Genomic DNA, 56,211 nt, shown 5'->3' on the forward strand with positions numbered 1-56,211 from the left:
TGAAGTCCCCGAGGACGGCGAACGGGCGGGAGCCGGCCGCGTCCTCGGTGGCCGCCTCGCGCAGCGCCTCCAGCCACTCCAGCTTGTACTGGTAGTGGGCGTGGCCGACCTCGCGGCCGTTGGGCACGTAGACCGACCAGACCCGCACCGGGCCGCAGGTGGCGGCGATGGCGCGCGGTTCGAGTTCCGGCAGCAGGGCGCCGTCGGCGAGGTAGCCGGGCTGGTCGGGCAGGCCGCGCACGACGTCCTCCAGGCCGAGCCGGGAGACGATCGCGACGCCGTTCCAGCGGCCGTTGCCGTGCGCGGCCGTCTCGTACCCGAGCTCGCGGACCGCCTCGTACGGGAAGGCGTCGGCCGCGCACTTGAGCTCCTGGAGGCAGAGCACGTCGGGCTTGGCGCTCTCCAGCCACTCCAGGAGCTTGGGCAGCCGCGCGGTGACGGAGTTGATGTTCCAGGTGGCGATGCGGACGGTCACGGCGGGCGGCCTTCCCGGTGTTCGGTGCGGACGGGCATGCGGACGGGGTGGGCCGCCCCTCGCGGGGAGACCCACCCCGAACATACCGCCCGGCACCGACAGGCCGACCCGATCAGCGCGCGGGCCGGACCACCGCGGCCGAGCCGCCGCCGCGCCGCACCGGTTCGGCGGCGGCCACCCAGCGGCCGTCCGGCAGCCGTTCCACGCCGGTGGCGGCGCCGATCTCGCCGCCGTTGACGAAGCTGTGCCCGAGGCCCTCCAGCGCGGCCCGCTCGGGCAGCGCCAGGAAGGCCGACTCGGCCTGGGTCGCGGCGTTGTTGCGCTGGCTGGCGCGCGGCGCGGCGATGGCCTGCTCCAGGCTCAGGCCCCGGTCGAGCCGGCCGAGCAGCACCTGGAGGGTGGTGGTGATGATGGTCGCGCCGCCGGGGCTGCCGGTGGCCAGCAGCGGCTCTCCGTCGCGCAGCACGATCGTCGGGGACAGCGAGGAGCGCGGCCGCTTGCCCGGGCCCGGCAGGTTGGGGTCGGGGACGCCGGGGGCGAGCGGGACGAAGTTGAAGTCGGTCAGCTCGTTGTTGAGCAGGAAGCCCCGGCCGGGGACGGTGATGCCGCTGCCGCCGGTCTGCTCGATGGTGAGCGTGTACGAGACGATGTTGCCCCAGCGGTCGGCGACCGTCAGGTGGGTGGTGTTGGTGCCCTCGTACGGCTCGGCGACGGCCTGGCCGGTGTCGGCGCAGGGGACCGGGTGGCGCGGGTCGCCGGGGGCGAGCGGGCTGGTGAGCGCGTGGTCCGGGCTGATCAGGCAGGCCCGGGAGGCCGCGTAGCGCTCGGAGAGCAGCTGCCTGGTGGGGACGTCGGTGAAGGCCGGGTCGCCGACCCAGCGGTTGCGGTCGGCGAAGGAGATCCGGGAGGCCTCCAGGAAGTGGTGGTAGTACTGGGTGCCGCTGTACGTCGAGACGTCGCCGCCGTCCTCCAGGATGTTGAGCGCCTCGCCGACGGTGGTGCCGCCGGAGCTGGAGGGGGCGATCCCGTAGACGTCGTAGGCGCCGTGGGAGACGTGGGTGGGCGCCTGGTCGCGGACCCGGTAGTCGGCGAGGTCGGTGGCGTCGACCCTGCCGGGGCGGGCGTTGCGGCCGGAGGCCGGGTCGACCGGCGGGTGCTGCACGGTGTTGACGATGTCACCGGCCAACTCGCCCTGGTAGAAGGCCTTGACGCCGTCCTTGGCGAGCAGCCGGTAGGTGGCGGCGAGGTCGGGGTTGCGCAGCACGCTGCCGACCTCGGGGGGCTTGCCGTTCGGCAGGTAGAGCGCGGCGGTGGCCGGGAAGTCCTTGAACCGGGAGTAGTTGTCGGAGGTCTGGGTGCGGAAGGTGGCGTCCACGACGAAGCCGTTGTCGGCGAGCCGTTCGGCCGGTTCCAGGTTCTGGGCGAGCGAGCGGCTGCCCCAGTGGCGCAGCGCGGCGTCCCAGGTGGCGGGGGTGCCCGGGACCCCGACGGCCAGGCCGCTGGTGACGGCGTCGGCGAAGGCCAGCGGCTTGCCGTCCTCCAGGAACAGGCCGGCGTCGGCGGTGCGGCCGGCGGTCTCCCGGCCGTCGACGGTGTGCACCCGGCCGGTGGCGTGGTCGTAGTAGACGAAGTACCCGCCGCCGCCGATGCCCGAGGAGTACGGCTCGGTGACCCCGAGGGCCGCGGCGGCGGCGACGGCCGCGTCCACCGCGTTGCCGCCCTTGCGCAGCACCTCGATCCCGGCGGCGGTGGCGTCGGCGTCGACGGTGGCCACCGCCCCGCCCCAGCCCACCGCCTCCGGCACCTTCGAGGGCGGCGCCACGGCGCCGGCCGGCCCGACACCGGACCAGACCAGCGCGGTGGTGAGCAGAAGTGGTGGTGCGAGACGGGTCAGAGCCCTCATCCGAGTCCTCCTGAGTCGGCGTCAACTCAGTTGTTCCACAGGAGGGATGATCCGACAACCACACCGCGCCGCTACCAGCGAGTAGTTGACGGGGCGACATGGGCCGGGCAGGCGGGCGGGTGGAGGGCGAACAGATGACAGGTTTCAGCGAACAGATAACGTTTTCTGTTCGCTGAAACCTGTCATCCGTCAGCTGTCGGCTGTCAGCTGTCCCTCCCCCGGGTCCCGCTCCCACCGCCCCGCTACAGCGAGCTGCGCTCCACCCGCCGCCGCTTGATCGTCCGGAAGCGGCGCGCCACCTGGCGGGCCAGGTCGGCCGCGCCGACCAGGCCGGCCTCGTTGCCGAGGGCGGCGTGCACGATGGCGGCCTCCGGGCGGAAGCCGCGTCCGGTGAGGGTGCGGCGGAAGGTGTCCCGGGCCGGGCCGAGCAGCAGGTCGCCGGCCTCGGAGACCCCGCCGCCGATCACGAAGCGGCCCGGGTCCAGCGCGGCGGCCAGGTTGGCGATGCCGACGCCGAGCCAGGTGCCGACCTCGTAGAGCAGCTCGGTCGCGGTCGGGTCGCCGTCCTGGGCGGCCTCGGTGACCAGCGGCCCGGTGATGCCCTCGACCGTGCCGCCCGCCCGGGCCAGCAGCGGCTGCACCACCGGCGACTCCTCGGCGACCAGCTCGCGCGCGTCGCGCACCAGGGCGTTGCCGGAGGAGTACTGCTCCCAGCAGCCCCGGTTGCCGCACGGGCAGCGGTGGCCGCCGGGCACCACCTGCATGTGCCCGAACTCGCCCGCCAGGCCGTACTTGCCGCGGTCGACGTAGCCGTCGCGGACCACCGCTCCGCCGATGCCGGTGCCCAGGGTGAGCATCACCATGTGGTCCTCGCCGCGCCCGGCGCCGAAGCGCCACTCGGCCCAGGCGGCCGCATTGGCGTCGTTCTCGACGATCACCGGGAACCGCAGCCGCTCGCTGAGCGCCTCCTGGAGCGGCTCGTTGCGCCAGTTGAGGTGCGGGGCGAACAGCACCTTGGACCGGTTGGCGTCGACCCAGCCGGCCGCGCCGATGCCGACGGCGTGGACGTCGTGCCGGTCGGCGAGCTGGAGCACCAGGTCGACGATGACGTCCTCGACCACCTTGGGGCTCTTGCTCTTGTGCGGCGTGTCCGTGCGCAGCTTCTCCAGCACCTTGCCCTCGCCGTCCACCACCCCGGCGACCACCTTGGTGCCGCCGATGTCGACGCCGATGGTGGGCAGCCGCAGTATCCCGGCGGGCAGGGCGCGGCGGCGGCGCTCGGCGCGCGGGCCGAGGCCGAGCAGGGTGGGCAGGACGGGGGGCCGGGTGCTGCCTTGGGAGCTGGTCACGGCTGCGGACGCTCCTCACGGGGATCGGAATCGCGGTCGTCGGAATCGCGGTCGTCGGAGTCACGGTCGTCGGAATCGCGGTCGTTGGAGTCACGGAAGCCGGCACCGGGACCGGATTCGCCGGGGCCGGTGACGGACGGTCGGGCCAGCTCGTGCGAGAGCTCGGCGAGGTCGGAGCCGCCGGCCATCTCGGTGGTGAGCCGTTCGAGGCTGATCTCGGCGCGCGGATGGCTGCCCGCCATCCGGCCCCGCTTGAGCAGCGTGAAGTGGTCGCCGACCAGGTAGGCGTGGTGCGGGTTGTGGGTGATCAGCACGACCCCGAGGCCGGCGTCCCGGGCGGCGGTGACGTACTTGAGCACCACCCCGGACTGCTTGACGCCGAGCGCGGCGGTGGGCTCGTCCAGGATCAGCACCTTGGCGCCGAAGTGCACCGCACGGGCGATCGCCACGCACTGGCGCTGCCCGCCGGAGAGGGTGCCGATCGGCCGGTCGACGTCCTGCAGGTCGATGCCCATCCGCGCGAGCGCCTCGAGGGTGGTGGCGCGCATCCCGTCGGCGTCCAGCCGCAGGCCGCCCCAGCGGCGCATGCCCTGCTCGGAGCCGAGGAAGAAGTTGCGCCAGACCGGCATCAGCGGGACGACCGCGAGGTCCTGGTAGACGGTGGCGATGCCACGGTCCAGGGCCTGGCGCGGGGAGTCGAGGCGGACCTCCTCGCCGTCCACGGTGTAGCGGCCCTCGTCGTGCCGGTGCAGCCCCGAGATGATCTTGATCAGGGTGGACTTGCCGGCCCCGTTGTCGCCGAGCACGCAGCTGATCTCGCCGGCCCGCAGGGTCAGCGAGACGTCCTGGAGCGCCCGGACGGTGCCGTAGCTCTTGCCGACGCCCTGGAGCGACAGCAGTTCGGCGCCCGGCCCGTCCGTCCTCATGGTGTCCGCCTTCGTCGCGTCCGTGCTCATCGCGGCCCCCGCTCGGCCCGGCGCTTGACGTAGGCGTTCAGCAGCGCGGCCAGCAGCAGCATCGCGCCGAGGAAGAACTTGAACCAGTCCGGGTTCCACTGGGCGTAGATGATCCCCTTGCTGGCCATGCCGAAGATCAGCGCGCCGAGCGCGGAGCCGACTACCGAGCCGTAGCCGCCGGTGATCAGGCAGCCGCCGATGACGGCCGCGACGATGTAGATCAGCTCGTTGCCGACGCCCTCGCCGGACTGCACGGTGTCGAAGGAGAACAGCAGGTGCTGGCCGAGCACCCAGGCGCCGAAGCCGACGCCCAGGTAGAGCACGGTCTTCGTCCGGCGGACCGGCACGCCGACCGCCCGGGCCGCGTCCGCGTCGCCGCCGACCGCGAAGATCCAGTTGCCGAAGCGGGTGCGCAGCAGCACCCAGCTGCCGACGACGAGCAGGCCGAGCCACCACCAGACGGTGGCCTTGACCGTCAGCCCGCCGACGGTCACCTCGGAGGCGAACAGCCAGCGGCAGGCGGCGAAGCCCTCCATGTCGGCGATCGACTTGGTGGAGACGGTGCCGGAGATCGCCTTGGTGACGCCCAGGTTGGCGCCGGTCAGCATCAGGAAGGTGCCGAGCGTGACGATGAAGCTGGGCAGCCTGGTGCGGCCGAGCATCCACCCGTTGAACCAGCCGACGGCCAGCGTGGTCGCCAGCGAGACCAGCACGCCGACCCAGGTCACCGCGGTGAACTGGTAGGAGACCATCGAGGAGGTCAGTGCGGCGGTGGTGACCAGCACGCCGGCCGAGAGGTCGAACTCGCCGCCGATCATCAGCAGCGAGACCGGCACCGCCATGATCCCGATGGTGGAGGCCGCGTACAGCACGGTGCCCAGCGAGGAGACCCGCAGGAAGGGCTCGGCGACGGCGGCGAAGACCAGGAAGACCGCGACGGCGGCGATCAGCGAGCCCAGCTCGGGGCGGGCGAGGAACCGCCGCAGGGCCGCCGGGCGGCCGTCGACCAGGCCGTCCTGGGCGAGGAGGTCGGGGGTGCTCACCTGGTCCCCCTCGCGACGTACTCGGCGAGCGCGTCGGCGTTGTCCTTGGTCAGGATCTGCGGACCGGTCTCGACGGGCTTGCCGCCACCGAGCATGTTCAGGTTGTACTTGTACAGCCAGACCAGGTCGACGCCCGTGTAGCCCTGGAGGTAGGGCTGCTGGTCGACGGCGAAGCCGACGCTGCCGGACTTGAGCCCGGACACCACCTGGGTGCCCAGGTCGAAGGTGTCCAGCTCGATGCCGCGGTGGGCGTCCTGGACGGCCTGGAGGCCGGTCGCGGCCATCGGGCCGGAGAGCGTGAGCACGGTGTCGATGGCCGGGTCGGCCTGGAGCTTGGCGGAGATCGCGGCGCGGGCGTCGGGCATGTCGACGCCGTTGACGTAGAGCACCTGGAAGGCGCCCCCGGCCTTGGACTGGGCGCCGGAGCAGCGCTGCTCCTGGCCGACGTTGCCCTGCTCGTGGATCACGCAGAGCACGCTCTTGCGGCCGCGCGAGGCCAGCTCGGCACCGGCCGCCCGGCCGGCGGTGGCCTCGTCCTGGCCGATGTGGGTGAGCGCGCCGAATTTCTGCGAGTACTCCTGGCCGGAGTTGATGGTGATCACGGGGATGCCGGCGGCCTTGGCCTTGCCGAGGACGTCGGCCATGGCGTCGCCCTTGGCGAGGGTGACCAGCAGGCCGTCGACCTTCTGGTCGATCGCGGCCTGGACGAGCTGGACCTGGTTCTGGGTCTGCGCGTCGTTGGAGTAGAGGAACGTGATGTTGTCCTTGGCGGCGGCCTGCTCGGCGCCCTTGCGCACGGTGTCCCAGAAGGCGTCGCCGGCTCCGGCGTGGGTCACCATGGCGACCTTCCAGCGCGGGGTGGTGACGGCGCCGCCGCCGGTGGCCGCGGCCTTGGCACGGGCCTCCTCGGCGCGTCTGCCTCCGGTACTGCTGCAACCGGCCGCGGTGACGGCGAGTGCCAGGACTGCGCACACCGGCCAGAAGCGGTGGGCCGGGCGAAAGCGGGTGATGCTCATCCCCATAGTCTCCCTGCCCGGGTCGCGCGGGATCGCACCGCCTCGCCCGGCGGCCCGGACGCCCCACCGGGTAAGGTGCCGCGGGGGACCTTTCCTGGTAGTTCGCTGAACATCTGGTCCGGACGGCATCCGTCCGGGTGGCAGACTAGGCGCCGATCCGAATGGGGCTCATCACGGGAAAGTGATGTTCCTCTCAGGTTCCGCACAGATTCGGACGGCAACCGATCACCGGTCCATCACCGTCTGATGCCATTGACGTGCGTTCGGGCGAGTGGGGCCCGGGCGGCGTGCGACCCGGATACGAGAACTCGATGGAACTGACAGGTACGCCATTCCTCCTCCTCACCGTCATCCTGGTGCCGGTGTCCATCACAGTGGCGTTGCTGTTCTGGGGCAAGGTCGGCGGTCCGCGGCCGGTGCGCTACCTCACCCGGATCGTCATGATCATGTTCTGCCAGGTCACGGCCGTCCTGATGGTCTTCGTCATGGTCAACAACGCCAACCTGATCTACGGCAACTGGGACGACCTGCTCGGCACCGGCAACCACGTCCGCGCGGTGCCCGTGGTGGCGCCGGTGGACCCGGTGGCCACCCCGGGGGCCCCGAGCGCCGACGCCGCCAAGGAGCCGCCGAAGATCAAGCAGAGCTTCGGCGGCGTGAACGACCCGCTCGTCCCGAACGACGTGCAGCGGACCGAGCTCAAGGGCCAGGTGTCCGGCGTCGACGGCGAGGTGCTGGTCTGGCTGCCGCCGCAGTACAACGACCCGGCGTTCAAGGACAAGAAGTTCCCCGTGGTCGAGCTGATCCCGGGCTACCCCGGCTCCTCCTCCACCTGGTACGGCACCCTCAAGGTCTCCGAGCAGCTCAAGCCGCTGATGCAGCAGGGCAAGGTCGCCCCCTTCATCCTGGTCTCACCCCGCACCAAGCTGCTGAACAACCAGGACGCGGGCTGCACCGACATCCCCGGCAAGATCAACGCCGACGCCTGGGTCACCCGCGACGTCCCGCAGATGGTGCTGGACAACTTCCGCGCCGACCCGTCCGCGGACCGCTGGGCGATCGCCGGCTACTCGGCCGGCGCGCACTGCGCGGCCAAGCTGTCGCTGGCCCACCCCAACCGGTACCGGGCCGCCATCGCGATGTCCGGCTACAACGACCCGGCGCAGGAGCCGGACTCCCTGGTCGGCAAGGACGCCAAGCTGCGCGAGGCCAACAACCCGGTCAACATCCTCAAGACCGCCGCGCAGCCGCCGAAGGTCGCCCTGCTGGTCAGCGGTTCCAAGGGGGACGGCTACGAGGACGGCGAGGCGATCCGCGCCGCGGCCAAGGCCCCGACCACCGTCCAGGTCGAGGAGGGCTCCGGCCCGCACACCACCGAGCAGTGGAAGAGGATGGTCCCGACCGCCTTCCAGTGGCTGACCTCGGTCATCCCGGTGCAGTAGGCGGCGCGCAGGAGCGAGCCGTACCGGAAGGGCCCGCCGCGACCACGGTCGCGGCGGGCCCTTCCGGCTGTCCGGGCGCGGCGTCAGGCCAGCTCCAGCGCCAGGTAGAAGTCCACCCGGTCCTCCAGCCGGGAGAGGTCACGCCCGGTCAGCTCCTCGATCCGGCCGATCCGGTACCGCAGGGTGTTCACGTGGACGTGCAGCTGCCCGGCGCAGCGGGTCCAGGAGCCGTCCGAGCGCAGGAAGGCCTCCAGGGTGCGGACCAGGTCCGCCTGGTGCTCCAGGTCGTACGCGATCACCTTGTCCAGCAGCCGGCCGCGGAAGGCGCGGCGCACCTCGTCCGGGACGGCGGCCAGCAGCAGCACGTGCGAGGCGAGCTCCTCGGGGCCCGCGACGCAGACCCGGCCGACCCGCGAGGCGGCGATCCGGCGGGCGTGCCGGGCCTCCTCCAGGGCGCCCCGCAGGCCGCCGGCCCCGGACGCGGGGGCGGAGACGCCGAGGGTGATCCGGCCCTCCGGGCCGAGTCCGGCCTCCAGCGGGGCGAGCAGTTCGCGCAGCGTGTCGGCCGGCACCGGGACCTCCGGGGCGGGCACCACCACGACGGCGCCGGTGCCCGTCCCGGCGACCAGGGCGCGGTCGGAGGTGCCGCCGAGCGCCTCCTCCAGCACCGCCCGTACGGTGCCCTCCGGCAGGCCGGTGCCCTCGGCGCTGAGCACCAGCCAGGAGCCCTCCTCCGCCCGGGACTCGGGCTCGGAGCCCGCGTAGCGGGCGGCCATCGCCGAGGACGCGTACAGGGTGCGGCCGATCTCGGCCGGGTCGGCGTCGTGGCGCAGCAGGGCGAGCACCTCGTCGGCGAGCCGGCGGCGCAGCCGGCGGCCCTCGTCGCGGCGGTGGCGCTCGGCGGCGACCAGCCGGGCCAGGTTCTCGGCCAGCTGCTGGCGCTTGGTGGTCCACTCGGTGACGTCGCCGGCCACCGCGAGCACCCAGTCGGCCAGCGGGCAGTCGGACTGCGGGGCGTCGGACTCGGCGGAGGCGGGCGAGGACGCGGAGGCGGAGGCGGGGGCCGGCGCCGGGGCGGGCAGCAGCGAGTAGGTGCCGGCCGCCAGCCGGGCCCGGTGCGGGGGGCGGCGGCGCTGGCGCTGGGCGGCGAGGTGGGCGCGGACCAGCTGGTCGCGGTCCTGGGCGGAGAGCCGGTCGGCGGGGCCGGCGATCACCGCGCCGGTCGGGGCGAGTACCCAGCAGTCCAGGTCGAGGTCGCCGCCGAGCAGGTCCAGCACCGCGTCCAGCCCCCCGCCGCCGGCCGCCGAGACCAGCAGGCGGTGCCGGTCGACCAGCGCGGCGAGGTCGGCCGCGCGGTCGGCGGAGACCTGGCGGCCGATGAACTCGGTGACGGTGCCGAAGGCGATGTCGTCGGGGACGGCGAGCAGCGGCATCCGGTGCCGGCGGCAGGCCTCGACCAGGTCCTCGGGCACCGGGCCGACCTCGGCCTCGCCGGCCGCCAGGGCCACCGCGCCGCCCGCCGCCAGGGTGCGGACGAAGCGCTCGGAGTCGGCCGGGACGGTGCGCCAGAGCATCCCGGTGAGCACCAGCTCGCCGCCGTGCAGGTAGCGGCCCGGGTCCTGGAGGTCCGTCGTCATCACGCCGCTGACCTGCCGGTCCAGCTCTTCCTCGGCCGCGAGCAGGCGCAGTCGCGGGGCGCCGGGGGCGAGCAGGTCACGGACGCGCATCCGCGGACTCCTTAACGGGGCTTGGGGGGAGGGATGAAGGGGTAAACGATAGGGCCTGGCCGAGCGGGCGGGCGTTCCGAGTCCGTGGCCCGCGCATCCGGGCCGGATTACGGTCGTAGGTGGCACCCCGGCGAACACCTGGGCTGCGGGATTCTCCTCCTTAGAGGAACGTACAGGATGCCGGGCGGGCTCACAGCCGGGGCTTCATGCCATCGGTGACTGCCAGTGGGCCGCGTCACAGCGGTTCACTGGGCGACACGCCGCCGGGCACCCGGCGGGCGACGACTTGAGGAGACACCCGCATGGAGTTCCTTCGGCCCGCCACCTGGGACGAGGCGCTCGCGGCGAAGGCCGAGTACCCGACCGCGCTGCCCCTTTCGGGCGGCACGGACGTCATGGTCGAGCTGAACTTCGACGTGCACCGGCCATCCGCGATCCTCGACCTGAACCGCGTCACCGAACTCACCGCGTGGTCCGACGACGGCGGCGTGGTGCGGCTCGGCGCCGCGGTCCCGTACGCCCGGATCATCGCGGAGCTGTCCGGTCCGCTGCCCGGGCTGGCGCTGGCGGCCCGTACCGTCGGATCGCCGCAGATCCGCAACCGCGGCAGCGTCGGCGGCAACCTCGGCGCGGCCTCCCCGGCCGGCGACTCGCACCCGGCGCTGCTGGCGGCCGGGCGGGACGTGTTCGTCGAGGCGGCTTCGGTGCGCGGCACCCGGCTGATCCCGATCGACGACTTCTACACCGGGGTGAAGCGCAACTGCCTGGCGGCCGACGAGCTGATCCGGGCCGTGCGCATCCCGGTGGCGGACGGTCCGCAGCAGTTCTCGAAGATCGGCACCCGCAACGCCATGGTGATCGCGGTCTGCGCTTTCGGCTTCGCGCTGCACCCGCGGAACGGGACCGTCGGCACCGGCATCGGTTCGGCCGCCCCCACGCCGCGCCGCGCCGTCGAGGCCGAGGAGTACCTCCGGGGCGTGCTCGCCGAACGCGGCCTGTGGGAGACCGGGGAACCGCTGGGCACCGAGGTGGTCCGGCGCTTCGGCGAGCTGGTGAAGGCCGCGGCCTCGCCGATCGACGACGTCCGGGGCACCGCCGACTACCGCCGGCACGCGCTCGCCGTGATGGCCCGCCGCACCCTCACCTGGACCTGGAACGACTACGGCAAGCAGATCAGGAGCGCGGCATGAGGGTCACTTTCACCGCCAACGGCAAGCCGGTCGAGGCCGACGACGTGTGGGAGGGCGAGAGCCTGCTGTACGTGCTGCGCGAGCGGGTCGGCCTGCCGGGCTCGAAGAACGCCTGCGAGCAGGGCGAGTGCGGCTCCTGCACGGTCTACCTGGACGGCGTCCCGGTCTGCTCCTGCCTGGTCGCGGCCGGCCAGGTGCAGGGCCGCGAGGTGCGCACGGTCGAGGGCCTGGGCGCACCGGACGGCAAACTGGGCCTGGTCCAGCAGGCGTTCGTCGACGCGGGCGCCGTCCAGTGCGGCTTCTGCACCCCCGGCCTGCTGGTGCAGACCGACGCGCTGCTGGCCGACGACCCGCAGCCGAGCGACGACGACATCCGCGAGGCGCTGTCCGGCAACCTGTGCCGCTGCACCGGCTACGAGAAGATCATGGACGCGGTGCGGCTGGCCTCGGCCCGCAAGTGCGCGGGGACGGAGGCCGCGGGATGAGCGAGCGAGCGATCCAGGAAACCACCCGGGACGCCCGGACGGTCCGGGGGCAGAAGAACCTCCAGAAGATCCACCAGGCCTCCAAGGACGGCATCGGCGGCTCGCCGCTGCGCCCGGACGGCAACCTGAAGGTCCGGGGCGAGTTCGCCTACTCCTCCGACCTGTGGCACGAGGACATGCTCTGGGGCACGGCGCTGCGCTCGCCGCACGCCCGGGCGAACATCCTCTCGGTGGACGTCTCCGAGGCGCTCACGGTGCCCGGGGTGTACGCGGTGCTGACGCACGAGGACATCCCCGGCTCCAAGTACTACGGCCTGGAGATCCAGGACCAGCCGGCCCTGGCCATCGACAGGGTCCGGCACCAGGGCGAGGCGATCGCACTGGTCGCCGCCGACCATCCGGAGACGGCCCGCCGGGCGGTGCGGAAGATCGCGGTGGAGTACGAGGTGCTCACCCCGATCGTCACCGAGGAGCAGTGCCTCGACCCGGAGACGTACGGGTACGTGCACGAGCCGCACGAGTACAGGTCCCACGCGCACGGCAACATCTGCCACGAGCAGCGGCTGGTCTCCGGCCGCGGCGTCACCGACGAGGTGCGGGCGCTGGCGGACGTGGTGGTCAGCGGCGACTACGAGGTCGGCATGCAGGACCAGGCCTTCCTCGGCCCGGAGTCCGGCCTCGCGGTGCCCGCCGAGGACGGCGGCATCGACCTCTACATCGCCACCCAGTGGCTGCACGTCGACCGGCAGCAGATGGCGCCGGTGCTCGACCTGCCGGAGGAGAAGGTCCGGCTCACCCTGGCCGGCGTCGGCGGCGCGTTCGGCGGCCGCGAGGACCTCTCGATGCAGATCCACGCCTGCCTGCTGGCCCTGCGCACCGGCAAGCCGGTCAAGATCGTCTACTCCCGGGACGAGTCCTTCTTCGGCCATGTGCACCGCCACCCTGCGCGGATGCACTACGAGCACGGCGCCACCCGGGACGGGAAGCTGGTCTACGCCGATGCCCGGATCGTGCTGGACGGCGGCGCGTACGCCTCCTCCTCCCCCGCCGTGGTCGGCAACGCGGCCTCGCTCGGGCACGGCCCGTACGTGATCCCGAACGTCCGGATGCACGCCCTCGCGTTGTACAGCAACAACCCCTCCTGCGGGGCGATGCGCGGCTTCGGCGCCGTGCAGGCGGCGTTCGGCTACGAGTCCCAGATGGACAAGCTGGCCGCCGAACTGGGCATGGACCCGGTCGAGTTGCGGCAGCTCAACGCCGTCCGGCAGGGCGACCGGATGCCCACCGGGCAGGAGATCGACGCACCCGCGCCGGTGGCCGAACTGCTCCGGCGGGCCAAGGAGGCGCCGCTTCCGCCGCCGCTGGACACCGAGCGGCCGGACCTGCGCCGACTGCCCGGCGCGCTGTCCAACACCTCGCACGGCGAGGGGATCGTGCGCGGCGTCGGCTACTCGGTCGGCATCAAGAACGTCGGCTTCTCCGAGGGCTTCGACGACTACTCCACCGCCCGGGTGCGGCTGGAGGCGATCGGCGGCGAGCCGGTCGCCATGGTGCACACCGCGGCGGCCGAGGTCGGCCAGGGCGGCGTCACCGTGCACGCCCAGATCGCCCGCACCGAGCTGGGCGTCGAGCAGGTCACCATCCACCCGGCCAACACCGAGGTGGGGTCGGCCGGTTCGACCTCCGCCTCGCGCCAGACGTACATGACCGGCGGCGCGGTGAAGCTGGCCGCCGAGGCGGTGCGCCGGGAGCTGTTCGACAGGGGCCGGCGGCGCTACGGCTGGACCCACGACGACCTGGCGCTGGCCGGCGGCAAGGTGGTCTCGGCCGCGGCCGGCGTGCTGGTCCCCATCGTCGACCTGCTCGGCGACGAGGCGATCGAGCAGACCCGGGAGCACCACCACCGGCCCACCCAGCCCTTCGACAAGGAGACCGGCCAGGGCTTCGGCCACGTCCAGTACACCTTCTGCGCCAACCGCGCGGTGGTGGACGTGGACGTGGAGCTGGGACTGGTCAAGGTGGTCGAACTGACCGCCGTCCAGGACGTCGGCAAGGCGCTCAACCCGCTCTCCGTGGTCGGCCAGATCCAGGGCGCCTGCACCCAGGCGCTGGGCCTCGCGGTGATGGAGGAGATCATCGTGCGGGACGGCAAGGTGCGCAACGCCTCCTTCACCGACTACCTGATCCCCACCATCCTGGACACCCCGCCGATCCCGGTCGAGCTGCTCGAACTGCCCGACCCCAACGCGCCGTACGGGCTGCGCGGCGTCGGCGAGGCGCCGACCGTCTCGGCGACGCCGTCCATCGTGGCCGCCATCCGCGACGCCACCGGGCTGGCGCTCAACCGGATCCCGGTCCGGCCGGAGCACCTGACCACCGAACAGCCCGGCTGACAGCCGGAGTTCGGCTCCCCCGGGGCGGTGGCCGCCTTCCCGCCGCCGCACCGCCCCGGGGCACCCCCACCCACCCGCTGCCCTGCCCACGCCGGGGTCCGCAGCGGTGCGCACCGCCTCGCACGCCCGCCGGGCACTCCCGACTCCCCGTCGCGCGAGTGCCCCGCCCAGTGAGTCGATACGTCCCCTGCGCCGCGCCGTCGACCGGCGGCCAGGTCGGCTCGCCCACCCCAACCCCCTTTGACACTTGGGAGTGGACATGCCCAGGATCCCCACGGAGCCCGGCCCCACCGAAGACAGACCCGCTGACGACAGCCCCGCCACCGACCAGCCCGCCGGGGACAGGCCCGCCGGGGAGGACCCCGCCACCGACCGGCCCGCCGGGGAGGCCCCCGCCGGCGTCCTGGACGCCTACTTCCGGATCTCGGCCCGGGGATCGACCGTCGCCAACGAACTGCGCGGTGGGCTCACCACCTTCATGGCGATGGCGTACATCATCCTGCTCAACCCGCTCATCCTGAGCGGCGCGGACGCCACCGGCGCGAAGCTGGACCACGCCGCGCTGACCACCGCCACCGCGCTGGCAGCCGCCGTCACCACCGTCCTGATGGGCCTGGTCGGCAACGTGCCGCTCGCCCTCGCCGCCGGGCTCTCCGTCTCCGGCGCGGTCTCCGCGCTGGTCGTCCCGCACACCACCTGGGCGCAGGCCATGGGCCTGTGCGTGGTCTACGGCCTGCTGATCGTGCTGCTGGTGGTCTCCGGCCTGCGCGAGCGGATCATGAACGGCATCCCGCTGCCGCTCAAGCACGCGATCACCATCGGCATCGGGCTGTTCGTCACGGTGATCGGCCTGCAGAAATCCGGCTTCCTGCACACCGGCGGCCCCACCCCGCTCTCGCTCGGCCCGGCCGGGGAGCTGACCGGCTGGCCGGTGCTGGTCTTCTGCGTCACCCTGCTGGCGGTCTTCGTGCTGATGGCGCGCGGCGTCCGCGGCGCGATCCTGATCGGCGTCGCCGGCGGCACCGTGCTCGCGATGGTCGTCAACCGGGTCGCCCACGTGCCGGCCGGGGCATGGCGGAACTCGGTACCGGTCTGGCCCGGCAGCCCGGTCTCCGCCCCCGACTTCAGCCTGTTCGGCCGCGTCGACCTGTTCGGCGCCTTCGGCGGCCACGGCATGGGCGCGATCAGCGCCTCGGTGGCGGTGTTCACCCTGGTGCTGGCCGGCTTCTTCGACGCGATGGCCACCATCGTCGGCGTCGGCACCGAGGCCGGACTGGCCGACCGTCGGGGCCGGATGCCTGGCCTGTCCAGGGCGCTGTTCGTCGACGGCGCGGGCGGCGCGGTCGGCGGCCTGGCGGGTGCCTCCGGGCAGACCGTCTTCGTGGAGTCCGCCACCGGTGTCGGCGACGGCGCCCGCACCGGGCTCGCCTCCACCGTCACCGGCGCCCTGTTCGCGCTGATGCTGTTCTTCTCGCCGGTCGCCGGGATCGTCCCGGTCGAGGTGGCCTCGGCCGCCCTGGTCGTGATCGGCTCGATGATGATGGGCCAGGCGCGGCACGTCGACTGGTCCGACCGCGAGGTGGCCGTCCCCGCCTTCCTCACCTGCGTGCTGATGCCGTTCACCTACAGCATCACCGCGGGCGTGGCGGCCGGCGTCGTCTCGTACACGGTGATCAAGGCCGGGGTGGGGCGCCGGCGCGAGCCCGGGCCGCTGATGTGGATCCTCACCGCGGTGTTCCTGGTGTACTTCGCGATCAGCCCGGTCAGGTCCTGGCTGGGCGTGCACTAGCGCCCCGTAACCGGGCGCCACCGCCGCCGTACGGGATCGTTTCCCGTACGGCGGCGTCTCCCGCTACTGTCGAAACCGTGTAAGGAGCCTCCCCATGCAGGACATCGCCGAGCAGCTGCGGGCCTGGCACGCGTCCGGGCGCTCCTTCGCCGTGGCCACCGTGGTCGGCGTCTCCGGCAGCGCACCGCGCGACCCCGGGGCGGCGCTGGCCGTGGACGCGGACGGCGAGGCGGTCGGCAGCGTCTCCGGAGGGTGCGTCGAGGGCGCGGTGTACGAGCTGTGCCAGGCGGCGATCGCCGACGGCCGGCCGGTGCTGGAGCGCTTCGGGTACAGCGACGAGGACGCCTTCGCGGTCGGCCTGACCTGCGGCGGAGTCCTGGACGTGTTCGTCCAGCGGGTGGTGCCGGGGGCCGACGCCGGGCTGGACGCCGGGATCGCCCACCTCGCGGCCGGCACGCCGGTGGCGCTGGTACGGGTGATCGCCGGGCCGGGCGGGCTGCTCGGGGCCGCGCTGGCGGTCACCGCCGACGGCGTCGACGGCGCGCTCTCCCCGACGCCCTCCACGGTCGGCGGGCTGGAACGGGCGCTCGTCGCGCAGGCCCGGGCGATGCTGGAGGCCGGACGCTCCGGCCGGATCGTGCTCGGCCTGGACGGACGCCCCTGCGACCAGCACGGGCGGGGCACCGTCACCTGCTTCGTCGAGTCGTACGTGCCGGCGCCGCGGATGCTGGTGTTCGGGGCGATCGACTTCGCAGCCGCGGTGGTGCGGATCGGCAGGTTCCTCGGGTACCACGTGACCGTCTGCGACGCCCGGCCGGTCTTCGCCACCGCCCGTCGCTTCCCCGAGGCCGACGAGGTGGTCGTCGACTGGCCGCACCGCTACCTGGACTCCCAGCTCGGCCGGATCGACGGGCGCACCGTGCTGTGCGTGCTCACCCACGACGCCAAGTTCGACATCCCGCTGCTGGAGCGCGCCCTGCGGCTGCCGGTCGGCTACGTCGGCGCGATGGGCTCGCGCCGCACCCACCGGGACCGCGCGGCCCGGCTGCGCGAGGCGGGGCTCACCGAGGCCGAACTGGCCCGGCTGCGCTCCCCGATCGGCCTGGACCTCGGCTCCCGCACCCCGGAGGAGACGGCCGTCTCGGTCGCCGCCGAGATCGTCGCCCACCGCCGCGGCGGCAGCTGCCTGCCGCTGAGCGCCTCGGACGGGCCGATCCACCACGACACGTCGCGAACGGCGACGGAGGGTGACGCGGCCGACGGACCGACTCCCAGTACCCACGCGGCCTGAGCCGAAACGGCTCCGGCGCCGTTCACGTTGCGTGATCACCATCGCGGCGGGAGGCTGGAGTTGCGGACTCGCCCCGAGCCCGGGGAAGGAGCGGGGATCATGCGCGCCCTGCTGGAAATCGAACTCGACACCCCGACGGGTAACCAGGCCGTCAACGACGGATCGATGGCCGAAGGCATCAAGCAGTCACTGGCCCAACTCCAACCGGAGGCCGCCTACTTCCTGGCGCGCAACGGGCATCGCACCATGATCGTCGTCATCGACGTCCAGGACGAGGCCTCGCTGCCCTCCATCGTCGAGCCGTTCTGGTTGCAGGCGAACGCCAAGGTCGACCTGCACATCTGCATGAACGCCGACCAACTGCTGGAAGGCCTGGGGCGGTTGAGTTCCTGAGCCCCCGGTCGGCCACCCAGCGCCGGCCTCACGCCGAAACCCGCACGACCGCGCCGGTCACCCGGTCCATCAGCCGCCGGGCGGTTGTCGTCTCCACGGGCCTCGATGCTCTCACCGCCCGGGCGGCCCCCTGCGGCCGCCCGGGGCGGGCCCCGTCCGCGGCCCCGGTCAGGTGACGTTGAGGCGGGCGGCGAGGCGCAGCAGGCCGGGGCTGAGGCGGGAGAGGAGTCGGGCGGCCTTGGCCTCGGGGGTGACGGGGACGACGGCCTTGCCGGTGCGGACGGCGGTGAGGATGGCGCTCGCGACCTTCTCCGGCGGGAAGCCCCGGCGGGCGTAGAGCTTCGCGGCGCGGGCCTGCTTGGCGGCCTGCTCGGTGGAGGTGGTGGCGGAGAAGGTGGAGGTGCGGGTGATGTTGGTGTTGACGATGCCGGGGCAGATCGTGGAGACCCCGATGCCGTGGCCGACGAACTCGGCGCGCAGACAGTCGGAGAGCATGAACACCGCGGCCTTGCTGGTGGCGTAGGCGGTGAGCGCCTTGGACGGCAGGTACGCGGCGGCGGAGGAGACGTTGACGATGTGGCCGCCCTGGCCGCGGTCGGCCATCAGGGCGCCGAAGGCGCGGCAGCCGTGGATCACGCCCCACAGGTTGACGTCCAGGACCCGCTGCCACTCCTTCTCCGTGGTCTGCAGGAACGTCCCGGAGTGGCCGATGCCCGCGTTGTTGACCATCACGTCGGGCACCCCGTGCTCGGCGGCGACGGTCCTCGCGAAGTCGTCCATCGCGGCGCCGTCCGAGACGTCCACCCGGTAGGCGTGCGCCTTCGGGCCGATCAGCGAGGCGAGTTCGGCGGTGCGCTCGGCGGCCGCGAGGTCGAGGTCGCAGACCACCACCCGGGCGCCGTCCTCGGCGAAGGCCAGCGCGGTGGCCCGGCCGATGCCGCTGCCGCCGCCGGTGACCACGACCAGCCGGCCGTCGCCCTCCGTCGGCCGGGCCTGTCCCGCGTCGACGCGGGCGGTGAACTCGCGGACCATTCCTGCCACGGTGGCTCCCTTCTCCAGCAGCGCCGACCAGTGGCCGGCGTGCAGCGTCCTGCGGGTCAGGTCGGGCACCCAGCGCTCCAGCCCCTCGGAGAGGTAGGTGCCGACGTACCGGTCCCGGGTGAGGGTGATCAGCTGGACCGGCACAGCCGTCGGCCGCTCGCGCGGACTGCCCATGGTGGGACGGAAGTTGGCCCGGTACAGCTCGATGCCGCGGACCGCGTCGCGGCGCAGCGTGGGCTGCGGGTGGTCGGCGCGCGGGCTGACGTGCTCCAGGTCGCGCAGCACCCGCGGCCAGGCCCGGGCGAGGCCGAGGCGCCAGATGCCGGGGGCGAGGTAGGGCAGGTGGAAGGCGGTGATGTACCAGGAGTGCAGGCCCTGGTGCAGCAGCTGCCCGAGGTGGCGCGGGGTGGGGCGGCGCAGCCGGTGGCGCAGCCAGTAGCCCATGTGGTCCAGGCTGGGGCCGGACAGGGTGGTGTACGAGGCGATCCGGCGTTCGGCGCCGGGGGCGGTGACGGCCTCCCAGGACTGGATCGAGCCCCAGTCGTGGGCGACCAGGTGCACCGGGCGGTCCGGGCTGACCGCGTCGGCGACGGCGGACAGGTCCCCGGCGAGGTGCTCCAGGCGGTAGCCGGACCGGTCGGCGGGGGCGGCGGACTCGCCGGCGCCGCGCACGTCGTAGCGGACCACGTGGTGGTCGCGGGCGAGGTCGGCGGCGATGTCGTCCCAGACGACGTGGGAGTCGGGGTAACCGTGCACGAGGAGGACGGTGGGGGCGGCCGGGTCGCCCTGCTCGAAGACGGCGAGCGGCAGGCCACCGGAGCGGACGGTCCGGCGGCGGACCGGGGGCTCCGCCGGGGGCTCGGGCCGGCTCGTCATCGGGCGTGTCATCGGGTGGCCTCCAGGGTGGTCGGCTCGGCGGCGGTCGGGGCGGCGGACGTCGGCTCGGCGGCGGTCGGGTCGATGACAGTCGGCTCGGTGGCGGCGGTCCAGCGGCGGACGTGCGGCAGGTCGTCGTCGAGCCAGTAGGCGTCGTCCTCGGTGACCACCAGCAGCTCCTCGAACTTGATGCCCACGCCCCGGAAGCCGATGTGCGGCTCGACCGCCCACAGGCCCGGGGTGGGCGCGTGCCGGGACGCCCGGCCGTCCGCCCAGAGCGGCGAACGGCCGTGCAGCCGCTCGGAGACGAGCTCGCGGCCGAGCGTCTGGAGGGTGCGCACGCCGAAGCCGAAGACGTTCACCCCGGCCGGGCCGCGCGCGGTGTTCCGGGTGACCTGGTGGCCGATCACCCGGCCCGGGTAGACCTGGTGCCGGTTGTCGTAGCCGTGCGCGGCGATCTGGGCGTCCACCGCGGCGTACACCTCGGCGAGCGGCTTGCGGGCCCGCACCTCCGCGAGGATCAGCTCGCGGTAGACCTGCAGGTCGGCGGCCAGGCGGTCCCACACCCGGTTCTCGCCGACCTTGCCGCCGTAGCCGATGTCGGCGGTGTAGCCGTCCACCACGGGCGCGCAGTCCAGCACGTACGGCATGCCCTCCTCCAGGCGCCGGTTGCCGGCGAAGAACTGGAGCGGGGTGTGGAAGTGCCGGAACGCCGTCCGGTCGCCGAACCAGGCGAAGGGGACGTGGAAGAAGTCCTGCACCCCGGCGGCGACCAGGCGGCGGCGCAGCTCGGCGGTGGCCTGCCGTTCGGTGACCCCGGGTTCGATCCAGGCGGCGACCTGTTCGGCGCAGTGGTAGGCGAGCTGCTGGGTCTCGCGGAAGCGGGTGAGGTCGCGCTCGGTGTAGCGGAAGGCGGGGGTCGCTTTCGCCATGGCAGGGCTCCTTCTAGACGTCGAGCACGAGGGTCTCGCCCTCGGCGGCCCGGGAGACGCAGGGCAGCAGGGCGCCGGCGGCACGCTGTTCGGGGGTGAGGCGACGGTCCCGGTGGTCGGGCGGGCCGGCCAGCACCCGGACCTCGCAGGTGCCGCAGAAGCCCTGGCGGCAGGAGTACGGGAGGTCCGGGCGGGCCTCGCGCAGCACGTCCAGGGCGGAGCGGTCGGCGGGGACGTCCAGGGTCGGGCCGTCGGTGCCGAGGCGGACGGCGAACGGCTCGCCGTCGGTCACCGGGGCGGCGCCGAAGCGCTCGAAGTGCAGGGACGCGGCCGGGGAGTCGTCCAGGGCCCGCTGCACGGTGGTGAGCATCGGGGCCGGGCCGCAGCAGTAGACGGCGGCGCCGCGCGGGGCGTGGGCGAGCAGTTCGGCGCCGGTGGGGACGCCGCCGTGCTCGTCGTCGGTGCGCAGCACCACCCGGTGCGGGTCGAGGGCGCGCAGCTCGTCGGTGTACGGGAGGGTGTCGGCGCTGCGGCCGACGTGCACCAGGCGCCAGTCCAGGCCGTGCCGCCGGGCCTCGCGGGCCATCGGGAGCAGCGGGGTGATGCCGATGCCGCCGGCCAGCAGGAGGACGGCGGGCTCGGCGCAGAAGGCGAAGCCGTTGCGCGGGCGGCGGGCGGTGAGCCGGGTGCCGGGGTGCAGGGCGTCGTGGACCTCGACGGATCCGCCGCCGCCCTCGGGCAGCCGCCGGACGGCGATGCGGTAGGCGGCGCGGTCGGCCGGGTCGCCGCTGAGAGAGTAGTGGCGCTCCCGGCCGGAGGGCAGGACGAGGCGCAGGTGGGCGCCGGGCTGCCAGCCGGGCAGCGGGCCGCCGGAGGGGTCGGCCAGGCGCAGTTCGACGACGTCGGCGGCCAGTTCGCGGCGCCCGGCGACGACCAGCTGGAGCGGCGGGGTGGGACGGCTGAGCGGGCGGCGGGGGTTGCGGCGCAGCAGCGGCCCGCCGAGGGCCGGGGAGTAGCGGTCGCCGAAGGCGGTGAGCCGGCGCATGAAGCCGTCGGCGCGGGGGCGGCCGTAGAGGTCGGGGGGCGGGGTGAGCAGGTCCATCCGGCGGCGTCCTTGGGGGTGGGGAGGGAGGAGGACCGGGCTCAGCGCCCGGCGGCCGCGCGGGCGGCCGGGGAGGTGGCGAGGTAGCCCAGCGCCTGGCTGGACGAGCCCTCCTGGGTCGGGTGGTAGCCCGGCCGCAGGTAGCGCAGCCCGGAGCGGACCGACTTGACCGGGTCCGGCAGCAGTCCGCGCCTGGCGATCCGCCCCGCCTCCCGCCAGGTGGGCTTGAGCCGCCCCTCCAGGGTGGGGTCGGCGGCGAGCAGGAAGCGGGCGCCGCGCACCCAGAGGTGCACCAGCAGCGGCCCGGAGACCACCATGCCGCGCACCCGGCGCAGGTAGCCCGGGTCCAGGTGGACCATCAGGTCGTAGGCGACGCTGCGGTGCTCGACCTCCTCCGCGCCGTGCCAGCGCAGCAGGTCCAGCATCGTCGGGTCGGCCTTGGCCCGGTCCAGGCCCGGGGAGTTGAGCGCCCAGTTGCCGAGGAAGGCGGTGAAGTGCTCGATCGCCGCGATGAAGGCGACCCGCTCGATGACGTTCTCCCGCTGCCGGGCCGGCGTCAGCCCCGGCTTGTCGCCGAGCACGCGCTGGAACAGCCAGGCGATCTGCCGGACGTACGGCCGCGGGTCGAGCCCCTGGCCGAGCAGGTGGTCCAGGACCTCCTGGTGCGCCTCGGCGTGGATGGCCTCCTGCCCGATGAACCCGAGCACCTCCTCGCGCAGTTGGTCGTCCCGGATCAGCGGCAGCGCCTCCTTGAACACCTTGACGAACCACCGCTCCCCCTCCGGCAGCAGCAGGTGCAGCACGTTGATGACGTGGGTGGCCATCGGCTCGTCCGGGATCCAGTGCAGCGGCAGCCGGGACCAGTCGAAGCGGACGTCCCGGGGTTCCAGGACGAGGCTGTCGTGCACGCGCGCGGCGGGGGCGGCGAGGGCGGGGACGGGGGTGGAACGGGTCATGGCAGGCCCTCCTGACCTGGGGGCGGCGGCTCGGCTCCAGGGAAACGTACTCGCGGGTAGCCGTGGGGACAAGGGTTTCGGCCGGTCTTATCGACATCGAGTCTAATAACTGCCGCACACCGGGCCCCGCCAGGGCGGACCACCGCACCGACCGGGCGGGCACCGCCCCTGAACACGCGTTCGGGCCGCGGGGAAAGCCCGAGGGCCCCGGCGGACGGCACGCGTCCGACGGGGCCCCCGGCCGGGCGGCGCTCAGACCGCCATCGCCAGCATCAGCGGCGCCGCGCGGGCCGCCAGCAGCTCGGCGGCGGCCTTCAGCCTGTGGATGTTGTCCGCCGGCATCGAAGTGGCCAGGCAGCCGACGGTGTTGCCCGCCGTGATCGGCACCGCCGCGCACACCGTCCCGAGCGCGTACTCCTGGATGTCCAGCACCGGCACCGTGGCGGGCTGCCGCTCCAGCCGGTGCATCAGCTGGTCGGCGTCGGTGACGGTGCGGGAGGTGAGCCGGGCGACCGGGTGCCGGGAGAGGTGGTCGCGCCGGGCGTCCGCGTCCAGCTGGCCGAGCAGGCACTTGCCGATCGCGCTGGCGTGCGCGGTGGCCCGGAAGTCGACCCACTCCTGCACGGCCGGCGCGTGGTCGGCGGCCGAGACCGCCTCCACCGACAACTCGCCGTCGTGGTACCGGCCGAAGTACACCGCCGCCCCCAACTCGTCTCGGAGTTCGGCGAGTTTGCGGTTGAGCCGGGCCTTCACCAGCTGCTCCCGGTTGTGCTGGCCGAGCAGGGCGAAGGTGCCGCCCAGCAGCCAACCGCCGTCCTGGCACTGGAGGTAGCCCTCGACCTCCAGGATCTCGGCGAGCCGGCGCACGGTGGGCAGCCCGAGCGAGGTCTCCCGGGCGAGGGCCACCAGGGTGGTGCCGTCGGGGTGGCGGTCGACCGCCTCCAGCAGTCTGAGGGCGTGTTGGAGGGAGGTGAACGGGCCCGTCGGACCCTGGTCAAGCGCGGCGTGACGACCCGGGGCTGGTGTCGACATGTCGTCCCCTTCCGATGTCCCCCCACGGAGCGACCGCGGGCACGCCACCAGCCTATCCACCCGGCGGCTCCGGCGGCTGCCGTCCGTACATATCCGTGGACAATCCGTGCTGGCCCACCGGCCGACCTGGGCGGACACCACGGGCCCGGGTGCGGGCGGGGACGGTCGGTGCGGGCGGGGTCAGCCCTCGTCGCCCTCCCGCAGCTTGGTCACGGCGGCGGCCAGCCGGGCGCCGTACTCCTCGTCCGCCGCGTGGAAGTGGACGAGGTTCCGCTCCACCACGTCGTCGCGCGAGACCTGAGCCAGGGAGCCCGCGATGTTGCCGATCAGCCGGGTCCGCTCGTCGGCCGACATCAGCCGGTACAGCTCGCCGGCCTGGAAGAAGTCGTCGTCCTTGGAGTGTGCCGGGGTGGGGTGGGGGCCGGTGTGGCCCACCACCCGGACCGGCGCGGCCAGCGCGTCGCCGGTCTGGGCCGGGCCGTCGTAAGAGTTGGGCTCGTAGTTCCTGCCGCGACCGGCGCTGTTGACGGCCATCAGGCCGTCCCGGCCGTAGTTGTCGGCCTCGGTGGCGCGGGGGGCGTTCACCGGCAGCCGGGTGTGGTTGACGCCGAGGCGGTAGCGCTGGGCGTCCGCGTAGGCGAACAGGCGGCCCTGGAGCATCCTGTCCGGGGACGGGCCGATGCCCGGCACGAAGTTGTTCGGCGAGAAGGCGGCCTGCTCGACCTCGGCGAAGACGTTCTCCGGGTTCCGGTTGAGCACCAGGCGGCCGACCCTGACCAGCGGGTAGTCGGCATGCGGCCACACCTTGGTGACGTCGAAGGGGTTGAAGCGGTAGTCCGCGGCCTCGGCGACCGGCATCAGCTGCACGTGGAGGGTCCAGGACGGGAACACCCCGCGCTCGATGGCCTGGTGGAGGTCGCGCTGGTGCGAGTCGGCGTCGCCGCCGACCACCTCGGCGGCCTGGTCGGCATCCAGGCAGCGGATGCCCTGGTTGGTCTTGAAGTGGTACTTCACCCAGTAGGCGTCGCCGTCGGCGTTGACCCACTGGTAGGTGTGCGAGCCGTAGCCGTTCATGTGGCGGTACGAGGCCGGGATGCCGCGGTCGCCGAACAGCCAGGTGATCTGGTGGGTCGACGCCGGCGAGTGGGCCCAGAAGTCCCAGACGTTGTCCGCCTCCTGCACACCGGTGTACGGGTCCCGCTTCTGCGAGTGGATGAAGTCGGGGAATTTGATCGGGTCCTTGATGAAGAACACCGGCGTGTTGTTGCCGACGAGGTCGTAGTTGCCCTCCTCGGTGTAGAACTTCACCGCGAAGCCGCGCGGGTCGCGCACCGCGTCGTTGGCACCCAGGTTGCCGGCCACGGTGGAGAAGCGCAGGAAGACCTCGGTGCGCTTGCCGACCTCGGAGAGGAAGCCCGCCCGGGTGTACCGCGCGACCTCGTCGGTGACCTCGAAGTAGCCGTACGCGCCGGAGCCGCGGGCGTGCACGACGCGCTCCGGGACGCGCTCGCGGTTGAACCGGGCCAGCTTCTCCAGCAGGTGCTGGTCCTGGATCAGCAGCGGGCCGTGCTCGCCGGCCGAGGCCGAGTTCTGGTTGTCGGCGACCGGGGCACCGGACTCCGTGGTAAGGATCTTGGGCATGGAAGGTCCTTCGGGTGTCGATAGGGTCGTTGCCTGGCTTGCTCAGCCGACGATCGTCAGGCATCCGGACAAGGCCGCATGTCGCCATGCGGTTGACGGTCCGTCAGATCGAGAGCAGGCTCCGGACGAGGGTCTCGGCCGCCACCGGATCGGCCACGGGTCGGGCCGCGGTCAGCGCGGCGGCCTCGTCGGCGGTGCGACCGGATCCGGTGAGGGCCGCGACGGCCTCGGCGGCCGGAAGGGCGTTGAACCAGCGCAGCGCGAGCGCGGTGCGGCCGGCCTCGGTGAGACGGCCGGTGAGCCGGAGCCGTGCCAGCCCGCCGTCCGGGTGGACGTTGATCCGCACGTGGGTCACCGGACGGCCCCCGGCGAGCCGGAAGCGGTGCCGGGTGTCGGGCTGGAGCCGGGTGCGGGGCAGGAGTTCGAACCACTCGCCGTGGGCCGGGTCGGCTCCGGTCGAGGCGTCGAAGCCGGTCAGGTCGGCCCAGCCGGGAGCATTGGCGACGAAGCAGGAGGTGTCCACCTCGACGGCCAGGACCTCACCGCCCCCGGCCAGGGCGATCCGCACCCAGTCGTTGGCCTTGTCGCGCCGACGCCGGGTCTCCCAACCGTCGCCCATGACGGAGGCACGGCCGGGAGCGTTCAGGTTGTGCGGGGAGGAGAAGTAGCGGTCGGACGCCGCCTCGGCCACGCCGCCGTACTCCTGGGCGGCCAGGTCGAAGGTGAGGCCGTCCAGGTCCCGCGGGTCGGGCAGCACCTCGCCGTGCACCCGCAGCCGGGCGACGCCGCCGTCCGGGAAGATGCTCAGCCGTACGTGGGTGTAGCGGGTGCCGTCCTCGACGGGAAACTCGTGGGCGGTGTCGCCCTTCAGCCCGGTGCGCGGCACGATCGTGGTCCACTCGGCCGCCTGGAGCTCCTCGGGCGACGGGTGGCCGGGGACGGACGCGGCCTCGACCGAGGCGGACTCCGGGTAGTTGCCGGTGAAGTGGGCGGTGTCCACGACCACGCCGCGGACCACCCCGGCGGCGCCGAGCCGGACGATCGCCCAGTCGTGGTCCTCGTCGGTGGGGTGCGGCCGGTCGGCGGAGACGCCGCGGCGGCGCCTGGACTCCCAGCCGTCCATGATCTGGCCCTTGTGGCCGAAGGTGTGCGGGCGGAACTCGGCCGGCGCGGCGACCAGCAGGTTCTCGGCGTCCGCGAAGGTGTCCTCGTTGGTGGCGACGACGCCCGCGCCGAGCAGTCGGGAGGCCAGGTCGACCAGCTCGGTGAAGCGGGCACTCGGGGTGTCGGCAGTGGTCACTGACTCTCCTCTAGGCGCGTTCGGACGGGTTGGTGGCGGGGTGGGAGCGGGGCCGGGTGAGCTGTCGGCCGAAGGGCCGGGCCGCCGGATCCACCTCGCGGCCGCGCAGCCAGGTGGCGCGCACCGCGCCGGTGAGGGTCCGGCCCGCGTAGGGGGTCACCGGGTTGCGGTGGTGCAGCCCGCTCGTCCGGACGGCGAACTCGCCGTCCGGGTCGAAGGCGACCAGGTCGGCGTCGTGGCCGACGGCGATGGCGCCCTTGGTGCCGGTGAGGCCGGCCAGTTCGGCAGGTCCGGCGGACATCCAGCGCACCACGTCCGCCAGGGTGTGGCCGCGTCGGCGCGCCTCGGTCCAAACCGCCGGCAGGCCCAGCTGGAGCGAGGCGATGCCGCCCCAGGCGGCCGCGAAGTCGCCGCTGCCGCCGTACTCGGGCAACAGCTTGAGATCGGGGGTGGACGGCGAGTGGTCGGAGACGACGGCGACGAACTCGCCGTCCGCCAGGGCCTGCCAGAGCGCGTCCCGGTTGGCCTCGTCGCGGATCGGCGGGCAGCACTTGAAGGCGGTGTCGCCGTCCGGCACCTGCTCGGCCGCCAGGGTCAGGTAGTGCGGACAGGTCTCGGCGGTCACCCGTACGCCGTCCTCGCGGGCCTGCCGCAGCAGCGGCAGCACGGCGGCGGAGGAGACGTGCAGGATGTGCACCCGGGCGCCGGTCGTCCGGGCCGTGTCGAGCAGCTGGGCGACGGCCGCGGTCTCCGCGTCGGCGGGCCGGGAGGCCAGGAAGTCCCGGTAGTGGACGCCGGGTTGCTGCGGGGCGGCGGCGAGCACGGCCGGGTCCTCGGCGTGGATGATCGCCAGCGCCCCGATCCGGGCCTGCTCGGCCAGCGCCGCCGCCAGGTCGGCGGCCTCGACGTGCGGGAACTCGTCCACCCCGGAGGGGGCGAGGAAGCTCTTGAAGCCGAACACGCCCTCCCGGTGGAGCGGTTCGAGGTCCGCGACGTTGCCGGGGACGGCGCCGCCCCAGAAGCCGACGTCGGCCCAGGCCTGCCCCTCGGCGGCCTTCCGCTTGAGCGCCAGCCCCTCCACGGTGGTGGTGGGCGGGATCGAGTTGAGCGGCATGTCGACGATCGTGGTGACGCCGCCGGCCGCGGCGGACCGGGTGGCGGTGGCGAAGCCCTCCCACTCGGTGCGGCCGGGCTCGTTGACGTGCACGTGGGTGTCGACCAGGCCGGGCAGCAGGGCGGTGGCGCCGAGGTCGACGAGGCCGCCCTCGCCGGCCGTGAGCGAACCGTGCGGGGCCGTCCTGGCGATCTTCCCGTCCCGGATCAGCACGTCCGCGGGGCGCTCGCCGTCGGGCAGGACAGCCCGCCGGGAGCGGATCACCGTCGGCTGGCTGAAAGGCATGGGAGACCTCCGGAACCTGGGAGTCGGGATGGTTCGAGGGCGCTTGACGGGTGGTGCGGGTGGTGCCCGGGGGGGGTGCGGGTTGTGCGGGAGTGCTTCGCGGGTGACGCCGGAGTGCTTCGCGGGTGGCGCCGGAGTGCTTCGCGGGTGGCGCCGGAGTGCTTCGCGGGTGGCGCCGGAGTGCTTCGCGGGTGACGCGGGGGCTTCCAGGGCGCTTCGCGGTGCTTCGAGAGCGGGGGGACGCGGGAGGTGGAACCCGGGCGGTGGCGAGGGATTGCCGGGAGCCTAGGCCCGCCTTCAACAAAACGTCAATGGACGGGTGTACGAGGGTTCAGCGCGGCAGCAGCCGGCCGGCCAGCCGCTCCCCGGCGAGTTCGGCCAGCTCGGCGGCCCTGGCCATGCTCTCCCCCGGCCGCTCGGCCAGGTCGGTCAGGGCGATCGCGGCGGTGAAGCCGGCGGCCCGCCACTCGGGTTCGGAGAGCTCCAGCCGACCCGCCACCGCGGCCACCCGGACCCCCGCCCGGGCGGCCGCCGCGGCGACTCCGGCGGGGGCCTTGCCGTGCAGCGTCTGCGCGTCCAGGCACCCCTCGCCGGTCACGACGAGGCGGGCCCCGCGCACGGCCCCGTCGAAGCCCAGCAGGTCGAGCAGCAGCTCGATGCCGGGTCGCACGGTGGCGCCGAGCAGGGCCAGGGCGGCGAAGCCCACCCCGCCCGCCGCGCCGGCGCCGGGCGTCTCCCGGACGTCCCGCCCGGTGGCCTCGGCCACCAGGTCGGCGAACCGGGTCAGCCCCTCCTCCAGGACCACCAGGTCCGCGCCGTCGGCCCCCTTCTGCGGGCCGTAGACGGCGGCGGCGCCGCGCGGCCCGAGCAGCGGGTTGTCCACGTCGCAGGCGACCACGAGCTCGACCCCGCGCAGGGCGTCGGCCAGCGGGCCGAGGTCGATCTCCGCGAGTCGGCGCAACGCGGCGCCACCGGACGGGAGTTCGGCGCCGTCGGCGTCGCGCAGCCGCACCCCGAGCGCCTGCAGCAGGCCGGCCCCGCCGTCCGTACTGGCGCTACCGCCGAGGCCCAGGACGATCCGCCCGGCGCCGAGCGAGACCGCCTTGGCGATCAGCTCGCCGACCCCGTAGGACCCGGCCGCGAGTGGGGCGGTACGGCCGCCGGGCAGCCGGGCGAGGCCGACGGCCTGCGCCAGCTCGACCACCGCGGTGTCGTCACGGACGGCCAGCGCGGCGTCCACCGGCAGCCCGGTCGGGCCGGTCACCTTGGCCGGGACCCTCGTGAACCCGGCCGCGAGCGCGGCGGCCAGGGTGCCCTCGCCGCCGTCGGCGACGGGCAGTTCGCGCACCTCTGTGCCGGGCGCGGCGCGCCGGATGCCGGCGGCGATCCTGGCCGCCGCCTCGGCGCCCTCCAGGCTGCCCTTGAACTTGTCGGGGGCGACGACCACATGGCCCTGGTGGGGGGTGGGGGGCATGACGCGGTCCTCGCTTCCGTACGGGTGTGGCGGGTGGCACTACGACGTGCGTCCAGCATGGGCCCGGACGGCCGGTGGCAGCGAACCGCTGGACCGAGGCGGCCTGCGCGGCCGGGGCGGCCGGGGCCCGCTGAGGGAACGGTGGCGGGGAGGGCCGGGAGACGGTACGGGCACGGGCACGACCGAAGTGCCCCGGAGAACGTACGCGTCACCGGTCCGGGTCGACCGGCGGGCGGGCGGATGAGCCCCGGCCCGCCCGCCGGTCGGGTCCGACCTCCTGGCGGCGCGGGCACGACCGGATGGGTACACGCCGCCAGGAGGAGTTCGGGGCGGGGGCTCCGGACGGGAGGCCCCCGGAGGCGCTATCCGGCCTCGCGCCCGGAGAGCCGCTCGACGCCGCGCAGGAGCGCCGAGTGGTCGAGCGAGCCGTCGCCGTTGGCCCGGGCGGAGGCGACCAGTTGGGCCACCACGGCGCCGACCGGCAGCGCGGCTCCCACGGCGCGGGCGGCGTCGGTGACGATGCCCATGTCCTTGTGGTGCAGGTCGATCCGGAAGCCGGGGGCGAACTCGCGGTTCAGCATGTTCGCCTTCTTGCGGTTGAGCACGGTGGAGCCGGCCAGGCCGCCGCCGAGCACGTCCAGCGCGGCCGCGAGGTCGACACCGGCGTTCTCCAGGAACACCACGGCCTCGGCGAGCACCTGGATGTTGGCCGCGACGATCAGCTGGTTGGCGGCCTTGACGGTCTGACCGGCACCGGTCGGGCCGACGTGGACGACCGTGGTGCCCAGCGCGTCGAACAGCGGCCTGGCCTCGGCGAAGTCCCCGGCGGCACCGCCGACCATGATCGACAGTACGGCCTCGACGGCACCCGCCTCGCCGCCCGAGACCGGGGCGTCCAGGGTGCGGACGCCCTTCTCCCGGGCGGCGGCCTCGACCTTGACCGAGGTCTGCGGGGTGATCGAGGACATGTCGATCAGCAGGGTGCCGGGCCCGGCGTGCTCCAGCACCCCGCCCTCGCCCAGGACGACCTGCTCGACCTGCGGGTCGGCCGGGACCATGGTGATCACCACCTCGGCGTCCCTCACCGCGTCCGCGATGCTGGTGGCGCCGTGGCCGCCGGCCGCGACCAGGGCGTCGATCGGCGGCTGGGTGAGGTTGAAACCGGTGACGTGGTGGCCGGCCTTGACCAGGTTGGCGGCCATCGGGCTGCCCATGATGCCGAGGCCGATGAAGGCGATCTTGCGGCTCATCGCGTCGAGTTCCTTACCTTTGCGGGGGGGAGGTCGAATGGGGCAGCGGGTCCGCACGGCGCCGGCGGCGCGCTGCTCGGACGGCGTGAGACCGAAGCGGCCTAGGACTGAAGCGGTTTGGGGCTCGGGCGACTCGGCGCTCAGGCGACTTGCACTCAGGCGGTGCGCGGCCCGGCGGCGCCGTTACCGGGCGGCGCGCAGTTCGCGCGGCAACCACCCGAAGCTGTCCGCGCTGACACCGGTGGAGGGCCGGTACTCCAGGCCGATCGGGCCGCTGTAGCCCGCGGCCGTGAGCCGGGCGAACAGGTCCTCGAAGTCCAGGTCGCCGGTGCCGGGCTCGTTGCGGCCAGGGGTGTCGGCGATCTGCACGTGACCGATGCGGTCGGCGCGGGTTGCGATGACCGCCGCCAAGTCCTCGCCGTTCCTGGCCAGGTGGTACAGGTCGCAGAGGAACCTGGCGTTCCCCAGGCCGGTGGCGGCGTTGACCCGGTCGACCACCTCGACCGCGGCGGCGGCCGAGACCAGCGGGTAGTCCGGCGACTCGGCCCTGTTCAGGGCCTCGATCAGCAGGACGGCGCCGATCCCGTGCGCGGCCCGAGCGGCGAGCACCAGGTGCTCGAGCGCGAGCGCGTCCTGCTCGGCCGGGTCGACGCCCTCGACCCGGTTGCCGTACAGCGCGTTTAGCGCGGTGGCGCCGAGCGAGGCGGCGAGTTCGGTGGCGACCGGGACGTTGGCGCGGAAGCGGTCCCGCTCGGACGGGACCGAGACGGTGCCGCGGGCGCCCCTGCCGAGGTCGTCCAGGAGGTTGAGGCCGGTGAGCCGCACCCCGGCGTCGGTGAACGCCTTGCGCAGCGCGTCCAGTTCGGCCCGCGACGGGTCGTGCTCCGCGCCGAAGGGCCACCACAGTTCGGCCGCGGTGAAGCCGGCCGCCGCGGCCGCGGCGGGGCGCTCCAGGAGCGGCAGCTCGCCGAACAGGATCGACAGGTTGACCGTAAAGCCGTGCGGGGCGACCGCCGTCACGTCGCTCACCTCTCATCTCTCTTCCGCCATCCGCTACTTCCACGATACGGAAGAGGGATTCTGCTTGACGGAAGCATCGCCGGGCCGCCGAGCGGGTGTCAAGGGAGTCGCAACATTTTGTTGAAAACGGCGGGCCGTACGCCCCACCCGGGGTCGGACCGCTCGACCAGCCGCCCCTGCCCCACCCGCACCCCCGCTCGCTACAGTGACCTCGTGCGATTGATGGTGGAGTTCACGACAGAACCGTTCGAACTGGACACGTTCCCGGAGCACGCCGCGGCGGCCCGCAAGGCCGTCGACGAGGCCGGCCTGGCCGTGTCGGTCGGCCCCTTCGGCACCGGCGCCGAGGGCGAGGCCGAGAAGGTCCTCGCCGCGGTGACCAAGCTGCTCAAGGAGACCCTGGACGCCGGGGCGACCCGGATCTCGGTCCAGCTCAGCGTGCTGGGCGAGGAGGACGGTACGCCGTGACCGGGAACGTGGAACACCCGCTCGCCGCGGCGGTGAAGCCGCTGCTGGCCGCGGTCGGCGCGACGTCCGTCCCGCTGGACGAGGCGAAGCCCGACGACGTGGTCCTGGAATGGGAGGGCGCCCCCGCCCTGGCCGTCCGGCTGCCGCACCTGAGCAGCGCGCTGGACCGGCTGCTCGCCGAGATGACCCGCCAGTTCGACGGCCGCCCGCTGGCCGAGCTCGACCGGCTGGAGAAGCAGCGGGTCGTCGCCCTGCTGGAGGAGCGCGGCGCCTTCACCGTCCGCCACGGCGTGGAGACCGTGGCCTCGGCCCTGGGCGTCAGCCGCTTCACGGTGTACAACTACCTGAATCGCCAGGACGGCGCGAAGCCGTCCTGACGCCCGGCCCGACGCCCTCCGGGGCGCACGCGGACCCCGCCCAGGAGGCTTCCGAACGGGTGACCCCGCCGGCGCGGCAGGTCCGGATCGGCCTGCGGCGGGGCACACTTGGCGGATCGCACACCGAAGGGCCCGGTAGCGCGGCCCGGTTCGGAACGTAACCACCAACCGTTCAACAAAGTGTTGACGGCCGGGTGGGGTCGATCTAGCTTTTCCGGGTGGCACCACTCCTCAGGAGGTCCACTCGTGACCAACCACCCCCACGCCCTTGCCACCCTCGACGCCCTGGCCGCCGCCGACGCCGCGGAGCTGGAAGGGATCCTGCTGGAGGTCTGCTCCAGCCCCCGCTGGGCCGCCGCCGTCGCGGCGGCGAAGCCCTGGTCCGACCGTGAGGCCCTGCTCGCCGCCAACGCGGCGGCCATGGCGTCACTGACGGCCGAGGACCTGCGCGACGCGATGGCCGGCCACGCCCGGATCGGCAGGCCGATAGCCGGCGACGTCGCCTCCGAGCGCGAACAGGCCGGAATCCGGGGCGTGGACCGGGCGGTCCTCGACCAGCTGCACGACGCCAACGCCGCCTACGAGGCCAAGTTCGGCCACGTGTTCCTGATCTGCGCGACCGGCCGCACCGCCCTCGACATGCTCGCCGCCCTGCGCGAGCGCCACCCCAACGACGCCGCCACCGAGGCGGAGATCGTCCGCGGGGAGCTGCGCAAGATCAACGACATCCGGCTCGACCGGCTGCTCGACAGGTCCTGACGACTCGTCATCTCGCTTCGCTTCATTGCGTTTCCACTCCCCTGCCCGCATCGCGTCGCACCGACCGCAGCCGACCGCCACCTCCCGGCGGCCGACCGACGAAATGACAACCGACGCCTCACCACCTCTGCCACGAGTAAGGTCACTTCACCCATGACTGGCATCTCCACCCATGTGCTCGACACCAGCCTCGGCCATCCGGCCGCGGGCGTCCCGGTCGAGCTCGCACTGCGCACCGAGGGTGGCTGGCAGGTGCTCGGCGCCTCCGCCACGGACTCCGACGGCCGGGTCAGGGACCTGCCGTCCGTGGAGGCGGGCTCGGTCGTCCGGCTGCTCTTCGACACCGGCGCGTACCACGCGCTCCGGTCCACCGAGCCGCCGTTCTTCCCCGAGGTCTCGATCGTCTTCACGGTCGCGCCCGAACAGCACCACTACCACGTGCCGTTGCTGCTCAACCCGTTCGGATACTCGGTCTACCGCGGAAGCTAGGACCGACCGACCTTGACAAGCTTAGGAGCCACGCCATGGCCCACCTGCTCGGTCAGAACCAGTACGGCAAGGCGGAGAACCGCATAGTCCGGATCCACCGCGACTCCACCCGGCACGAGATCAAGGACCTGAACGTCTCGGTCGCGCTCCGCGGCGAGTTCGAGGACGTCCACCTCACCGGGTCCAACGCCAACTGCCTCCCCACCGACACCACCAAGAACACCGTCTACGCCTTCGCCAAGAAGTACGGCATCGAGTCCGCCGAGGCGTTCGGCATCCTGCTGGCACGTCACTTCGTCGACGACACCGAGCGCGGCGTCGTGCACAGCGCCCGGATCCGGATCGAGGAGTACGCCTGGGAACGGATCAGGACGCCGGACAGCTCGGCCCGCTTCATCGGCTCGGAGGAGGTCGGCCACTCCTTCGTCCGCAGCGGCCAGGAGGTCCGCACCAGCGAGATCGTCTACGACGGGGAGTCCGTCCAGGTCGTCTCCGGCCTGAAGGACCTGGTCGTCATGAACTCCACCAACTCGGAGTTCTGGGGCTACATCAAGGACGACTACACCACCCTCCAGGAGGCGTACGACCGCATCCTCGCCACCCAGGTCACCGCCCGCTGGAAGTTCGGCTACAGCGGCGCGGCCGGCGAGGCCCAGCCCCACTGGAACCGCTCCTACACCCAGGTGAAGCGGCACCTGCTGGAGGCGTTCGCCGAGACCTACTCCTACTCGCTGCAGCAGACCCTGCACGCGATGGGCACCCGGGTCCTGAACAACCGGGCCGAGGTGGACGAGGTCCGCCTCGAACTGCCCAACAAGCACCACTTCCTGGTCGATCTGGAGCCGTTCGGCCTGGAGAACGACAACGAGGTCTACTTCGCCGCGGACCGCATGTACGGCCTGATCGAGGGCACCGTGCACCGCGAGGGCGTCGTCCCGGTCATCCCGGTCGCCTGACTCCCCCCGCCAGGTGGACACCGCCCGGACTCGCCGCATCCCCGGCCCCCACGGGCCGGCCGCGTCCGGGTGGGCCGCGCCACCCGCCCCACCCCCCGCGCCACCCGTACCAGCAGTTGCTCCAACCCCACCCCCACCCACCGGAGTTCGTGTCTGCCTCGCGGCGGCCGGCCCGGGGCACCGGAGAGGCCCGCCGAGGGGCCCTTGCACCGCCGTCCCACCCTCGGCCGCACCAGCACCAGCCGCTCTCCAGCGCCACGGGCGCGCCGGGAGCCACGGGCACAAGAGGGGCTCGACATGGCACCCAGCAACACCAGCAGTACAGACGGCGGTTCCACCCCGGCAAGAACGCCCGGCCCGGACGGCGCACCGGCCCAGCACTCCGGTGAGCCGTCCATGGTCCCCGGGGAGCCGTCCGAGCTCCCCGGCGAGCCGCCCCGGACCGGGCCCCACCCCGTGGACGAGTTGCTGCCGCCGGCGAAGCTGCTCTCCACCGGCCTCCAGCACGTCGCCGCGATGTACGCGGGAGTCGTCGCGCCTCCGCTCATCGTCGGCGCCGGCGTCGGGCTCTCCCCCGCCGAACTCGCCCTGCTCATCTCGGCCAGCCTGTTCACGGCCGGACTGGCCACCCTGCTCCAGACCCTCGGCGTCTGGAAGGTCGGCGCGCGGCTGCCGTTCGTGAACGGCGTCTCCTTCGCGGGGGTCGCGCCCATGATCGCCATAGCCAAGGGCACCGTCGAGAGGACGGGCGGCCCGAAGGACGCCCTCCCCGTGATCTTCGGAGCGGTGATCGTCGCGGGGCTGCTGTGCTTCCTCGCGGCGCCGTACTTCTGCAAGCTCATCCGGTTCTTCCCCCCGGTCGTCCAGGGCACCGTGATCACCCTCATCGGGGTGTCCCTCCTTCCGGTGGCGGTCAACTGGGCGCGCGGCGGCTCGCCGGGCGCCCCCGGGTACGGCTCCATGCGGGCCGTCGGCCTCGCCGCGACCACCCTCGTCGCGGTAGTGCTCTGCAACCGGCTGCTGCGCGGCTTCTGGCAGCAGCTGTCACTGCTCGTCGGCCTGGCGCTCGGCACCCTGATCGCCTTCCCGCTGGGGCTCGCCGACTTCGGCGCGGTCAAGGAGGCGAACGTCTTCTCGCTCCCGTCCCCGTTCCACTTCGGCGCGCCGATGTTCGACGCCGCCGCGATCGTCTCGATGTGCATCGTCATGGTCGTCTCGATGACCGAGTCCACCGCCGACATGCTCGCGCTCGGCAGGATCGTCGACCGCGAGGCCGACGAACCCACCCTCGCCGCCGGCCTGCGGGCCGACGGCCTGGCCACCGCGCTCAGCCCCGTCTTCAACGGCTTCGCCGCCAGTGCCTTCGCCCAGAACATCGGGCTGGTGGCGCTGACGAGGATCCGCAGCCGCTTCGTGGTCGCGGCCGGCGGCGGCATCCTGGTCCTGCTGGGGCTGTTCCCCGTGCTGGGCTCGGTCGTCTCCCTGGTGCCGCAGCCCGTCCTCGGCGGCGCCGGGATCGTGCTCTTCGGCACGGTCGCGGCCAGCGGCATCCGCACCCTCGCGGAGGCCGGCCTGGAGTCCGGTTCGAACACCATCCTGGTGTCGGTCTCGCTCGGCGTGGGCATCGTCCCGATCGCCGTGCCGACGTTCTACGACTCCTTCCCGGAGGCCGCCCGGACCCTGCTGCACTCGGGGATCTCGGTCGGCTGCGTGACGGCCGTCCTGCTCAACCTGCTCTTCCACCACGTCGGGGCCGGCCGCAGGTCCGCGGCCGGCCCGGCCTCCGACACGACGGTGCCGACGGTGCCGACAACACCGGCGACACCGACGGCGACACCGTCCTGACCGGTCTCGCGAGCGGCGGGTGCTCCCGCGGTGCCCGCCCCTCCCGACCCTCCCCCTTAGGAGTCACACCATGGCAGTCCAGCCCCCGCCCGCCGACCAGCGGATCGTGATCGAGAACGTCGCGATCGCCACCGTGGACGCGCACGACACCGAGTACGCCCGCGGCCACGTGGTCCTCCTCGGCAACACCATCGAGGCGGTGGGCGACGGGCCCGCCCCCGCGTGGCTGGACAACGTGGTGCGCCGGATCGACGGCGAGGGCCACCTCGCCACCCCCGGACTGGTCAACACCCACCACCACTTCTACCAGTGGATCACCCGCGGCCTGGCCCAGGACGACATCCTGTTCGACTGGCTGGTCGCCCTGTACCCGACCTGGGCGCGGATCGACGAGAAGCTCGTCCACGCCGCGAGCCAGGGCTCCGCCGCCGCGCTGCTCAAGTCCGGCTGCACCACCGCCTCCGACCACCACTACGTGTTCCCGAAGGACGGCGGCGACGTCCTCGGCGCCTCCGTCGAGGCCGTCCGGGAACTCGGTCTGCGCTTCACCGCGCTGCGCGGCTCGATGGACCGCTCCAAGAAGGACGGCGGGCTACCGCCGGACCACGCGGTCGAGGAACTGGACGCCATCCTGACCGCCTCCGAGGCCGCCGTGGACCGGTACCACGACTCCTCGTTCGGCTCGATGCTGCACGTCGCGCTCGCACCCTGCTCGCCCTTCTCGGTCTCCACCGAGCTGCTCCGCCGGTCCGCCGAACTCGCCCGCAGCAAGGGCGTCCGGCTGCACACCCACGGCTCGGAGACCGCCGAGGAGGAGCGGTTCTGCAAGGAACTGTTCGGCATGGGGCCGACCGACTACTTCGAGTCGGTGGGCTGGCTCGGCGAGGACGTCTGGATGGCGCACTGCGTGCACATGGACGACTCCGACATCGCCAAGTTCGCCGAGACCGGCACCGGCGTCGCCCACTGCCCGTCCTCCAACGCCCGGTTGGCGGCCGGCATCGCCCGGGTGCCCGACATGCTCCGGGCCGGCGTCCCGGTCGGGCTCGGGGTGGACGGCACCGCGTCCAATGAGTCCGGCGAGCTGGGTACGGAGCTGCGCAACGCCCTGCTGATCAACCGGCTGCACGGCTCCCCCACCGCGCTGACCGGGCGGCAGGCACTGCGCCTGGGCACCATGGGCGGCGCCCGGGTGCTCGGCCGACAGGACGAGATCGGCTCGATCGAGGTCGGCAAGCTCGCCGACCTGGCGTTGTGGAAGGTCGACGGGATCATGCACTCGTCCATCGCCGACCCGGTCGCCGCGCTGACCTTCGGGGCGCTGCCGCCGCTGTCGGTGCTGTTCGTCAACGGCAACGCGGTGGTCGAGAAGGGGCGGCTGACCACCGTCGACGAGGACCGGATCGCGCTCGACTGCGCCCGGGCCGCCCGAGAACTGGCGGCCCGTCCGGTCTGACGCCCACCCCGCGCTCCGGGGGCGCCCAGGGACGGTGCGCCCCCGGCTCCGTACACCCGACGGGTGTGCGGACCGAGGCCCCGGACCCGCGGCGAGGGTCCGGGGCCTCGGCGTTCGGCGGACAGAGTTCAGCGGACGTTATTCAGCAGACGGAGTTCAGCTAACAGATTTCAGCGGACAGATGACATCTTTCATCATCTGTTCGCTGAACTCTGTTCTCTGTTCGCTGTCTCCTGTTCCCGACTGCCCGCCGCCCGCTGCCCGCTCCCCGTCAGGCCGTCCGCCCGATCGACGCCAGGTAGGCGCGCCAGCCGCCGTGGTGGGTGATCTCGCGGTGGACGCCGCGCTCCAGCTCGCCCCGGGAGAGCAGCATCGACAGGCACGCGGACCCGTCCTCCAGCTCGATCACGCCCAGCTCCAGTTCCCGCGGTTCGCCCGGCAGGATGACGTCCCGCAGCCGCTCCAGGGGGATGTCGTACAGCTCGCCGTCGATGGCGGTGTCCGCCTCCGGGTCCGCCAGCAGGCCCGGGCAGACGTCCGTACCACCGCTGTGGTCGATGGAGAAGAAGCGGTAGCCGGGGGCGGTCCGGGCCGGCCCGATCAGCGAGTCGGCGACCTTGGCGTGGAAGGGGCCGCCGACCATCGCCTGGCCGTTGAAGAACATGCGCGCCATGGGTGAACTCCTTACGTGGAAAAGACCGTTCCGCACGGCGAGGACAGGACGGCCGGACTCGTCGCCGTACGGAACGAAGGGGTGGACCGCCGGGCTCAGCCCAGCAGAGGAAGCGCGGGGAGGGTCAGGAAGTCCGCGAACTCCTCGGCCAGGGCGACCTGTTCGAAGAGCTGGGCGGCCTCGCGCCAGCGGCCCGCGCCGTAGGACTCCTCGCCCAGCTCCGCGAGGAGTTCGGCCAGCTCCGCCGCGACCAGGGTGCGGACCAGCTCCGCGGTGGCCTTCTCACCGGTGCCCGACAGCACGACCCCGTTGTGGATCCACTGCCAGATCTGCGAGCGGGAGATCTCGGCGGTGGCGGCGTCCTCCATCATGTTGAAGATGCCGACCGCACCCACTCCGCGCAGCCAGGCCTCGATGTAGCGGATGCCGACCTGGACGGCGTTGTGCAGCCCCGCGCGGGTGCAGGTGCCACCGGCTCCGGCGACGTCGAGCAGCTGGGCGGCGGTCACCGGCTCCGCCGGGCCGGGGTTGTCCTTCTGGTGGGCCCGCTCGCCGAGCACCGCGTCGAAGCAGGCCCGGGCGACCGGCACCAGGTCGGGGTGGGCGACCCAGGAGCCGTCGAAGCCGTTGGCGGCCTCGCGATCCTTGTCCGCCTTGACCTTCTCCAAGGCGGCCGCGTTGACCGCGGGGTCGCGGCGGCTCGGGATGAACGCGGCCATGCCGCCGATCGCGTGGGCGCCGCGCCGGTGGCAGGTCCGCACCAGCAGTCGGGTGTAGGCGGCCATGAACGGCGAGGCCATGGTGACGCTGTTGCGGTCCGGCAGGATGTAGTGCCCGCCCGCGTCGCGGAAGTTCTTGACGATCGAGAACAGGTAGTCCCAGCGCCCGGCGTTGAGCCCGGCCGCGTGGTCGCGCAGCTCGTGGAGGATCTCGTCCATCTCGAACGCGGCGGTGATGGTCTCGATCAGCACCGTCGCCCGGATCGTGCCGTACGGGATGCCGAGTTCGGCCTGGGCGTGGGTGAACACGTCGTTCCACAGCCGGGCCTCGAGGTGGCTCTCGGTCTTCGGCAGGTAGAAGTACGGACCGGAGTTGGGGTCGTCGGCGCCCCTGGCCAGCAGCCGGGCCGCGTTGTGGAAGAAGTAGAGGCCGAAGTCGACGAGCGCGCCGGCCACCGGGGTGCCGTCGACCAACAGGTGGTTCTCGTCCAGGTGCCAGCCGCGCGGGCGGACCACGACGGTGGCGAGTTCGGCGGCGGGCTTGAGGGTGTACGCCTTGCCGGTCTCACTGGTGAAGTCGATCCGGCCTTCGAAGGCGTCGATCAGGTTGACCTGGCCGCCGACCACGTTCTCCCAGGTCGGGGAGGTGGCGTCCTCGAAGTCGGCGAGCCAGACCCTCGCCCCGGAGTTGAGCGCGTTGACGACCATCTTGCGGTCGGTCGGGCCGGTGATCTCGACCCGGCGGTCCTGGAGTGCGCGGGGCGCCTCGGCGACCTTCCAGTCCCCGGCCCGGATCGCGGCGGTCTCGGGGAGGAAGTCGAGCGTGCCGGTGGCGGCGATCTCGGCGCGACGGGTCCTGCGCCTGGCCAGCAGCTCCTGCCGCCGCCCCTCGAAGGCACGGTGGAGCCCGGCGACGAAGGCGACCGCCTCGGGCGTGAGCACCTCCTCCGCCCGGTGGACGCGGGGGCCGGCGACGGTGACGACCGGAGCGGCGGTGGAGGCGGTTGGGGGTACCCCCGACCGGAGGCTGGGCGACGGCCCCTGATCTGCAGCCATGAGCAGGACACTCCTAAGACGGTTGGACCTGGCGAAGGAAGCTCCGGCGGGAACCCCTTCCGGAAACTTCTCAGGGAACTCGGTCGGCGAACTCGGTCGGCGAAGTAGTTCCGCGAAGTCGCTCGGCGAACTCGCTGGGGACTTCCTCGATCGGGACCGCCGAGTTCGGCGAGTTCGATTCTGTAAGGTGGAGACTAGTTTCCGCGATACAGAATTTCAACGATTTGTTGAAGAGATCGCCGGGACTCCACTCCTCCCCGACAGCGAAGGGAACGCCGGTGGTTGCGACCCCCGACCCAGCATCGACGACAGGCGCCGACCGCGCGGGCGGCGGCGTGCAGTCCGTCGAGCGCGCCTTCCAACTCCTGGAGGCGCTGGCCGACTCCGGCGGCGTGGCCACGCTCAGCGAGCTCTCCACCACCTCCGGCCTCCCCATGCCGACCATCCACCGACTGGTTCGTACCCTCGTCCAGCAGGGCTATGTCCGCCAGGACACCGCGCGCCGCTACACCCTCGGCCCCCGGCTGATCCGCCTGGGCGAGACGGCCGGCCGGCTGCTCGGCAGCTGGGCCCGCCCGTACCTGGCCGAGCTCATGGAGGCCACCGGCGAGACCGCCAACCTGGCGGTGCTGGAGGGCGGCGAGGTGGTGTACGTCGGCCAGGTGCAGTCGCGCCGCTCGATGCGGATGTTCACCGAGGTCGGCCGACGGGTGCAGCCACACTGCACCGGCGTCGGCAAGGCGCTGCTCGCCCAGCTGCCCGAGGACGAGGCGCGCGCCGTCCTCGGCCCCAATCCGCTGCCCGCGCACACCGAGTACACGGTCACCGACCCGCAGGAGCTGATGCGCCAGCTCGCCGAGGCGCGCGAGCGCGGCTACGTGGTCGACGACCAGGAACAGGAGATCGGCGTCCGCTGCATCGCGCTCGCCGTCCCGGGCGCGCCGACGCCCACCGCCCTCTCGGTCTCCGGACCGGAGGCCCGCATCCGGGCCCTGGAGGAACCGACCGGGGCCGCCTCGCTCGTACCGGTGATGCAGCAGATCGCGACCCGGCTGGGGCAGGTCCTCGCCCCCTGACCGCTCGTCAGCCCCCGCTGTCGGCCGTCCCGGCCGGGACGGCCCGTCGCGTCATCCGTTCGGGCGGACGACGGGCGGGTTGCCACCGGGCTCGGGCGGCGGCTCCGCCAACCTGGTGCCGACGCGGCCCGCGACGGCGCGGGCGGCCGGGATGCGAGGGCAGGGTGAGCGGGGATGGAGCAGCAGCACCGCGGCGTGCGGGACGGCGACGCACCGGGTGGCGAGGGGCCGCACCGTGACGGGCGGCGCACCGCGAGAGGGCGGAGGTCCGGCGGGGCCGGGCTGGTCGCGGCCGTGGCGGCGGGGTGCGCGGTGATGGTGCTGGCCGGCGACCCGTCCTGGGCGCTGCGGCGGCCCGAGCCCCGGCCCGCGCTGGAGGTCACGGCGGGCGCACCCACGGCGACCACCCTGCCCGCGCCGTTGACGCCCGAGGCCTCCACCCTGCCGGCCCCGTCGACACCCGAGGCCTCCACCCTGCCCGCGCCGTCGACGCCTGAGGCCTCCACCCTGCCCGCGCCGGTGAAGCCCGGGGCAGGCACCGGGTCCGGGTCCGGAACGTCCGGGGCCTCCACGCTGCCCGCGCCGGCCGCCGCCCGGACGTCCGATTCCGACCTGGAGGTGGTCAGGCTCGACCCGGACGCGGCCACGGCCGGCGGCACCACCACCATCCACGCCTTCGTCGGCAACGCAGGCCCGGACACCACCGCGTCCCCGTTCACGGTCGTGGTCGCCCTGCCGGAGGGCGTCACCGCGGAGGGCCCCTACTTCCCGTCCGATTGCCAGGTGATGGCCCACGGCCGCATCGTGCGGTGCGTGTTCGGCCCGGGTCTGCGGGAAGCGCGCAGCGCGACCGCCCTCATCCCGGTCCGGCTCGACCCGCGCCTGCCGGCGGGCAGGTTGGGCGGCGGGGCGGTCACAGTGCGCAGTGCGGACGACCGGAACGAGGCCAACAACCGGCAGCCGTTCGACATCACGGTGGTCGAGAGGGTCGCCCGTTCCTGAACCACCTGGTCCCGCCGACAGGAGTGGCCCTACCGGCGGGATGCTCCTGTCTGCGGGATCCTCCGGCCGGCGGGGCGGTCCGCCGGGCCCGGACGCCTCGCGGCGTCCCGCCCTCGCCGCGCCCGTCCTACCGGTAGACGCGGACGTAGTCGGCGGCGAAGGCGATCGGGGCGGTCCCCTGCGGCGCGGGGTGGTACTGCCCCGCGCACACCGAGAGGTTGAGGATCAGGTACGCCGACCAGCCGGTGCCGACGCCCTTACCGTCCGAGAAGACCTTGACGCCGTTGACGTACCAGTCCACCGAGGCGGCGCCGTAGTAGGTGCCGATGGTCACCCACTGGTCCTTCGCGATCGCGCTCGCGTCCGTGTAGTACTTCCCGTTGCCCGGGTTGACGTGGTTGGTCAGCTCCAGCAGGTTCGGGTTGTCGGGGTGGTACTCGAAGGAGTCGATCTCCCCGTTGCCGTTCTTCCAGGTCCACAGGGCCGGCCAGGCGCCGCTGCCGGCGGGCAGCTTGACCCGGGTCTCGGCGTAGTCGCCGGTCTTGACCTGGAAGCCCTCGCTGGAGCCCTCGGTGGTCAGGAAGCCGGTGTTCCAGGACTGCTTGCCGTTCTCCAGCACCGGACCGCCGGACGTGGCGGTGAAGGTGGCGATCCCGTTGGCGACGCCGACGTTGTTCCTGTTCAGCCAGTCGAGCTTGTTGTCGCCCGGGTTGTGGTTGCCGTAGCGGTACGCGGTGCTCTTGTCACCGACCCAGCGCTGACCCCAGCTGATCGCGCCGTTGAACTCGTCCGACCAGGTCAGCGACTTGCCGGCGACCGGGGAGGACGGCGCCGGGGTACTCGGGCTCGGGGTGGTGCTGGGGGTGGTGCCCGGCGTGGCCGTGGGGGTCGGCGTGGCCGTGGGGGTCGCGGTCGGGGTGGCCGTCGGGGTCGGGGTCGGGGTGGCCGTCGGGGTCGGGGTCGGGGACGCGGTCGGGGTGGACGTCCCGGTGGCGGAGACCACCAGCTGCTGCGAGGGCAGGTTGTGCCAGCCGCCGCCGAGGTCCTGCCAGAAGCCGAACTGGGTGTACGTCCCGGCGGGCAGGGTGCGCGCGCCGCTGGTGAAGCTGACCCCGCTCGGGCAGATCTGCACGTTGGAGGCGTTGCCGGGGAAGTCGAGGTTGGTGCCGCGCGCGTCGCGCACGCCCACGCCGACGGTCTTCGCGGTGAAGCAGGCCGAGGAGTGCAGGCCGAGCGAGGCGGTGGTGGCCTTGCCCGCGACCATGGTGGCGGGGGCGAGCCGGTCCTGGGTGACGGTCGGCGCGGTGGCGGCCTGGGCACCGTTGACGGACGGCAGGCCGAGCAGGCCGGCGCCGCTGATGGCGAACGCCCCGGTGGCGGCGAGCGCGGCGTTGCGGCCTCGGTGGGACGGGCGGGCGTGGCGCGGGCCGCGGCGGCGGGCGGGCGCGGGAGCGAGCGCGGGCCGGTGCGTGGAGCTGGCAGGCTGGTGCATGGGGTGACCTCTGCGACGCCTGCGAGGTGAGCTGTCGGATTCGGGCTGAGGTTGCCCGGCCGCCGGTGGGACGGCTTCACCCCTAGCCGCGGCCGCACGCGGGAGCGTACGGGCCGGGCGCTGACCTTGGTTCCCCCGCTCCCGTCCGCTGTGGTGCTCGGTGACCCGCCGGCGGGTGGACGGGACTCGGCGTCCCGGCGGCGGGGTCCGCGAGGGCGGACGACCGTTGCAGGCTAGGCGGGTCGTCCGTGAACGGACAACCCGGGCCGCCCCGTTGTCGCGCAGCTCACAGTGGTGTCGATCAACGACGCCGGGTGGCAGCCGAGTTGATCGTTCTCCGGGAGCGGCGGGCTGCGGCCGGGCCGGGCGGACGTTCCGGCCGGCGGGGACAGGGCACGCTCCAGGGCGGTTCAGGCCGGTGAGCTGCCTGCCGGCAGCGCTGGTGGCCTGGCGGCGACCTGGCGGCGGGCCGTACCGTGGCGAGTACCTGACCGAGTGGGCCCGGTCGGATAAATTGGGAGTCGGACATCATCCGCCGTGCACAAGAGTGGCGAGCCCGACCGGGTGCTCGCCACGACCCGACAGACGCGACCTGACCGAGACGAGGACCCGCCCCACCATGACCGCGCCCCTGCCCGCCTTCGCCGGCCGCACCTACCTCTTCCAGGCCGACAACGGCGCGGCCTTCCGCAACACCTACTCGGCCGACGGCACTCGGCTGCGCTGGGAGGGCCTAGGCGAGTCCGCGGGCCAGTGGGAGGACGTGCGGCTGCACGTCGCCGAGGTCGCGCCGGAGATCTACTTCGTCAGCTGGACCGAGCAGAGCGGGATCACCGTCAGCCATGTGATGGACCTCGGCAAGCTGACGGTGCGGGCCTTCTGGACCTTCGAGGGCGAGGGCGGCCGGGTCGGTGAGCTGCACACCGGGACGCTGGAGCGGGTGGCCTGAGCGGCGGGACCGCCGGGCGGGGGCCGTGAGGCTCCTGAACGACCCGACCGGCCCTGGACCGGACCGCAACGACCGAACCCCCGGGCCGTGGCTCCGGGGGTTCGGTCGTTGCGGTCCGCTCGTTGTGGTTCGGTCGTTGGGGGTCTGGTCCTTCGGGGCCGCTCGTTCGGGCTCGCGGTCGGTCAGGTTCAGACGGTCTGGTTCGGCACCTTGAGGTGCTGGGACAGCCACTCCAGCGAGGACGGCAGCAGGGCGCTCCAGGTCTCGAAGTTGTGGCCGCCGTTCTCCAGCATGCTGTACGAGACCTTCATCGGGCTCCGCACCGCGTCGACGAAGGCCTCGGTCTCCTGCCGGTAGCCGCCGTCGCCCTTCTTGGTTCCGGCCAGCAGCACGGACACCTTCGGCTGCGGCAGGTTCTTCAGCCGCCACATCAGGTTGGCCTCGTCGCGGCGCTGCTTGCTGCCGCCGAAGAGGTCGCCCGTGGTCGGGTCGTCGGCGGCGTCGTAGTAGGCGGAGAGCGCGACGGCGGTCGGGAAGACGTCCGGGTGGCGCATGGCCAGCTTGAGCGCGCAGTAACCGCCGGTCGAGTTGCCCATGAACGCCCAGGCCTGCGGGTCGGTGGAGACCCGGTAGCTGGCCTGGATCGCCGAGGGCACGTCCTTGGTGAAGTAGGTGTCGGACTGCGGGCCGTTCGGGACGTCCTCGCACTCGGTGTCCTGCGGCAGCGCGGGCGAGGGACGCACCAGGACCATGACGGTCGGCTGCATCCGGCCTTCCTGCAGCAGCTTGAGTGCGGCGCCCGGGTAGTTGAAGCGGGTGATCAGGTTCTCCGCGATTCCTGGGAATCCGGTGCTGACGATCACGGCCGGGAACTGCTTCTGGGCGTACTCCGGCTGGAAGTACTGCGGGGGCAGGTAGACGTAGCCCTCGGTGGACAGCCGGCTGGCCGCGCCGTCGATCCGGACCTTGCGGATCTCGCCGGACTGGCTCGGCTCGCGGCCCATCGCGCCGCCGCCCTTGACCGAGGCCTGGCCCACCGTCTCCACCATCAGCCGGCCGGAGGCGTCCGCCTTGTTGTGTATGACCACCGGGCCGGTGTCGCCGGTGCCCAGCAGGTCGTCCCAACTGCTGTAGAAGGCGAAGTAGTTGTTCGCGACCAGGCCGAGCGCGGCGAGCACCGCGAGCTGGGTGGCGAGCAGGGCGCCGATCCGGCCGAGCACCGCCTGCCAGGTCTTCTTCGCGAGTCTGGGCCACAACCAGACCGTGCCGACCATCATCACGACCGCGACCAGTGCGGTCAGCGCCAGCACCTTGTGGCTCGTCAGACCCATGTCCTACTTGCTCCCACGCCTCGAACTCCAGTCCCCTCCGCTGGGGACATCCGAGGAGGTCACCCCGGTTCCCCCCGCCGGGGCGCGAGGAACAACCCTAACGCCAGCTGGGAGAAAGCTGATCGCCGCTGGGAGGCCACGGAGAGCGGAGTGGACGGATGACAACGTTCAGATAACAGATTTCGAAAGTTGTCATCTGAATTCTGTTACCTGTCAGCCGTGAGACGTGAGCCGTGAGCCGTGAGCCGTCAGCCGTCGAATACCGGCGGGGCGCGGAGCATGAGCCCTCACGGGCTCAGCCCGTCCGCTCCCACAGCCGAAGCCCCGCCGTGAGCTCGCGCATGCAGCGCGCGCCGAGGTCCTGCGGGGAGCCCGGACCGTCGAGGGGCGCCTCGGAGGACGCCCACTGCTCCAGCGCCACCCGGATCGCCGCGGTCGCAGCGGCGGAGGCCAGCCGGATCTCCAGCGGGTCGGTGCCGTCCGGGCAGCGCTCGGCGAGGGCCGTCCGCAGCCGCTCCTCCGAGTCGGCGTGGACGCGCTGCCAGGTGGCGTTCAGCTTCGGATCGCGCAACAGTCCGCGGGCCCACCGCATCATCTCGGCCCGCGTCTCGTCCACAGGGGTCAGCGACGCGACCGCCGCGCGTTCCAGCGCCTCGCGCACCGGCAGCTCGGCGGGGCTCGCCGCGAACAGCTCCACCCACTCCTGCCCGCCCGCCGCGAGCAGCGGGGCGACGGCGTCCTCCTTGACGGAGAAGTACCGGTAGAAGGTGCGCAGCGAGATGCCCGCCGCGAGGGCGATCTCCTCGGCGGTGACCGCCTCCGCCCCCCGCTCGGCGAAGAGCGCGGCGGCGGTACGGGCGATCTCCAGGCGGGTGGCCTCACGGCGGCGCTGGGTCAGGGTCGGGCGTCCGGTCACGGGCCCAGCCTACGCGGGTGATTGCCAGAGTGGCATGTCACGCCTAGATGACACATTGAGACTTTTTGGCACAGCATGCCACTTCGACGTACCGTGTCTCCCGAGGTCGAGAGACCACGAACGAACGGAGTACCACCATGGAGCGCTTCAGCGGACGGAACGTCCTGATCACCGGCGGCGGCTCGGGCATCGGCCAGGCCACCGTGCACCGGATCCTCGCCGAGGGCGGGAAGGTCGTCGCCGTCGACATCGACGAGGACGGTCTGAAGAAGACCCTGGACCGCGCCACCGCCGAGGGCACCGCGGACCGCCTGACCATCCAGGTGCTGGACATCTCGGACGAGGCGGCCGTCGTCGCGGGCGTCGTCGAGGCGATCGCCGGCCTGGGCGGCCTGGACGTGCTGGTCAACGCGGCCGGCATCCTCCGCTCCTCGCACACCCACGAGACCAGCCTGGAGTTCTGGAACAAGCTCCTCGCGGTGAACCTGACCGGCACCTTCCTGATGACCCGCGAGGCACTCCCCGCGCTCCTCGCCGGCGACAGGGGCGTGGTGGTCAACTTCAGCTCCACCTCCGCGAGCTTCGCCCACCCCTACATGGCCGCGTACGCCGCGACCAAGGGCGGCATCCAGTCCTTCACCCACGCCATCGCCTCGGAGTACTCGCAGCAGGGCCTGCGCGCGGTCTGCGTCGCGCCGGGCAGCATCGACAGCGGCATGACCCACAACCCCGGCCTGCCCGCCGACGCCGACTTCAGCCTGCTGGCCAAGCTCTCCCCCGCCCTCGGCCAGGGCTTCGCCGGGCCGGAGACGGTGGCCGGCGTGATCGCCATGCTCGCCTCCGACGACGGCGCCTTCGTCACCGGCACCGAGCTGCGCATCGACGGCGGCACCCACATGTGACCCGCCGGTCGGCCCACCGGCCCGGTGGAGGCGGGGCCTGTGCCGCCCACCGGCCCGGTGGAGGCGGGGCCTGTGCCGCCCCCCGTACGGCACAGGCCCCGCCTCCGCGTCCCCCGGATCTCCCCGACGCCGCCCCGGGCTCCTTCCGCTCCGGTGCGTCGGCAGCGGTCAGCCCAGGGGCTTCTCCAGGAGGAGCTCCCGGGTGACCCCGTCGGCGAGCAGGTCGCCGGGCTGCGCGAGCGGAGCGAAACCGTGGCGGCGGTAGAGGGCGAGCGCCGCTCCGTTGCCGGGGAGCACGGCGAGGCGCAGCGCAGTGCCGCCGGTGCCCCGGGCCCAGCGCTCGACCTCCGCGATGAGCCGGTCCGCGACGCCCCGGCCCCGTGCCCGTCGGGCGACCCAGAGCGAACGCAACTCCCGTACGCCGTCCGGCGATCCGGGCATGCCGCCGACCAGGCCGACCGGGTCGTCGCCGAGCAGGGCCGCGACGTGGTGGGCGTCCGGGCGGCGGAGCCGGTCGTGCCAGCGGTCCTCGCCACCCTGGTGCCAGTCGGCGAGGCCGGCCTTGAAGGCCTCCGGCGCATCGGTCAGGGCGGCGAGGCGGAGGTCCCGCCAGAGCGGCCAGTCGGCGGACGTGAGGGTTCGGATCGTCGGCGTCGTCATGTTCGGCACCGTAGACGGCGGGCCGGACGGCCCGCGCCTGGTTCCCGCGTCCCGGGGATCACCCACTCCCGGCTCCGCTGGTCCGGGGCCCGTTCGACGAGGGCGCACTACGGCGCGCGCCAGTCGGCGGCGAAGGCGGCGGCCGGGTTGGTGATGAGGAGCAGCTCGGTCAGTTCGGGCCCGTAGCTGCGGGCCAGGCGCGGGGCGAGCTCGGTGAGCAGGCGGACCGGGCCGCCGACCGCGCGGGCGGTGCGGGTGGTGGTGTCGGCGCCGAGTAGCAGTCGGGAGGCATGACCCGCTTCGACCAGGTCGGCGATCACGTCGAAGGCCTGGTGGTCGGCGGGGCGGCCGGCCCGGGACGGGCTGTCCAGGGCGAGACGGACGCCTTCGGCGGCCAGGGCGCGGTGCATCGCGCGGTCGGGCAGCCGGGTGAGGTGGCCGAGGATGATCCGGTCGGGCCGGACGCCGTGCCGGTCGCACAGCTGGTGCAGCACCCGGTGCGGGGTGCCGTCGGCTTCGAGGTGGACGGCGATCGGGGCGTCCGTGGCGTGGTGGGCCTCGGCGGCCGCGGCCATCGTCCACCGGGTGTGCCGGCTGGCCGGCCCCGCGTCGTCCGCGACCTTGATCAGCCCGGCCCGGACGCCGTCGGGCGCGCCGGGCAGACCGATGGTGAGTTCGGCGACGAAACGTTCCGCCAGGTCGGCGTACGGGCCCGGGCGCTCGGCCGACTCGACGCCGGGCCGGGGGGACTCGGGGAGCGCGGGGGGCGCGGCGGCCTCGGGGAGCGCGGGGAGCTCGGGGAAGAAGCCCGGCGGGTAGTGGACGGCCTGGTGCGCGCCGGTGGCGGCGACGATCCGGACGCCGGTCGCACGGGAGAGCCCGGCGAGGGAGTCCGCGCCCCGGCCCAGGCCGAACGGGGTCCACTGGACGAAGGTGCGGCCACCGGCGGCGGCGTAGCCGCGTAGGACGGCCTCGGCGGCGGCCGGGTCGTCCAGCTCCTGGCCGGGGAGCAGCGGGCTGCGGATGAAGAGGTGGTCGTGGGAGTCGGTGACGCCGAGGTCGGCGGGGTCCAGGTCGCCGAGGACGGTGCGGACGGTGCGGCTCATGCCTCGGTCTCCGGGGGCGCGCTCTCGGCGGTCCCAGCCGTTTCAGCGGTCCCGGCGGACCCGGCGGTCCCGGCGGTCTGAGCGGCGGTTCGGGCGGCGGTCCGGGAGGGGTCGCCGGTCTCGGCGAAGGCGGCGGTGGCGACGCGCAGGCCGGCCAGTGCCTTGGGGAGGCCGACGTACGGGGCGAGGTGGACGAGCACCTCGGTGATCTCCGCCTCCGTCAGGCCGATCCGCCGGCTGTACCGGACGTGGTCGGCGAGCTGCGGCTCGACGCCACCGAGGGCGGTGAGGGCGGCCAGGTTGGCGATCTGACGGTCACGCAGGGCGAGGCCCGGGCGCTGGTAGGTGCCGCCGAAGAGGCTGGTGACGATCCAGTCGGGGAAGCCGGGTGCGAGGGCGTCCAGGCCGCCGAGGGTGGCGGCGGCGCCCGGACCGGCGAGGTCGGCGAGCAGGGCGTGGCCGGCCGCGCGGTCGAGCGGGGCCCGGGTGAGACCGGTGTCTGCGGGAGCGGTCGCGGAGGACATCGGGGTGACGGGTCCTTTCACCAGTGGCGGCCGGCCGGCAGCCGGTCGAGTTCGGGGCGGGAGAGGTGCAGCACCTGGTACCGAACACCGGGCGCGTCCTCGGGGGCCGGGCCGTGCCAGAGGGCGAAGCGGAGCAGTTCCCAGCGGCTCGGGTCGACGGCCACCGCCGCGGTGTGCAGGTCCGGGTGCGCGGGCAGGTCGGCGAGCGCCCGCTCGACGGCCTCGGCCGGATCGGCGGCTTCCGGCAGCCGTACGGTCTCGCGGGTGGCGGTGGTCGGCGGCCCGACCGGGTCCCCCGCTTGCCCCGCTGCCGCCTGGGCTGCCGACGCCCCGTGCGTCAGGCCCGCGCCGAGCCAGTGCCGGACGGCGGGGCGGCCGAAGTCGGCACTCAGGCCGCGGAAGCCCGCTCCCCAGAGGAAGCTGTTCATGCCCTCGGCGGTGCGCCAGAGGTAGAACGGCGCGTACTGGTTGACGGGCGAGCCCTGCTGGCCGCGCTCGCGGACCAGATAGGCCTTGAGGCCGAGGCCCGGGCTTGCGTCGAGCAGGTGGCCCTTGTCGGCGACGCGTCGGCGGATGATGCCCATGTCGTAGTCGGCGGGGAGAGTGATCTCGTACTGCATGGCGTGCACGGTGGGGCTCCTCGGGATCGACGGGCTCTGCGGGCGGGCTCTGCGGGTGCCTCAGGTTCGGCGGGCCTGCGGGCGCCCTCGGGTCGGCGGGCCCGCGGGCGCCCTCGGGTCGGCAGCGCGGGTAAGGACGACCGGTCAGGCCGTACGGTGTGCGGCGAGCAGGCCGAGGGCGCCGCGGACGGCCTGCTCGAAGGGCTCGGCGCTGTCGGCGGCGCGGGCCAGGACGTAGCCGCCCTGGACGACGGCGACCACGGCGGCGGCGGTGTCGGCCGGGTCGAGGCCGGGGGCGAACTCGCCGACCGCCTGGCCTTCGGCGATCAGTCCGGCGATCCGGCCGCGCAACCAGTCGAAGGTCTCCTCGACGGGCGTGCGCAGCTGCGGGTCGGCGACCACGTCCGGGTCCTGGGCCATCCGGCCGATCCGGCAGCCGCGCAGGACGTCGCGGTCCCGGTGCAGGTAGCCGGCGATCCGGTCGTAGGCGGTGCCGGGGGCGGCGAGGTCGGCCTCGGCGACGCCCCGCATCTGGTCGGCACTGCGACGCAGGGCGGCGGCCGCGAGATCGGGCTTGCCGGTGAAGTGGTGGTACATGCTGCCCTGGCCGACCCCGGAGTGCTGCTGGATGGCCTTGGGGCTGGTGCCGACGTAGCCGCGCTCCCAGAGGAGGGCCTGGGTGCTCTCGATGAGGCGGTCCTGGGTGCTCATGCGGAGCACTGTACATACCAGTAGGTACAGAATTCCAGTGCGGGGCGTCGTCCGGGGATTCGGAGGCCTCCGGATCCCCCAGATCTCTCGGATCTCTCGGATCTCTCGGATCTGACGGACATACCGGGCATGCCGGACCGCCTTCGCCGGGCGGAGACGGTTGAGGGCCGTGCGCCGCCCCCCGGCGGCCACGGCCCCTCGACCGTTCGTCATCCCCCGCCCCGCCGAACGGCATTCCGGCGCGAGTGGTGGCGCGCGTCACGTCACCGACGGTGGCCGGTGTCACCCCGCGTAGGGGTGCACGGCGCATTGCGCGGGCGGGCGGCCCGCCCGGGCGACTACGGCAGCGCGCGACGGACCTCCGGGACCACCTCGGTTGCGAACAGCTCCAGTTGTTCGCGCTGCGCCCCTTCGGTGAGCGCGTCCACCCCGATGCCGACCACCTCGTTCCCGAAGGCCTCGTGGTAGCGGTGGATCTTCTCGATCACCTGTTGGGGGGCTGCCGACCAGCGCCGATCCGCGCTCCAGCGCGTCCTCCAGCGATGTGAACGGCGAGTTGTCGTACCGGCCGGCAGCCGAGTCGAGCAGCGCGTTCCAGTACGGGCGGAAGCCCTCGACGGCGCCCTGCGAACGCCTGGCGACGTACAGCCCGCCGAAGCTCGCGCCCACTCGGGCCCGCGCCGGGTCGTGCCCGTAGTGCTCCCAGCGCTCGCGGTAGTGCGCCACCAGTGCCCGGTACTTCTCCAGCGGACGGAAGGAGTCGGCGGAGAAGAGCGGGTCGCCGTGGCGGGCTGCGAGATCGGCGGACTGCCTGCTGGTCGCGCTGCCGTGCCACACCGGGATCGGGTCCTGGAACGGGCGCGGCCAGACGGTGACGTCCTTCAGCGGCGGCCGGGTGGACCCCTCCCACGTCACCTGCTCCTCGCGCCAGAGCCGGCGCAGCAGGCCGTAGTTCTCCGCGAGCGCCTCCCACTGACGCTCCTCGGGGAGGCCGAACAGCCCGCAGTGGCGCGGGTCGTTGCCCTTGCCGACGATCAACTCGAGCCCACCTCCGGAGAGTTGGTCGAGCATCGCGTCGTCCTCGGCCACCCGCACCGGGTCGAGGACGCTGAGCACGGTCACCGTGGTGAACAACCGGAGGGTGGAGGTACGGGCGGCGATGGCGCTGAGCAGCAGGGGCGGGGCCGGGGAGAGGAACGGCTCGCCGTGCCGCTCCCCTACGCCGTAGCCGTCGTAGCCGAGCTGCTCGGCGAGGACCGCCTGGTCGATGACGTTGTGCAGCTTCCGCTGCGGGGTGCGCCGGACGGCGGTGGCCGGGTCGGGGGCGTTGGAGACGAGGGACGAGACGGTGAACCGCACGGCGGTCTCGTTCGGCGCTCGGGTCGGGCTCGGGAGGGGCTCGGGACCTACCTGGGACGGGAGCGGCGGAGTCCGAAGGGCACGGTGAGCCGCGCGGAGCACGGGGCCGGCGCGAGGTCCGGTGCGTGCGCTCCCACGGGCGGCACCGGCGCCCAACGGCTGACGGGGCGGGCGGCAGGGCGCTCGGTGGGCGGGCGCTCGGGTGGCGGCCCGTGCGGCCCGCGGGACGCGGTGGTGTCAGCGGTCGGTGCTGCGGTGGCGGCGACAACAACAGAGGCCCGCGGCGGCGGTCAGGATCCGGACTACCATCTCGCCTCCCCCTCGCCTCGCACGCGCACGATCCTCGGCGAGCATAGGCACCGGCCAGAAGTGGGGCAAGGGCTTGATCCGCCGCGGCCGGCTGGCAAGATGTCCGCCATGAGCTACCTCGCCGCGGATGACCGCTATGACTCGATGACCTACCGGAAGGCCGGCCGCAGCGGCGTCCAGCTGCCCGCCGTCTCGCTCGGGCTCTGGCACAACTTCGGCGACGCCCAGCCGCTGGAGGTGCAGCGGGCGGTGCTGCGCCGGGCCTTCGACCGGGGCGTCACCCACTTCGACCTGGCGAACAACTACGGCCCGCCGTACGGCAGCGCCGAGCGCAACTTCGGCTACCTGTTCGCCCAGGACTTCCGGCCGTACCGGGACGAGCTGTTCATCGCCACCAAGGCCGGCTGGGACATGTGGCCCGGCCCGTACGGCAACGGCGGCAGCCGCAAGTACCTGCTGGCCAGCCTCGACCAGTCGTTGGACCGGATGGGGCTGGACTACGTCGACGTCTTCTACTCGCACCGGTACGACCCGGAGACCCCGATCGAGGAGACGATGGGGGCGCTGGACAGCGCGGTCCGCTCGGGCCGGGCGCTGTACGCGGCGATCTCCAACTACCCGGCGGAGCAGCACCGGGAGGCGGTGGCGATCCTGCGCGAGCTGGGGACGCCGGTGCTGATGAACCAGTCGGCGTACTCGATCCTCAACCGGTACGTGGAGGACGGGGGCGTGCTGGACGCGGTGGGCGACACCCAGACCAGTCTGATCGCCTACTCGCCGCTGGCCCAGGGGCTGCTGACCGACCGCTACCTGTCCGGGGCGGTGCCGGCGGGGTCGCGGATGTCGGTCGGGAAGTTCCTCACCGAGGAGACGCTGACCGGCACGAAGCTGGAGCAGCTGCGGGCGCTGGCCAAGGTCGCGGAGGGGCGCGGGCAGACGCTGGCGCAGCTGGCGCTGTGCTGGGTGCTGCGGGACCCGCGGGTGGTCTCGGTGATCATCGGTGCGAGCAGCGTGTCCCAGCTGGACCAGAACCTCGACGCGCTGGCAGGCGGGCCGCTGACGGCCGAGGAGCTGGCGGAGATCGACCGACTGAGCCGCTGAGGGGTCGGGTGGAGGCGGCTGGCGACAGCTGACAAGTGACGACCGACAGATGACAGCTGACAGATTTCAAAATCTGTCAGCTGTCATCTGTCACCTGTTATCCGTCGTCCGTTCGTTGTCAGCCGTCAGCCGCTGACCGCTGGCCGCTGACCGCTGGCCGCTTGACGCCCAGGGCGGGCAGAACCGTTTCTGCAACCCGGTGCGCCTCTTCCAGCAGCGGGTTGCCCGAGAGGATGAAGGTGTCGACGCCGAGCGCCTCGAACTCCTCCAACCGCTCGATCACCTGGGCGGTCGAGCCGACCACAGCCGTTCCGGGGCCGGGGCGGAACAGGCTCATCCCCGGCCACAGGTTGGGGTACGCCTCCAGCTCCCGGGCCCGGGCCGGCACCTTGCCGCCGTGCTGCCGGAACTGCCGCTGCCAGCCGACCCCGTCCTCCCCCTTCGCCCCACCCAGCTGGCGCGTGTAGGTGGCCTCGCTGGTCACGTCCAGCAGCCGGTCGGCGGCCGCCCAGGCCTCGTCCTCGGTGTCGCGGACGATCAGGTGCAGCCTCAGCCCGATCCGCAGGGTCCGGCCGTGGGCGGCGGCACGCTCCCGGACCAGGTCCAGCTTCTCCTTGAGCAGGTGCGGCGGCTCGCCCCAGGTCAGGTACACGTCCACGTGCTGGGCCGCCATCTCGATGCCGGCGGCCGAACTGCCCCCGAACCAGAGCGGGATGCCGCCGGGCTGCAAGGGGGTGAGCTCGCGCAGGCTCGCGCCCGCGTTCCTCAACTCGTAGAACTCGCCCTTGTGGTCGAAGACCTCACCCGCCGTGAGGCGCTTGACGATCGACCAGTACTCGCCGCTGAGCCGGTACCGGTCGTCGTGCTCGACGTCCAGCCCGTACTCGCGCAGCTGCGCGGTCGAGCCGTTCACCACGTTGAAGCGCAGCCGGCCGCCGTGCAGGTGGTCGAAACTCAGCGCCATCTTGGCCAGCAGCGTGGGCGAGACCAGCCCGGGATGGACGGCCAGCAGTGGCTTGAAGGCCGGGGTGGTGGCCGCCGCGAGCGCGCTGCCGAGCGTCCAGACGTCGTACAGGTCGGTCGCGAGCAGGGCGCCGGTGTATCCCAACCGCTCGACGCTGCCCGCGAGTTGCTGGAGGTAGCGGAGATCCACCGGGCGGCGCCCGGCCGGTTCCCAGGGGTAGTGGCCCTCGCGCGGGATGATGTACCAGAGGACTTCGGAGGCCACGGGTCAGACCGCCTTCGCGAGCGCGGCGGCCACCGGGGCCTCCAGCGCGGGCAGGTGGGCGTCGGCGACGGTCAGCGCCCGGTCGATGAAGCCCACCCCGCGAAAGATGTCCGCGGCCTCCTGCTGCTCGGCGACGAACCCGGCGGTGGCGGGCTCCAGTCGCCACGGCAGTGCGCCCAGCGCGGCCTGCCAGTCGGCGGCCGTGCCACCCAGTTCCTCGGCGGCGATCGCGGCGGCGTCGGCCGGGTTGGCCGCCGCCCAGGCATCCGCCCGGCGCAGCGCGGTCGCGATCGCGGCGACCACCTCGGGGCGCCCGGTCGCGAAGTCGCGACGGGTGAAGAACACCGAGCGGTCGGTGATGACGTCACCGGTGCGGACCAGCTCGCGGAACTCCCCGGTGCGGCGGGCGGCGGCGAGTTCGGCGCCCTGGGCGATCCAGCCGGCGATCTCGCCGACGCGCAGCCGCTGCGCCTGGTCCTCACCGGGCGCCGGGCGCGCGGGGGTGACGTCGCCGCCGTACGAGAGCCCCTGCGCGTGCAGGGCCTTGGCGAGCAGGTGGGTCTGCCAGGAGCCCACGGCGAGGACGACGGTGGATCCCTTGAGGTCCGCGACCGTCCGCACCGGGCCCGAGTCCAGTACCAGCAGGGCGCCG

The 56,211-nt window shown here is 73.4% G+C and carries 50 protein-coding genes and 1 riboswitch (2 of these 51 running past the window's edge); of the genes, 19 read left to right on the forward strand and 31 right to left on the reverse strand.

The genetic code is table 11. From position 1 onward, the window contains the following. The 6 genes from ACIQI7_RS25030 to ACIQI7_RS25055 all read right to left on the reverse strand — a co-directional run. Positions 1–475 carry the 5' portion of an exodeoxyribonuclease III gene (locus ACIQI7_RS25030; RefSeq protein ID WP_401113450.1) on the reverse strand. Its footprint begins 329 nt before the window's first position, so the window shows 475 of its 804 coding nt (coding positions 1–475); the start codon lies at positions 473–475; the stop codon falls past the left edge of the window. Positions 476–587: 112 nt separating this feature from the next. Further along, on the reverse strand, positions 588–2,378 hold the full coding sequence (ggt, locus tag ACIQI7_RS25035) for a gamma-glutamyltransferase (protein WP_401113452.1): 1,791 nt from the start codon (positions 2,376–2,378) through the stop codon (positions 588–590). Between the two features lie 242 nt (positions 2,379–2,620). After that, entirely contained in the window at positions 2,621–3,727 is a 1,107-nt protein-coding gene (locus tag ACIQI7_RS25040) for an ROK family glucokinase (protein WP_401113454.1), read from the reverse strand. Beyond that, positions 3,724–4,653, reverse strand: coding sequence for an ATP-binding cassette domain-containing protein (locus ACIQI7_RS25045; RefSeq protein WP_401113610.1), 930 nt, complete (start codon positions 4,651–4,653; stop codon positions 3,724–3,726). The genes ACIQI7_RS25040 and ACIQI7_RS25045 overlap by 4 nt, the downstream gene beginning before the upstream one ends. A gap of 26 nt (positions 4,654–4,679) precedes the next feature. After that, entirely contained in the window at positions 4,680–5,726 is a 1,047-nt protein-coding gene (locus ACIQI7_RS25050; RefSeq protein WP_387756743.1) for an ABC transporter permease, read from the reverse strand. After that, complete coding sequence (locus ACIQI7_RS25055) at positions 5,723–6,742, reverse strand: substrate-binding domain-containing protein (protein ID WP_401113456.1); 1,020 nt, start codon at positions 6,740–6,742, stop codon at positions 5,723–5,725. Before ACIQI7_RS25055 ends, ACIQI7_RS25050 begins: the two co-directional genes overlap by 4 nt. 362 nt (positions 6,743–7,104) lie before the next feature. Between ACIQI7_RS25055 and ACIQI7_RS25060 the strand changes: the two genes are divergently transcribed. Then, positions 7,105–8,184, forward strand: coding sequence for an alpha/beta hydrolase (locus ACIQI7_RS25060; RefSeq protein WP_401113458.1), 1,080 nt, complete (start codon positions 7,105–7,107; stop codon positions 8,182–8,184). Positions 8,185–8,267: 83 nt separating this feature from the next. Here the strand turns inward: ACIQI7_RS25060 and ACIQI7_RS25065 are convergent, their stop codons facing one another. Further along, positions 8,268–9,911 carry a PucR family transcriptional regulator gene (locus ACIQI7_RS25065; RefSeq protein ID WP_401113460.1) on the reverse strand — a complete coding sequence of 548 codons (1,644 nt, stop codon included), beginning with the start codon at positions 9,909–9,911 and terminating at the stop codon, positions 8,268–8,270. Positions 9,912–10,213: 302 nt separating this feature from the next. On the opposite strand from ACIQI7_RS25065, the gene ACIQI7_RS25070 reads away from it, so the two are divergent. The 6 genes from ACIQI7_RS25070 to ACIQI7_RS25095 all read left to right on the forward strand — a co-directional run bounded on the left by ACIQI7_RS25070 (position 10,214) and on the right by ACIQI7_RS25095 (position 17,452). After that, positions 10,214–11,101: an FAD binding domain-containing protein gene (locus ACIQI7_RS25070; RefSeq protein WP_401113462.1), complete on the forward strand. Its 888-nt coding sequence runs from the start codon at positions 10,214–10,216 to the stop codon at positions 11,099–11,101. After that, positions 11,098–11,586: a (2Fe-2S)-binding protein gene (locus ACIQI7_RS25075; protein WP_401113464.1), complete on the forward strand. Its 489-nt coding sequence runs from the start codon at positions 11,098–11,100 to the stop codon at positions 11,584–11,586. Before ACIQI7_RS25070 ends, ACIQI7_RS25075 begins: the two co-directional genes overlap by 4 nt. Next, positions 11,583–13,979 carry a xanthine dehydrogenase subunit D gene (gene pucD, locus ACIQI7_RS25080; protein ID WP_401113466.1) on the forward strand — a complete coding sequence of 799 codons (2,397 nt, stop codon included), beginning with the start codon at positions 11,583–11,585 and terminating at the stop codon, positions 13,977–13,979. Before ACIQI7_RS25075 ends, pucD begins: the two co-directional genes overlap by 4 nt. A 259-nt stretch (positions 13,980–14,238) precedes the next feature. Beyond that, the gene (locus ACIQI7_RS25085; protein ID WP_401113468.1) at positions 14,239–15,768 is read left to right on the forward strand and encodes an NCS2 family permease; all 1,530 of its coding nucleotides are present in this window, start codon (positions 14,239–14,241) and stop codon (positions 15,766–15,768) included. 94 nt (positions 15,769–15,862) lie between these two features. Further along, positions 15,863–17,059: an XdhC family protein gene (locus ACIQI7_RS25090; RefSeq protein ID WP_401113470.1), complete on the forward strand. Its 1,197-nt coding sequence runs from the start codon at positions 15,863–15,865 to the stop codon at positions 17,057–17,059. A gap of 99 nt (positions 17,060–17,158) precedes the next feature. Next, complete coding sequence (locus ACIQI7_RS25095; protein ID WP_401113472.1) at positions 17,159–17,452, forward strand: hypothetical protein; 294 nt, start codon at positions 17,159–17,161, stop codon at positions 17,450–17,452. Between the two features lie 168 nt (positions 17,453–17,620). On the opposite strand, the gene ACIQI7_RS25100 is transcribed toward ACIQI7_RS25095, so the two are convergent. From ACIQI7_RS25100 to ACIQI7_RS25150, 11 genes are all read right to left on the reverse strand, one after another. Further along, complete coding sequence (locus ACIQI7_RS25100; protein WP_401113474.1) at positions 17,621–19,369, reverse strand: SDR family oxidoreductase; 1,749 nt, start codon at positions 19,367–19,369, stop codon at positions 17,621–17,623. A gap of 8 nt (positions 19,370–19,377) precedes the next feature. Beyond that, positions 19,378–20,301, reverse strand: a complete 924-nt coding sequence (locus ACIQI7_RS25105) for a M24 family metallopeptidase (RefSeq protein ID WP_401113476.1) — start codon at positions 20,299–20,301, stop codon at positions 19,378–19,380. A 13-nt stretch (positions 20,302–20,314) separates the two neighbouring features. Further along, on the reverse strand, positions 20,315–21,403 hold the full coding sequence (locus tag ACIQI7_RS25110; protein ID WP_401113478.1) for a PDR/VanB family oxidoreductase: 1,089 nt from the start codon (positions 21,401–21,403) through the stop codon (positions 20,315–20,317). Between the two features lie 41 nt (positions 21,404–21,444). Then, positions 21,445–22,359 (reverse strand): metal-dependent hydrolase, encoded by a 915-nt coding sequence (locus ACIQI7_RS25115; RefSeq protein WP_401113480.1) that lies wholly within the window; start codon positions 22,357–22,359, stop codon positions 21,445–21,447. Positions 22,360–22,611: 252 nt separating this feature from the next. Further along, positions 22,612–23,391, reverse strand: a complete 780-nt coding sequence (locus ACIQI7_RS25120; RefSeq protein ID WP_401113482.1) for an IclR family transcriptional regulator — start codon at positions 23,389–23,391, stop codon at positions 22,612–22,614. Between the two features lie 180 nt (positions 23,392–23,571). Beyond that, the gene (locus tag ACIQI7_RS25125; RefSeq protein WP_401113483.1) at positions 23,572–25,032 is read right to left on the reverse strand and encodes a catalase; all 1,461 of its coding nucleotides are present in this window, start codon (positions 25,030–25,032) and stop codon (positions 23,572–23,574) included. Positions 25,033–25,135: 103 nt separating this feature from the next. Next, positions 25,136–26,332, reverse strand: coding sequence for an allantoicase (alc, locus tag ACIQI7_RS25130; protein ID WP_401113485.1), 1,197 nt, complete (start codon positions 26,330–26,332; stop codon positions 25,136–25,138). Positions 26,333–26,342: 10 nt separating this feature from the next. Continuing rightward, the gene (gene allB / locus ACIQI7_RS25135; protein WP_401113487.1) at positions 26,343–27,731 is read right to left on the reverse strand and encodes an allantoinase AllB; all 1,389 of its coding nucleotides are present in this window, start codon (positions 27,729–27,731) and stop codon (positions 26,343–26,345) included. Between the two features lie 331 nt (positions 27,732–28,062). After that, positions 28,063–29,205, reverse strand: a complete 1,143-nt coding sequence (locus tag ACIQI7_RS25140) for a glycerate kinase (RefSeq protein WP_401113489.1) — start codon at positions 29,203–29,205, stop codon at positions 28,063–28,065. Between the two features lie 362 nt (positions 29,206–29,567). Then, the gene (locus ACIQI7_RS25145; RefSeq protein WP_401113491.1) at positions 29,568–30,455 is read right to left on the reverse strand and encodes a 2-hydroxy-3-oxopropionate reductase; all 888 of its coding nucleotides are present in this window, start codon (positions 30,453–30,455) and stop codon (positions 29,568–29,570) included. A gap of 183 nt (positions 30,456–30,638) precedes the next feature. Continuing rightward, positions 30,639–31,484, reverse strand: coding sequence for a TIM barrel protein (locus ACIQI7_RS25150; RefSeq protein WP_401113493.1), 846 nt, complete (start codon positions 31,482–31,484; stop codon positions 30,639–30,641). Positions 31,485–31,697: 213 nt separating this feature from the next. On the opposite strand from ACIQI7_RS25150, the gene ACIQI7_RS25155 reads away from it, so the two are divergent. The 7 genes from ACIQI7_RS25155 to ACIQI7_RS25185 all read left to right on the forward strand — a co-directional run bounded on the left by ACIQI7_RS25155 (position 31,698) and on the right by ACIQI7_RS25185 (position 37,825). Next, positions 31,698–31,943 (forward strand): thiamine-binding protein, encoded by a 246-nt coding sequence (locus ACIQI7_RS25155; RefSeq protein ID WP_401113612.1) that lies wholly within the window; start codon positions 31,698–31,700, stop codon positions 31,941–31,943. Further along, positions 31,940–32,320 carry a helix-turn-helix domain-containing protein gene (locus ACIQI7_RS25160; RefSeq protein WP_401113495.1) on the forward strand — a complete coding sequence of 127 codons (381 nt, stop codon included), beginning with the start codon at positions 31,940–31,942 and terminating at the stop codon, positions 32,318–32,320. Before ACIQI7_RS25155 ends, ACIQI7_RS25160 begins: the two co-directional genes overlap by 4 nt. A gap of 246 nt (positions 32,321–32,566) precedes the next feature. Then, positions 32,567–33,079, forward strand: coding sequence for a 2-oxo-4-hydroxy-4-carboxy-5-ureidoimidazoline decarboxylase (gene uraD, locus ACIQI7_RS25165; protein WP_401113497.1), 513 nt, complete (start codon positions 32,567–32,569; stop codon positions 33,077–33,079). Between the two features lie 153 nt (positions 33,080–33,232). Beyond that, positions 33,233–33,568, forward strand: coding sequence for a hydroxyisourate hydrolase (uraH, locus tag ACIQI7_RS25170; protein ID WP_401113499.1), 336 nt, complete (start codon positions 33,233–33,235; stop codon positions 33,566–33,568). A 35-nt stretch (positions 33,569–33,603) separates the two neighbouring features. Beyond that, on the forward strand, positions 33,604–34,524 hold the full coding sequence (gene pucL, locus ACIQI7_RS25175) for a factor-independent urate hydroxylase (protein WP_401113501.1): 921 nt from the start codon (positions 33,604–33,606) through the stop codon (positions 34,522–34,524). A gap of 396 nt (positions 34,525–34,920) precedes the next feature. Beyond that, positions 34,921–36,369 (forward strand): nucleobase:cation symporter-2 family protein, encoded by a 1,449-nt coding sequence (locus tag ACIQI7_RS25180; RefSeq protein WP_401113503.1) that lies wholly within the window; start codon positions 34,921–34,923, stop codon positions 36,367–36,369. A 70-nt stretch (positions 36,370–36,439) separates the two neighbouring features. After that, complete coding sequence (locus ACIQI7_RS25185; RefSeq protein ID WP_401113505.1) at positions 36,440–37,825, forward strand: 8-oxoguanine deaminase; 1,386 nt, start codon at positions 36,440–36,442, stop codon at positions 37,823–37,825. 271 nt (positions 37,826–38,096) lie between these two features. On the opposite strand, the gene ACIQI7_RS25190 is transcribed toward ACIQI7_RS25185, so the two are convergent. Together ACIQI7_RS25190 and aceB are read right to left on the reverse strand one after the other, a co-directional pair. Further along, on the reverse strand, positions 38,097–38,498 hold the full coding sequence (locus ACIQI7_RS25190; protein ID WP_401113507.1) for a gamma-glutamylcyclotransferase: 402 nt from the start codon (positions 38,496–38,498) through the stop codon (positions 38,097–38,099). A 95-nt stretch (positions 38,499–38,593) separates the two neighbouring features. Further along, positions 38,594–40,273 carry a malate synthase A gene (aceB, locus tag ACIQI7_RS25195; protein ID WP_401113508.1) on the reverse strand — a complete coding sequence of 560 codons (1,680 nt, stop codon included), beginning with the start codon at positions 40,271–40,273 and terminating at the stop codon, positions 38,594–38,596. 278 nt (positions 40,274–40,551) lie between these two features. Between aceB and ACIQI7_RS25200 the strand changes: the two genes are divergently transcribed. Continuing rightward, on the forward strand, positions 40,552–41,349 hold the full coding sequence (locus ACIQI7_RS25200; RefSeq protein ID WP_401113510.1) for an IclR family transcriptional regulator: 798 nt from the start codon (positions 40,552–40,554) through the stop codon (positions 41,347–41,349). A gap of 174 nt (positions 41,350–41,523) precedes the next feature. Further along, the gene (locus ACIQI7_RS25205; protein WP_401113512.1) at positions 41,524–42,351 is read left to right on the forward strand and encodes a hypothetical protein; all 828 of its coding nucleotides are present in this window, start codon (positions 41,524–41,526) and stop codon (positions 42,349–42,351) included. Positions 42,352–42,478: 127 nt separating this feature from the next. Here the strand turns inward: ACIQI7_RS25205 and ACIQI7_RS25210 are convergent, their stop codons facing one another. Beyond that, complete coding sequence (locus tag ACIQI7_RS25210) at positions 42,479–43,843, reverse strand: hypothetical protein (protein ID WP_401113513.1); 1,365 nt, start codon at positions 43,841–43,843, stop codon at positions 42,479–42,481. A gap of 1 nt (position 43,844) precedes the next feature. Further along, positions 43,845–44,009, reverse strand: a riboswitch (cyclic di-AMP (ydaO/yuaA leader). A gap of 453 nt (positions 44,010–44,462) precedes the next feature. Here ACIQI7_RS25210 and ACIQI7_RS25215 point away from each other — a divergent pair. After that, positions 44,463–44,792 carry a MoaF-related domain-containing protein gene (locus ACIQI7_RS25215; RefSeq protein WP_360338223.1) on the forward strand — a complete coding sequence of 110 codons (330 nt, stop codon included), beginning with the start codon at positions 44,463–44,465 and terminating at the stop codon, positions 44,790–44,792. A gap of 188 nt (positions 44,793–44,980) precedes the next feature. On the opposite strand, the gene ACIQI7_RS25220 is transcribed toward ACIQI7_RS25215, so the two are convergent. Together ACIQI7_RS25220 and ACIQI7_RS25225 are read right to left on the reverse strand one after the other, a co-directional pair. Next, complete coding sequence (locus tag ACIQI7_RS25220) at positions 44,981–46,123, reverse strand: alpha/beta hydrolase (RefSeq protein ID WP_401113514.1); 1,143 nt, start codon at positions 46,121–46,123, stop codon at positions 44,981–44,983. Positions 46,124–46,418: 295 nt separating this feature from the next. Continuing rightward, positions 46,419–47,039 carry a TetR family transcriptional regulator gene (locus ACIQI7_RS25225; RefSeq protein WP_401113515.1) on the reverse strand — a complete coding sequence of 207 codons (621 nt, stop codon included), beginning with the start codon at positions 47,037–47,039 and terminating at the stop codon, positions 46,419–46,421. 137 nt (positions 47,040–47,176) lie between these two features. Between ACIQI7_RS25225 and ACIQI7_RS25230 the strand changes: the two genes are divergently transcribed. Then, complete coding sequence (locus ACIQI7_RS25230) at positions 47,177–47,941, forward strand: SDR family NAD(P)-dependent oxidoreductase (RefSeq protein WP_401113517.1); 765 nt, start codon at positions 47,177–47,179, stop codon at positions 47,939–47,941. Positions 47,942–48,109: 168 nt separating this feature from the next. Here ACIQI7_RS25230 and ACIQI7_RS25235 read toward each other — a convergent pair whose 3' ends face one another. From ACIQI7_RS25235 to ACIQI7_RS25260, 6 genes are all read right to left on the reverse strand, one after another. After that, a complete protein-coding gene (locus ACIQI7_RS25235) occupies positions 48,110–48,601 on the reverse strand; it encodes a GNAT family N-acetyltransferase (RefSeq protein WP_401113519.1) in 492 nt (163 codons plus the stop codon). Positions 48,602–48,708: 107 nt separating this feature from the next. Further along, on the reverse strand, positions 48,709–49,707 hold the full coding sequence (locus ACIQI7_RS25240; RefSeq protein ID WP_401113520.1) for a phosphotriesterase: 999 nt from the start codon (positions 49,705–49,707) through the stop codon (positions 48,709–48,711). Then, positions 49,704–50,231, reverse strand: coding sequence for a carboxymuconolactone decarboxylase family protein (locus ACIQI7_RS25245; RefSeq protein WP_401113522.1), 528 nt, complete (start codon positions 50,229–50,231; stop codon positions 49,704–49,706). The genes ACIQI7_RS25240 and ACIQI7_RS25245 overlap by 4 nt, the downstream gene beginning before the upstream one ends. 17 nt (positions 50,232–50,248) lie before the next feature. Continuing rightward, a complete protein-coding gene (locus ACIQI7_RS25250; RefSeq protein ID WP_401113524.1) occupies positions 50,249–50,860 on the reverse strand; it encodes a DUF4865 family protein in 612 nt (203 codons plus the stop codon). Between the two features lie 135 nt (positions 50,861–50,995). Beyond that, the gene (locus ACIQI7_RS25255) at positions 50,996–51,562 is read right to left on the reverse strand and encodes a TetR/AcrR family transcriptional regulator (protein WP_401113525.1); all 567 of its coding nucleotides are present in this window, start codon (positions 51,560–51,562) and stop codon (positions 50,996–50,998) included. Between the two features lie 282 nt (positions 51,563–51,844). Then, positions 51,845–52,921 (reverse strand): LLM class flavin-dependent oxidoreductase, encoded by a 1,077-nt coding sequence (locus ACIQI7_RS25260; protein WP_401113527.1) that lies wholly within the window; start codon positions 52,919–52,921, stop codon positions 51,845–51,847. A gap of 417 nt (positions 52,922–53,338) precedes the next feature. Here ACIQI7_RS25260 and ACIQI7_RS25265 point away from each other — a divergent pair, with 417 nt between their 5' ends. Next, complete coding sequence (locus tag ACIQI7_RS25265) at positions 53,339–54,331, forward strand: aldo/keto reductase (protein ID WP_401113529.1); 993 nt, start codon at positions 53,339–53,341, stop codon at positions 54,329–54,331. Positions 54,332–54,449: 118 nt separating this feature from the next. Here ACIQI7_RS25265 and ACIQI7_RS25270 read toward each other — a convergent pair whose 3' ends face one another. Beyond that, a complete protein-coding gene (locus ACIQI7_RS25270) occupies positions 54,450–55,559 on the reverse strand; it encodes an LLM class flavin-dependent oxidoreductase (RefSeq protein ID WP_401113530.1) in 1,110 nt (369 codons plus the stop codon). A gap of 3 nt (positions 55,560–55,562) precedes the next feature. Then, on the reverse strand, positions 55,563–56,211 hold the 3' portion of the coding sequence (locus ACIQI7_RS25275; protein WP_401113532.1) for an ABC transporter substrate-binding protein. The gene runs 257 nt beyond the window's last position; 649 of the gene's 906 nt are visible here — the last part of the coding sequence; its start codon lies off the right edge, out of view — the gene reads right to left on this strand; it ends in the stop codon at positions 55,563–55,565.

It is taken from the genome of Kitasatospora sp. NPDC092039, assembly GCF_044756065.1.
GTDB lineage: Bacteria > Actinomycetota > Actinomycetes > Streptomycetales > Streptomycetaceae > Kitasatospora.

Coding starts and splice junctions, on each gene's coding strand:
- ACIQI7_RS25100 (WP_401113474.1), bottom strand. CDS start 19,369: ATGACGAGCCGGCCCGAGCCCCCGGCGGAGCCCCCGGTCCGCCGCCGG.
- ACIQI7_RS25255 (WP_401113525.1), bottom strand. CDS start 51,562: ATGAGCACCCAGGACCGCCTCATCGAGAGCACCCAGGCCCTCCTCTGG.
- ACIQI7_RS25095 (WP_401113472.1), top strand. CDS start 17,159: ATGCGCGCCCTGCTGGAAATCGAACTCGACACCCCGACGGGTAACCAG.
- ggt (WP_401113452.1), bottom strand. CDS start 2,378: ATGAGGGCTCTGACCCGTCTCGCACCACCACTTCTGCTCACCACCGCG.
- ACIQI7_RS25235 (WP_401113519.1), bottom strand. CDS start 48,601: ATGACGACGCCGACGATCCGAACCCTCACGTCCGCCGACTGGCCGCTC.
- ACIQI7_RS25090 (WP_401113470.1), top strand. CDS start 15,863: ATGCAGGACATCGCCGAGCAGCTGCGGGCCTGGCACGCGTCCGGGCGC.
- ACIQI7_RS25220 (WP_401113514.1), bottom strand. CDS start 46,123: ATGGGTCTGACGAGCCACAAGGTGCTGGCGCTGACCGCACTGGTCGCG.
- ACIQI7_RS25190 (WP_401113507.1), bottom strand. CDS start 38,498: ATGGCGCGCATGTTCTTCAACGGCCAGGCGATGGTCGGCGGCCCCTTC.
- ACIQI7_RS25055 (WP_401113456.1), bottom strand. CDS start 6,742: ATGAGCATCACCCGCTTTCGCCCGGCCCACCGCTTCTGGCCGGTGTGC.
- ACIQI7_RS25105 (WP_401113476.1), bottom strand. CDS start 20,301: ATGGCGAAAGCGACCCCCGCCTTCCGCTACACCGAGCGCGACCTCACC.
- ACIQI7_RS25215 (WP_360338223.1), top strand. CDS start 44,463: ATGACCGCGCCCCTGCCCGCCTTCGCCGGCCGCACCTACCTCTTCCAG.
- aceB (WP_401113508.1), bottom strand. CDS start 40,273: ATGGCTGCAGATCAGGGGCCGTCGCCCAGCCTCCGGTCGGGGGTACCC.
- ACIQI7_RS25125 (WP_401113483.1), bottom strand. CDS start 25,032: ATGCCCAAGATCCTTACCACGGAGTCCGGTGCCCCGGTCGCCGACAAC.
- ACIQI7_RS25145 (WP_401113491.1), bottom strand. CDS start 30,455: ATGAGCCGCAAGATCGCCTTCATCGGCCTCGGCATCATGGGCAGCCCG.
- ACIQI7_RS25185 (WP_401113505.1), top strand. CDS start 36,440: ATGGCAGTCCAGCCCCCGCCCGCCGACCAGCGGATCGTGATCGAGAAC.
- ACIQI7_RS25115 (WP_401113480.1), bottom strand. CDS start 22,359: ATGACCCGTTCCACCCCCGTCCCCGCCCTCGCCGCCCCCGCCGCGCGC.
- ACIQI7_RS25065 (WP_401113460.1), bottom strand. CDS start 9,911: ATGCGCGTCCGTGACCTGCTCGCCCCCGGCGCCCCGCGACTGCGCCTG.
- ACIQI7_RS25155 (WP_401113612.1), top strand. CDS start 31,698: ATGGTGGAGTTCACGACAGAACCGTTCGAACTGGACACGTTCCCGGAG.
- ACIQI7_RS25110 (WP_401113478.1), bottom strand. CDS start 21,403: ATGGACCTGCTCACCCCGCCCCCCGACCTCTACGGCCGCCCCCGCGCC.
- ACIQI7_RS25085 (WP_401113468.1), top strand. CDS start 14,239: ATGCCCAGGATCCCCACGGAGCCCGGCCCCACCGAAGACAGACCCGCT.
- ACIQI7_RS25075 (WP_401113464.1), top strand. CDS start 11,098: ATGAGGGTCACTTTCACCGCCAACGGCAAGCCGGTCGAGGCCGACGAC.
- uraH (WP_401113499.1), top strand. CDS start 33,233: ATGACTGGCATCTCCACCCATGTGCTCGACACCAGCCTCGGCCATCCG.
- allB (WP_401113487.1), bottom strand. CDS start 27,731: ATGCCTTTCAGCCAGCCGACGGTGATCCGCTCCCGGCGGGCTGTCCTG.
- ACIQI7_RS25210 (WP_401113513.1), bottom strand. CDS start 43,843: ATGCACCAGCCTGCCAGCTCCACGCACCGGCCCGCGCTCGCTCCCGCG.
- ACIQI7_RS25120 (WP_401113482.1), bottom strand. CDS start 23,391: ATGTCGACACCAGCCCCGGGTCGTCACGCCGCGCTTGACCAGGGTCCG.
- ACIQI7_RS25205 (WP_401113512.1), top strand. CDS start 41,524: ATGGAGCAGCAGCACCGCGGCGTGCGGGACGGCGACGCACCGGGTGGC.
- ACIQI7_RS25245 (WP_401113522.1), bottom strand. CDS start 50,231: ATGTCCTCCGCGACCGCTCCCGCAGACACCGGTCTCACCCGGGCCCCG.
- ACIQI7_RS25180 (WP_401113503.1), top strand. CDS start 34,921: ATGGTCCCCGGGGAGCCGTCCGAGCTCCCCGGCGAGCCGCCCCGGACC.
- pucD (WP_401113466.1), top strand. CDS start 11,583: ATGAGCGAGCGAGCGATCCAGGAAACCACCCGGGACGCCCGGACGGTC.
- ACIQI7_RS25045 (WP_401113610.1), bottom strand. CDS start 4,653: ATGAGGACGGACGGGCCGGGCGCCGAACTGCTGTCGCTCCAGGGCGTC.
- ACIQI7_RS25140 (WP_401113489.1), bottom strand. CDS start 29,205: ATGCCCCCCACCCCCCACCAGGGCCATGTGGTCGTCGCCCCCGACAAG.
- ACIQI7_RS25240 (WP_401113520.1), bottom strand. CDS start 49,707: ATGAGCCGCACCGTCCGCACCGTCCTCGGCGACCTGGACCCCGCCGAC.
- ACIQI7_RS25230 (WP_401113517.1), top strand. CDS start 47,177: ATGGAGCGCTTCAGCGGACGGAACGTCCTGATCACCGGCGGCGGCTCG.
- ACIQI7_RS25070 (WP_401113462.1), top strand. CDS start 10,214: ATGGAGTTCCTTCGGCCCGCCACCTGGGACGAGGCGCTCGCGGCGAAG.
- pucL (WP_401113501.1), top strand. CDS start 33,604: ATGGCCCACCTGCTCGGTCAGAACCAGTACGGCAAGGCGGAGAACCGC.
- ACIQI7_RS25265 (WP_401113529.1), top strand. CDS start 53,339: ATGAGCTACCTCGCCGCGGATGACCGCTATGACTCGATGACCTACCGG.